This window comes from Ruminococcus sp. 1001713B170207_170306_F1 (genome assembly GCF_015668065.1).
Classification (GTDB): domain Bacteria; phylum Bacillota; class Clostridia; order Lachnospirales; family Lachnospiraceae; genus Blautia_A; species Blautia_A faecis.
Map to the genome: position 1 here is coordinate 57,672 of NZ_JADPEX010000005.1, position 57,671 is coordinate 115,342.

The window sequence follows — 57,671 nt, forward strand, 5'->3', positions numbered from 1 at the left end:
TGCGTAATAATGAGAAAGGTTGTATAATAAAAGAAAAATTTGATAAATTTATGTCATAACTCTGCGATTTTTTAGGTAGAAGAAAGAAAATGTGTTATGCATGAAGGTATGAGGTATGCGGAATCTCATTATATTAAAAGGGAATAGAATATCTTTATATCCATTCTTACATGTTTTCTCACGTTGCCGGCGTGAGTTTTTTTCGTGCCTGGAAGAGAAACAATGTTATGATTTGTCTGCCGCATTCAAGGCGGAAAGGAGTAGTTACTATGCATTTGATCAAAGATGAAAACGGCAATCTGATCCAGCATGGTCATGAGCATACCCACCAGCATACCCATGCAGACGGAGTGAGCCATACACATGCGCATACCCATGACGGAACAGAAGGTCATGACCATACACATAATGAGGGACAGAACTGCAGTACAGACTGCGGCGGCTGCCAGGGAGGGGACTGCAGGAATGAGACAGTAGCTCTTCTTACCTATATGCTTCAGCACAATGAGCACCATGCAGCAGAACTTGACCAGATGGCGGATAATCTTGCCAAGATGGGAATGGATGCCGCTGCGAAGACCATTAAGGAAAGCGTATCCGATTTCCAGAAAGGCAACATGCGCCTTGGCCTTGCCCTGACTCTTGTGAAAGAGGAAATGAAATAAGGAGGCATTATTATGTGTTTAGCAACTGTATATAAAGAAAATGACGATTCTGTAATCTTCAAGAACGTCAGCCGTATTAATGTAGATGGAAACAAACTTGTTCTCCGCGATATTATGGGTGATGAAAGAGTGGTAGAGGGAACCATCCTTATGGTAGACCTTGCGAACAGTATCGTTAAAGTAAAATGTGACTGACATGGATTTTCTGATTACTGTTCAGTGGAAATGTTTCATAAGGTGCATTTGCAAACAAAGTGTACAGTAACGTTTTCTGCTGATACAGAAGAACAAAAGCGGATTGCTTCAGTAATCCGTGATGCTTATCAGATCTTGAGGCATTATGCCTTTAGAATAAAAATTACTTAATACGTGGAGGTATGTAATTATGAAATTGTCAGAAGCAATGAGAGAAAGAATGCTTCTGTCTTTCGAGCTATTTCCGCCGAAGACAGAAAAGGGGATGGATAACCTTCCTGGGACGATCGATCATCTGATGAAATACAAACCTGCGTACATTTCCTGTACATACGGTGCAGGCGGCGGAAACGTTGGTGCTAACAGAGAAGTATGCCAGATGATCAAGAAAGCCGGAACAACACCGGTTACCCATTTCACAGTAATCAAGAACACAAAAGAGGGAATCAAAGAGCAGCTGGATCAGTACCTTGCAGAGGGTGTAGATCATATGCTTGCACTTCGTGGAGATATTCCGCTTGGTGAAACAACAACCTGCGGTGATTTCAACTACGCTACAGATCTTGTTAAATTTGTCCGTGACGAATTTGGTGACAAATTCGAAATCGCAGTTGCAGGATCTCCGGAGGGACACATTGCATGCCGCAGCCTTGATGCTGATATTGCAGTTCTGAGACAGAAACAGGACAATGGTGCCGATTATATCATGACTCAGCTTTGCTGGGATATGGAGCAGTTTAAATACTGGCTGGATTCAATCCGTGAGGCTGGTGTTACAATGCCTGTAGACGTAGGAGTTATGCCAATTCTTGACATGTCCGCTACAATTAATATGGCACTTTCCCGTAACGGTTGTGTAATGGACCGTGAGCTTTGCAGACTCATCTCCAGAAACTGGCTGTTCCCGAATCCATTTGCAGCAAAAGATGCTGATGGCAAGCCGTTTGATATGTTCTATGATGATAAGATCAAGAGATTCAAAGAAGAGGGAATCGAGTACACGATCAGACAGATCGACGAGTACCGCGCTCTCGGCGTAGATGGCATCCATCTGTATGCTTTGAATAAATGGAAAGATGTATCCGAGATCATTGACAGATCCGGACTTTGTACTTTAATCTAATCGATTTTGACTTAAATTTTTCAGGAGGCAATTGATAGTATTATGGCACATGTAATTGCTGTCGCAGGTAAAGGCGGCGTTGGTAAAACCACATTATGCGGAATGCTGATCCAGTATCTCTGCGAGAAAGGCAAAGGACCGATCCTTGCAGTAGATGCTGACGCAAACTCAAATCTGAACGAAGTTCTTGGAGTAGAAGTGGAGACTACACTTGGTGATGTAAGGGAAGAAATTGCTCGCGCAGAGCTTGCAAGCGAGAATCCGATCCCGGCGGGAATGTCCAAGGCGGATTACGCTGAAAGACGTTTTGAGGATGCTCTGGTAGAAGATGATGATTTTGATCTTCTGGTTATGGGCAGAACCCAGGGAAAAGGCTGCTACTGTTTTGTAAATGGACTTCTTCAGACCCAGCTTGCCAAATACCAGAATAATTATCCTTATATCGTAGTTGATAACGAAGCTGGTATGGAGCACATCAGCAGGGGAGTACTTCCGTCCATGCAGACAGCGATTCTGGTCAGTGACTGTTCCAGAAGAGGTGTACAGGCTGTAGGTCGTATTGCAGAGCTTATTAAAGAATGTGATATGCACCCGGATACAGTAGGCCTTATCATTAACCGTGCTCCTGGCGGAAAGCTGAATGACGGAATCAAAGAAGAGATTGAGAAGCAGGGTCTTCATCTTCTTGGCGTAGTGCCGCAGGATGAGACTGTTTACGAGTATGACTGCGAGGGTAAACCGACTGCAGGGCTTCCGGAAGATAATCCGGTAAAGATGGCTCTTCGTGAGATCGTAGATAAGCTTGTTTTATAAGGGAAGTCCCCCTTACCCCACATGTTTATGTGATAAGAGGATAGAAATGGCATTATAATTCGCAGCAGGCAAGAACGCTGCTGCGGAATTTTTGTCAGGTATTTATCCCATGGGAGGGGATGGGTTCCGGAAAACGGAATATAAATAAATTTATCAAAAGTAACACATACTTAGAGGAGGTCAATAATGAGTGAATTCAAATTAACTACAGTGGAAGAATTCGAAGCTGCCACAGCCCGTCTTCTTGAGACTGGTGCAAAGGTAGGCGCTGATTCCTGGCAGATGCGTGTTAAGAATCAGACTCCACACTGTAAATTCGGTGAGCAGGGCGTATGTTGCCGAATCTGTTCAATGGGTCCGTGCCGTATTACACCTAAGGCACCGAGAGGTATCTGCGGATGCGATGTACATGGTATCGTAGGAAGAAACTTCCTTCGTTTCACAGCAGGCGGCGCAGCTACACACTCTGATCACGGACGTGAGATCTGTATCACACTTGGACATGCAAAAGAGGGCGGCGACTATCAGGTGAAAGATCCTGAGAAGCTGATCCGTATTGCAAAAGAGTGGGGCGTTGAGACAGAGGGTAAAGACATCTATGATCTGGCTCATGAAATGTCTGATCTTGCTCAGGAAGAATACGGAAAGATCAGAGGATATTCCAGATGGCTTAAGAGAGCACCTCAGCATACACAGGATCTGTGGCATGCAGCTGGAATTGAGCCAAGAGCAATTGACCGTGAGGTTTCCTGTGCACTTCATATGACTCATATGGGTAACACAAGTAAACCGGAGGCTCTGATCCGTCAGGCGCTTCGTAACGGTCTTTCCGATGGATGGGGCGGTTCCATGTGCGGAACTGAGTTCTCTGATGTCCTTTTCGGAACTCCAAAGCCAATCGATACCGAGGCTAACCTTGGTGTTATGAATGCAGAGAATGTAAACATCGTTGTTCATGGACATGACCCGAGTCTTTCTGAGATGATCTGTGAGTATGCAGACAGCAAAGAGATGATCGACTATGCGAAATCCATGGGTGCTAAGGGAATCACTGTTTCCGGTGTATGTTGTACATCTAATGAGGTTGCAATGCGTCGCGGTATTCCGATGGCAGGTAACTTCTTACAGCAGGAGAACGTTGTACTGACAGGTGCCTGTGAGGCAATCGTAGTTGACGTTCAGTGTATTTTCCCGGCACTTGGACCTCTTTCCAAATGCTTCCATACAAAATTCATCACAACTTCTCCAATCTGCCAGATGCCAGATTCCGATTTCATTGAATTTGATGCAGGTACAGCAGGAGAGAAAGCAAAACAGATCGTAAAACTTGCATGTGAGAACTTCAAGAACAGAAAACCAGAGCTTGTACATATCCCGGATCTGAAACATAAAGCTACTGTTGGTTACTCTGTAGAAGCAATCGTTAAGACACTTGACGGCGTAACAAACTCTCAGGTAGACGAGACTGGTACCACCAAACCTCTTCTTGAGTGTATTACATCTGGTGTTATCCGTGGTGCTGTTGCTATGGTTGGATGTAACAACCCGAAGGTCAGACCTGACACAGCTCACATCGAACTTATGAAGAAACTGATCGCAAACGATATCGTGATCATCGCTTCCGGATGTTCCGCTCAGGCAGCTGCTCGTGCAGGACTTATGGACAAAGCTGCAAAAGACCTTTGCGGTGCTGGTCTGAAACGTGTTTGCGAGCTTGCAGATATCCCGCCAGTATTACATATGGGATCCTGTGTTGATATCAGCCGTATGCTGATCCTTGCTTCTGAGCTTGCCAAGGATTCCGGACTGAACATTTCCCAGCTTCCAGTAGTAGGATGTGCTCCTGAGTGGATGTCTGAGAAGGCAGTTTCCATTGGAAACTATGTAGTAGCAACTGGTCTTGATACATATCTTGGTGTAGACCCATATGTTTCCGGTTCTACAGAGGTTGCAAGCCTCCTTACAGAAGGGGTACGTGACTGGGTAGAGGCAGCATATACAGTTGAGAAAGATATTGATAAATTAGGCGATCTTATGATTGCGAGAATCGAAGAAAAACGTGACGCTCTCGGAATCTGATCGAAGGAAAGGCGCGATTAACTTATGAAAATAGCAGTAACCGGTAAAGGCGGAGTAGGAAAGACAACTTTTGCGGCAACACTTGCCAGACTATATGCAGATGAAGGGAAAAAGGTCCTTGCAGCTGATGTTGACCCGGACGCAAACCTGGGACTGGCTCTTGGATTTGATGAGGAGACTTTAGATTCCATCGTTCCCATTTCCAAGATGCGTAAGCTGGTAGAGGAGCGTACCGGAGCCAACAGCCAGAATCAGTTTTATACACTGAATCCGAAGGTAGACGACATTCCGGACACCTACGGAAAGGTTTGTAATGGTGTAAAACTGCTTGTCCTTGGAACCGTGGAAACAGGCGGAGGCGGATGTGTCTGTCCTGAACATGTCATGTTAAAAAGAATCATCAGCAACCTTGTAGTGCACAGGGATGATGTGGTAATTATGGATATGGAAGCCGGTCTGGAGCATCTGGGCCGGGGAACCACGGAGAGCATGGACGAATTTATTGTGGTGATCGAACCAGGTGCAAGAAGTGTACAGACCTACAAAAACGTAAAACGTCTTGCAAAGGATCTTGGCATTACTCAGGTTAAGGTAGTGGCCAACAAAGTACGGAACGAAGAGGATGAAGAATTTATCCGCAACAAGATTCCGGCAGAAGATCTTCTTGGAATGATCCATTACAATGTAGAAGTTATGGACGCAGACCGCCAGGGTAAATCACCCTATGATTTCAGTGAGACAGTAACATCTGAGATCAGAAAGATTAAAGAAAAGATAGACAACGAATCAAGTCTGTAAATAATAGGAGGTACTACAGTGACTTTATTTGATAGAGTATTCAGCGGAAACGACGCTGTTTATGGATTAACAGAGGGCGCTATTGATGCAGCCATCGCACAGCATGGCGAAGACAAAGCAGTAAGCTTCCCTGATACCGCTTACAGCCTTCCTTGCTACTATTCAGTAACAGGAACCAAGGTTACAACCTTAAAAGAGTTAAAAGAGGCTCTTGGCGTTGTAAAAACTCTTATGACAAGAGAGAAAAGACTGAACGACGCATTCATGTCCGGTATTGCTACCGCACTTTGCGCAGAGTTCATCGAAGTTCTGAAATATATCGACGGAGCAACACCATATGAGGAGCCATGCTATGGCCACCTTGCAGATGCTGTGATCCGTGAGCTTGGTGTACCGCTTGTAACAGGCGATATCCCTGGTGTAGCCGTTATCCTTGGAACAGCTCCATCTGTAGAAGAGGGTGTTGCACTTGTAAAGAGCTATCAGGCACAGGGTATTCTTGTAACACTGGTTGGCGGAATCATTGACCAGGTGAAGGAAGCTGGCATGAACACTGGAGCAAACGTACGTGTTATTCCTCTTGGAAAAGACGTTACAGCAGTTATCCACGTTGTATCTGTTGCACTTCGTGCAGCTCTGATCTTCGGTAACGTAACACCTGGAGATGCAGGTACACTTATGAAATATACAATGGACCGTGTTCCGGCATTCGTTAACGCATTCGGACCTCTGGATGACGTTGTAGTTGCTTGCGGAGCTGGCGCTATCGCACTTGGCTTCCCGGTAATCACAAACGAGACAGAGAACATCTTCCGTGTACCGAAGAGCCTTATCGTTCAGGAGGACGTAAGCAAATTCAACGCTACTTCCCTTGAGGCTCGTGACATCAAGATCAAGATCACAAACATCGATATCCCGGTTGCATTCGCATCTGCATTCGAGGGCGAGATCATCCGTCGTAAAGACATGCGTGTTGAGTTCGATGGTTCCCGTGTTGACTGTGCTGAGCTTGTACATACCTGTGACGCTTCTGAGATCGAGGATCACAAGATCACAGTTGTAGGACCGGAAGTTGACGAGATGGAAGACGGAAGCAAGAACAGCATTGCATACGTTGTTAAGGTTGCCGGTAAGAACATGCAGCCTGACTTTGAGCCTGTTATCGAGCGTAAATTCCACAACTACATCAACTGTATTGAGGGTGTATATCACACCGGTCAGAGAGATATGCAGCGTATCCGTATCAGCCATGCAGCATTTGATGCAGGATTCCGTATCAAACATATCGGTGAAGTTCTTTATACTCAGGTTAAGAACGAATTTGACGCAGTTGTTGACAAGTGTGAGGTTGTGATCTACACAGATCCTGCTGAGTGTACCAGAATCCGTCATGAAGTTGCAATTCCGACATTCGAGAAACGTGATGATCGTCTTGCAAACCTCACTGACGAGTCTGTTGATGTATATTACAGCTGTATCCTCTGCCAGGCATTCTCCCCGTCTCACGTTTGTGTTGTTACACCAGAGAGACTTGGACTTTGCGGTGCCGTTTCATGGCTGGATGCAAAAGCTACCAACGAGCTTGATCCGAACGGACCTTGCCAGGTGATCACCAAAGAGCGTCCGATCAATGAAGAGCTTGGTTCTTATGAAGACGTTGATGAAGCGGTTCAGAAGTTCTCCCAGGGTGCTCTGGAGCACGTTACCCTGTACTCCATCATGCAGGATCCTATGACTTCCTGCGGATGCTTCGAGTGTATCTGCGGTATCGAGCCATTCTCCAACGGTGTAGTTATTGCTAACCGTGAGTATGCAGGTATGACACCTCTCGGAATGACCTTCTCTGAGATGGCTTCCATGACAGGTGGTGGTGTTCAGACTCCTGGATTCATGGGACATGGTAAACACTTCATCGCTTCCAAGAAATTCATGAAGGCTGAGGGCGGTATCGAGCGTATCGTATGGATGCCGAAAGAATTAAAAGAGTTCATCGCAGAGAAATTAAATGCTACTGCAAAAGAACTTTACGGAATCGATAACTTTACAGATATGATCGGTGATGAGACTGTTGCTACAGATCCTGAGACTCTGGTAGGATTCCTTACAGAGAAGGGACATCCGGCACTTGGACTTGACCCGATGATGTAATTTATCCAGCAGCTCCTGCTGCAAAATGGAGATAATTTCCCTGGAGTCTGTCTCCTTTAGACAGGCTCCGGGATTCACTATTTCCGGCAGGAATACTGATTTATAGTTTCGCTGCGGAGGGCGAACAAGCAGATCATTTTGATTGCGGAATGAAATGATCTGTATCTGATAATTTATTTAGCAGCAAACCAATGGATAGAGGCGGAGCCTTACATGGTTTGTGATAGAAGATTAACAGAAAAGGAGATGCAGAAAATTGTTAATTAACAGAATTTTCAGCGGTAATGATGCAGTATACGGTCTAACAGAAAAAGCCGTAAACGATGCTGTACAGCAGCATGGTGCAGATAAGGCAGTGGGATTTCCACACACAGCATATTGTCTTCCATGCTATTATGCAGTAACCGGTGTGAAGATCAAAACACTTGGAGAACTGCAGGCAGCCCTTGGCGTCGTAAAATCTCTTATGACAAGAGAGCATGCTCTGGATGATGCTCTTATGTCAGGTGTAGCAACAGCCCTCTGTGCGGAATTTATTGAAGCACTGAAGTATCTTGATGGGGCAGAACCCTATCAGGAGCCTTGTTATGGCCATCTTGCAGATTCCATTATCCGTGAGCTTGGTGTACCGCTTGTAACAGGAGATATCCCTGGTGTAGCCGTTATCCTTGGCAGCGCACCGACTGCACAGGAAGGTGTTGACCTGATCAAGAGCTATCAGGCACAGGGTATCCTGGTAACATTAGTTGGCGGTATCATTGACCAGGCACAGGAGCTTGGTCTTAAGATGGGCTATAATTTACGAATTGTTCCTTTGGGAAAAGACGTAACATCTGTTATCCACGTTGTATCTGTTGCACTTCGTGCAGCACTGATCTTCGGCAATGTAACACCTGGCGATGCAGCAAGCCTTCTTACATACACCAAAGACAGGGTTCCGGCATTTGTAAATGCTTTCAAACCTGTTGATGATGTAGTTCTTGCAGCCGGTGCTGGTGCGATCAAGCTTGGTTTCCCGGTAATCTCCAATGAGGATGAGAACATTGTGGAAGTACCAGGAGCCCTGATCGCGTGTCCGAACGTTGCTGACTTTAATAAGGTTTCCCTTGAAGCAAGAGGAATCAAGATCAAGATCACAAAGGTGGATATTCCGGTAGCATTTGCGTCTGCCTTTGAAGGTGAGATCATTCGTCGTAAAGATATGCGTGTGGAATTTGACGGTTCCCGTGTGGACTGCGTAGAGCTTGTGCAGACTAAGGAAATGAACGAGGTCGAGGATCACAAGATTACTGTCGTAGGTCCGGAAGTCGATAGCTTCGAACCTGGAAGCAAGCACAGCCTTGCCTACGTGGTAGAAGTAGCTGGTAAGAAGATGCAGCCGGATTTTGAACCGGTTATCGAGCGTAAATTCCACAATTATATAAACTGCATTGAAGGTGTATATCACACAGGACAGAGGGATATGTTCCGTATCCGTATCAGCAATGATGCTTTTGCAGCAGGTTTCAGAGCAAAACACTTTGGTGAAGTTCTTTACACTCAGGTAAAGAATGAGTTCGAGGCTGTTGTAGATAAGTGTCAGGTAACTGTCTATACAGATCCGGATGAGTGTACCAGAATGCGTCATGAAGTAGCAATCCCTACTTTTGACAAACGTGATGCACGTCTGGAGACATTGACTGATGAATCTGTAGATGTTTATTACAGCTGTATCCTGTGTCAGGCATTTTCTCCGTCACATGTCTGCGTAGTAACACCGGAGAGACTTGGACTTTGTGGAGCCGTTTCATGGCTGGATGCAAAAGCAACCAATGAACTGGATCCAAACGGCCCATGTCAGATCATCACCAAGGAGCGCCCGATCGATGTAAATCTGGGCTCTTACGAGGATGTTGATGAAGCAGTAAAGAAATATTCCCAGGGTGCTCTGGAGCATGTTACTCTGTACTCCATCATGCAGGATCCTATGACCTCCTGTGGATGCTTCGAGTGTATTTGCGGTATTGAGCCATTTTCTAATGGTGTGGTTATCGCAAACCGTGAGTATGCAGGCATGACACCTCTTGGAATGACGTTCTCCGAGATGGCTTCCATGACCGGCGGCGGTGTTCAGACACCAGGCTTTATGGGACATGGAAAACACTTTATTTCATCCAAGAAATTCATGAAGGCAGAGGGCGGAATTGAGCGTATCGTATGGATGCCAAAGGAATTAAAAGAGACCGTGGCGGAGCGACTCAATAAGACTGCAAAAGAACTCTATGGCATTGACAACTTCACTGATATGATCGGTGATGAGACCGTTGCCACAGATCCGGAAGTTCTTGTTGCATTTTTAACAGAACATAACCATCCTGCATTGTCAATGGATCCGATGATGTAGTATAATGGTTCTGTATAATTTTTACAAATTTTTAAGGAGGCTTTAAGAAATGCCATTTAATCAGAAACCACAGAAGTTCAACGCAAAGATCAACACTGTTACGGTTGGAACTGGCGATAAAGCGGTTACTATTGGAGGAAATTCTACATTTCCTTTCTATACATTTGACGCACCAACCGAGAACAGCCCGAAAATCGGTGTAGAGATCACGGATATGGGACTTGATGACTTTGCACCTGGAATCAAAGCATATTATGAAGGATGCACCACCATGGCTGAGATCGCTCAGAAAGCAGCAGCTATGGAAGGTGGAGATTTCGTTGTACTCAACCTGGAAGGCGGAGATCCAAACGGAGTAAACAAATCTACAGAAGAACTTATTGCAATCGTAAAAGAGGTTGCAGATGCAATCGACTGTCCATTAGTAGTTGAAGGCTGCAAAAATGTGGAGAAGGATGCGGAACTTCTTCCGAAGGTTGCAGAGGCACTTCAGGGCAGAAACGTGATCGTGATGTCTGAGAAGGAAGAAAACTACAAGGCAATCGGTGCTGCAGCAGGACTTGCTTACAACCAGATCGTAGGCGCTGAGTCCGCTGATGATATCAACCTTGCAAAACAGTTGAACGTAGTAACAACACAGTTAGGTGTTGATGCGAAGAAGATCGTTATGAACGTAGGAACAGCTACCGTTGGTTATGGTTACGAGTATGTTGTTTCCACTATGGACCGTATCAAAGGTGCAGCATTATCCCAGAATGATAACATGCTGCAGATGCCTATTATTACACCAGTTTCTTCTGAGACATGGGGCGTAAAGGAATCAGTTGCAACTGAGGAAGATATGCCAGAATGGGGCTCAGAGGATGAGCGTGGTATCGACATGGAAGTTATGACAGCAGCAGCAGACCTGGCAGCAGGATCTGACGCAGTTATCTTAAGACATCCAGAGTCTGTAAAGACCATCGCTAAGATGATCAAAGCACTTGTGTAATATTTTTAGGAGGGAAAAATTGATATGGCACTGAATGGTATTCAGATTTTTAAATTAACACCAAAGAAAAACTGTAAGGAATGTGGATGCCCGACATGTATGGCTTTCTCCATGAAAGTTGCACAGGGCGCTTTAAAGATTGAGCAGTGTCCACATATGTCTGAGGAAGCATTAGCATCTCTTTCCGAGGCAACTGCTCCGCCAATGAAGACGATCAAGATTGGTACTGGCGATGAGGAGCTTACCCTTGGTGGTGAGACCGTTCTTTTCAGACATGAGAAGACCTTTGTAAACAAGACAAGATATGCAGTAGAGCTTTGCACATGCATGGATGACGCTACTGTAGATGCAAAACTGGCTGAGATCCCGAAGGTTGATTATGACCGTATCGGTGAGAGAATGTACGCAGAGATCGTTTACGTAAACTGCGATGCAGAAGCAACAGCTGACAAATATGTAGCACTTGTACAGAAAGCAGCAGCTCTTGGACGTACCCTGATCCTTGGATGTTCTGATCCGGAGATCGCAAAAGCAGCCCTTGAGGTTTGCAAAGACAGCAAGCCGGTATTAAACGGAGCAAATGCTTCTAACTATGAGGCTATGAACGCAGTTGCAACAGCAGCTGGTGTTGTTCTTGGTGTATCTGGCAAAGATCTTAACGAGTTATATGATACTACAGCAGCAATCGAGAAACTTGGAAACAAGAATCTGGTACTTGATGTAACAGGCGCTGACATCAAAGAGACCTTCGGCAATGCCGTACAGGTACGTCGTGCAGCTCTGAAGGATCAGGACAGAACATTCGGTTATCCATCCATCGTAAACCTTGCAAAGATCGCTGGTGGTGACTATCACCTTCAGGCAGGTCTGGCAGCTATGTTTACAATGAAATACGGTTCCATCGTTGTTATGGAGCGTATGACATATGCAGAGGCACTTCCGTTATATGGTCTGCGTCAGAACGTATTTACTGACCCGCAGAAGCCAATGCGTGTAGAGCCAGGTATCTACCCGATGAACGGTGGAGATGAGAATTCTCTTGTTGTTACAACTGTTGACTTCGCTCTTACATATTTCCTTGTATCTGGAGAGCTGGAGCGTTCCGGTGTTCCGCTTAATCTTGTTATCAACGATGCCGGCGGTTTATCCGTACTGACATCCTGGGCAGCAGGAAAATTCTCCGGAAACAGTATTTCTACATTCTTCAAAGAGAAAGTAGAGCCAAATGTTAAGAGCAGACGTCTGGTAATCCCAGGTAAGGTTGCAGTCCTGAAGGGTGATCTGGAAGCAAAACTTCCAGGATGGGAAATCATCGTTGGACCAAGAGAAGCTGTACAGCTTGTGAAGTTCTTAAAGGATCTTGAAGGCTGATTTAAGCCTTTAAGACCCTAAAAGGGTATGCCGCTTATGGGCGGCACCACTATAAATGTAAAGGAGAACATTTGACATGGCAAAATTTGTTACAATTGGAGAGAGACTTTCAACAACAGCACCTTCTGTAAACAAAGCATTTACAGAGAGAGATCCTGAGCCGATCTTAAAGAGAGCAAAACAGCAGCTTGATGCTGGTGCTGTTTATCTTGATGTAAACATCGGACCAGCTGAGAACGATGGAGAAGACCTGATGAAATGGGCTGTTAAGCTTCTTCAGGAGAACTTCGACAACGTTCCGCTGTCTCTGGATACATCCAACAAAAAAGCAATTGAGGCTGGTATTTCCGTATACAACCGTTCCAAAGGAAAACCAATCGTAAACTCTGCTGATGCAGCTGGAAGAATTGAGAACATCGACCTTGCAGCAGCTAACGATGCAATCGTTATCGCTCTTTGCAACGGTGAAGGTATTGCAAAAGACAACGACGAGCGTATGATGTACTGCCAGATGCTTCTTGAAAGAGGTATGGAGCATGGTATGGACGCAAGTGATCTGTGGTTTGACCCGCTGTTCCTGGTTGTTAAAGGAATGCAGGACAAACAGATGGAAGTACTTGAGGCTATTAAAATGTTCTCCGATATGGGACTGAACTCTACAGGTGGTCTGTCCAACAACAGTAACGGTATGCCGAAGAACATCCGTCCAATCATGGATTCCGCATTAGTTGCTATGGCTATGATGCAGGGCCTTACATCCGCAATTGTTAACCCTAACGACCTTCGTCTTATGGAAACAATCAAATCCTGCGATGTATTCAAGGGCAACACCCTGTATGCTGATTCCTATCTTGAACTGTAATTATTTGTAATTCGTTTCTAAATAGGGACGTAAGATACAAAAGGGGCTGGGGCTTTGGCCTCAGTCCCTTTTTCTAACGGATAAGAATAATAATGATGTCTGTTTTGGCAGATATATGACCATATGAGAAAGGTGAGTGCCGGATGTTTAAGGTTACATTTTCTTTTGAAGATGGCAGTGTGGTAGAACATTTTGCCAATGCGGGGGACAATTTACTTGAATTAGCCAGAGAGGCCAATGTGGCCATCGACGCGCCGTGCTCCGGAAATGCTTCCTGCGGAAAGTGCCGGGTACAGTTAAAAAAAGGAGAACTGGACAGCAAGAAAACCTTACATATCAGTGAGGAAGAATATCAGGAGGGATGGCGTCTTGCCTGCACCAGCAAGATCTGTGCAGATGTGACCGTACTGGTACCTGATATTGCGTCTGCTTACAAGAGCAGAATGAAGGTTGCAGATCTCAGCTCCAAAGAGGAAATTGCCATTTTCGAGAATTCCAAAAGAGACGTAGAAATGACCGGTATTGAGCTCAGAAACAGTCTGGATGTAATTGAACTTGATATGAATGAGCCAAGTCTTGATGACACCATGCCGGATAATGAGCGCCTTACAAGAGCTTTAAAGAAATACATGAATCTGAAACAGGTAAGGATCCCTTACGCTGTATTAAGAAAATTGCCGGATGTCCTCCGGGAAAATCATTTCAAAGTAAAATGTGTAGTTCGTACTGCTCCTAATGATCTTTTTGTATACGATATTTTCGGAAAAGATGAAGAGGTGGTAGTGGGCGGACTTGCAGTGGATATTGGTACCACAACTGTTTCCGCAGTTCTGCTTAACATGGAGACTGGAGAGATTCTTGCCAAGGCTTCCTCTGGAAACGGACAGATCCGTTTTGGTGCAGATGTTATCAATCGTATCATCGAGCAGCAGAAGCCAGGTGGTAAGAAGAAACTACAGGATGCAGTAATTAAAGAGACAATCAATCCAATGATCGCACAGATGTGTAAAAGTGCAGGCATTCCAGCCAGTCATATTTACAGAATGTCTGTGGGAGCAAATACAACAATGAATCATCTGTTTGCCGGAATCAATGCGGATCCGGTCCGTATGGAACCGTATATTCCTGCATTCTTTAAGACCAATTCCCTTTTTGCTTCTGATGTGGGAATTGCTATTAATAAAGATGCGCACATTATCATTGCGCCAAATATCGGAAGCTATGTAGGCGGTGATATCACTGCCGGAACTTTAGTAAGCATGATCTGGAACAGACCAGAGTTTTCTTTATTTATCGACCTTGGAACTAACGGTGAGCTGGTATTTGGCAACTCTGATTTTATGATGAGCTGTGCATGTTCCGCTGGTCCAGCTTTCGAGGGTGGTGATATCAGCTGTGGTATGCGTGCAACTGATGGAGCTATTGAAGCTTGCACCATTGATAAGGAAACTATGGAACCAACTTATAAAGTAGTTGGAGAACCGGGAACCAAGCCAGTTGGACTTTGTGGTTCCGGAATCATTGATGTGATCAGCGAGCTTTTTATGTGCGGAATCATCAACCCTAAGGGCAAATTTGTCCGTGAGGGAGAGAGAATCCGTCACGATAAATACGGAATGGGAAGCTATGTGATCGCATTTGAAAAGGATGCAGGCTCTGTGAAGGATATTGAGATCACAGAGGTTGATATTGACAACTTTATCCGTGCCAAAGGTGCTATTTTCTCAGCCATCAGAACTATGATAAACAGTCTTGATTTTGACGTGAGCATGATCGATGACGTATACGTTGCCGGTGGTATCGGAAGTGGAATCAATATGAGAAATGCTGTAAATATCGGAATGTTCCCGGATATTCCTCTGGAGAAATTCCATTATATCGGCAACTCTTCCCTGACTGGTTCCTATCTGATGCTTCTTTCTACAGAGGCCGAGAAGAAGACCTATGAGCTTGCTGCAAATATGACATACATGGAGCTTTCCACAGTGCCAACTTATATGGACGAATTTGTAGGAGCATGCTTTATTCCCCATACAGATACCGGAATGTTCCCTGATGTAATGAATGATTTACAGAACAGGAAGTAATTAATAAAATGCCATTTACAATTGATGACTTAAATTATGATAAAGACAGCAAAGAGAGAATGCCATGGGAGCACTATCTTGAGCTGTATGCAAAAGCTGATCCCAAGGAGATCACATCCAGACTTTCTATTCCATATGATGAAGAGGCTAAGGAATTTACTCTGACTTTCCTGGGCTCCGAATATAAGATCACATATCCGGATTTCCAGGTAAAACATGTGGCAGATGAGAAGAAATGTTATCCTCTGGAGGATATGATCTACGCAAAGATTCTTACCATTCGTTTTCTGTTAAATGGTTCCGCCTCTGTGGGGACTGGCAGGTTTAAAACTTACCGGGAAATGCCATGGGGAGAAGTATACCTACGACAGTTTGACGGACGCTGTATCAAAAGGCTTGCATTTACCTATGGAAACAGGCTGGACGATTTCCGGCTTGTAATGGATCATATGAAATGCAATCCGGTGAAATTCGGAGATGTGGCTTATGAGCTTTCCATTTATCCGGGATATCAGATCCAGATGATCCTGTGGGAGGGGGACGATGAGTTCCCGCCGTCTTCCCAGATCCTGTTTTCCGACAATTTCCCGGTATCCTTTGCTGCGGAAGATATGGCGGTTATGGGAGATGTGATCATTGGCTCTTTGAAGGCTTTTCTGAAAGCAGCGAAAGAGCAGTAAAGTTATTGTAAAACAGATTCTGCGTGAAAGTTAACCGAGATTTAAAGTTTTCTAAATGCATGAGCTGTATATTTTTTGATTAAAGCGGACTGGAGTGCGGGTGTTTGAGCCTGCACCAGGATCCGTTTTGATAAATCCAAATTAAGCGGAGGCGTCATGCTGTAACAGCGGTGACGTAAAAAGGAGGTAAGTTACAATGGGATACAAGAGTGACATTGAAATCGCACAGGAATGCGAAATGCTGCCGATTACCCAGATTGCAGAGAAAGCTGGTATTGATGACAAATACCTGGAGCAGTATGGAAAGTATAAGGCAAAAATCGACTACAATCTCTTAAAAGAGAGCGACAAGAAAGACGGAAAACTGATCCTTGTAACAGCAATCAACCCGACCCCGGCTGGTGAGGGAAAAACAACTACAACTGTAGGACTTGCTGATGGAATGCAGAGACTTGGAAAGAGCGCAATGGTTGCACTTCGTGAGCCATCTCTTGGACCGGTATTCGGTGTTAAGGGCGGCGCTGCAGGCGGCGGATACGCACAGGTTGTTCCAATGGAGGATATCAACCTTCATTTCACAGGTGACTTCCATGCAATCGGAGCTGCAAACAACCTTCTTGCAGCAATGATCGACAACCACATTTTCCAGGGCAATGCACTGAACATTGACCCACGTAAGATCACATGGAAGAGATGCGTGGACATGAACGACCGTCAGCTTCGTAACGTGATCGATGGTCTTGGAGGAAGAACAAACGGTATGCCTCGTGAAGACGGTTATGACATCACAGTTGCTTCCGAGATCATGGCAGTTCTCTGTCTTGCAAGCGACATCACAGACCTGAAGAACAGACTGGCAAGAATGATCGTTGGTTATACATATGGAAAACCATCAGAGCAGAAACCTGTAACAGCTGGTGATCTTCATGCTGAGGGTGCTATGACAGCACTTTTGAAGGATGCCCTGAAGCCTAACCTGGTTCAGACTCTGGAGCATGTACCTGCAATCGTTCACGGTGGACCATTTGCAAACATCGCTCATGGATGTAACTCTGTAACAGCTACTAAGATGGCTATGAAGCTGGCTGATTATGCCATCACAGAGGCTGGATTCGGTGCTGACCTTGGTGCAGAGAAATTCCTTGACATCAAATGCCGTATGGCAGGTCTTCATCCAAATGCAGTTGTGATCGTTGCTACTGTACGTGCCCTTAAATACAACGGCGGTGTTGCAAAAGCAGACCTTAACAATGAGAACCTTGAGGCTCTTGAGAAAGGTATCCCGAACCTTTTAAGACATGTAAACACGATCAAAAATGTTTACAAACTTCCATGTGTTGTTGCAATCAACGCATTCCCGACCGATACCAAGGCAGAGCTTGACCTTGTTGAAGCAAAATGTAAAGAGCTTGGTGTTAACGTTGCACTTTCCGAAGTATGGGCAAAAGGCGGTGAAGGCGGCCTGAAGCTTGCTGAGGAAGTAATCCGTCTCTGCGAAGAGCCAAATGACTTCTCTTATTCCTATGAGCTTGACGGTTCTATAGAGGATAAGCTGAACCAGATCGTTCAGAAAGTATACGGCGGAAAGAAAGTTGTTCTCACAGCAAACGCTCAGAAACAGGCAAAACAGTTAGAAGCTCTTGGCTTTGGCAACTGCCCGATCTGTGTTGCAAAGACTCAGTACAGCTTAACAGATGACCAGACAAAACTCGGTGCACCGACAGATTTCGAGATCACAGTTCGTAACCTGAAGGTTTCCGCAGGTGCTGGATTTGTTGTTGCACTGACTGGTGAGATCATGACCATGCCAGGTCTTCCGAAAGTTCCGGCAGCTGAGAGAATCGACGTTGACGAGACTGGTAAGATCACAGGTCTGTTCTAATCAAAGAAAAAAGAAACATCAGGCGGATATACCTGTCCGCCTGGCGTTATAAAAAGGTCATGGCTTACATGATGACTAAGAACAATAAGGAGACAACGAAATGGGATTTTCAACAAGTACATGTACAGAATTTGTAGAAGTTCTTGCTTCTAAAGCCCCGGTTCCAGGCGGCGGCGGAGCATCTGCACTGGTAGGTGCTGTGGGAACTGCACTTGGAAACATGGTAGGAAGCCTTACTGTTGGTAAGAAGAAATATGCTGATGTTGAGGAAGAAATGTGGGAGCTGAAAGGTAAATGCGACCAGCTTCAGAAAGATTTCCTTCGTCTGATCGAGCGTGACGCCGAAGTATTCGAGCCGCTTTCCAAAGCATATGGAATGCCGAAAGAAACAGAAGAAGAGAAAGCTGAAAAAGCAAGAGTTATGGCAATCGTATTAAAAGATGCCTGCTCTGTTCCTATGGAAATCATGGAGAAATGCTGTGAGGCACTTGACCTGATCAAGGAATTTGCTGCAAAAGGCTCCAAGCTTGCCATCAGTGACGCTGGTGTAGCTGCAACCTTCTGCAAAGCTGCATTAAAAGGTGCAAGCCTGAACGTTTATATCAACACAAAGTCCATGGCAGACAGAGAGTATGCAGAAGAATTAAATGCAAAGGCTGATGCAATGCTTGAAAAATACTGCAAGCTTGCAGACGAGACATTTGACAGCGTACTTGGCAGACTGAAATAAAGATAAAAAAAGAAAAGAACTGGCAGGAGCAAAATCCTGCAAGTCTTTTTTGCAGTCTCAAAATGCTGTATTACCATGAAACTGGTATGAGCATGACTGGATTTATCATAATATAAGGAGATTACTAAAAAATGGCAAAACAGTTATTAGGTAAAGAAGTAACTGCTGCATTAAACGAGCGTATCAAAGGAAATGTGGCAGCTCTTCAGGAAAAAGGCGTTAACCCCACACTTTGCATTATCCGTGTAGGAGAGAATCCAAGTGATATTTCCTATGAGAAGGGTGCAACAAAGCGTTGTGAGACATTAGGCGTTGCATGTGAGAAAATTCTTCTTCCGGAGGATGTTGCTCAGGAAGAACTTCTTACAGTTATTGATAAGGTAAACAAAGACGATCATATCCATGGTGTACTTCTGTTCCGTCCGCTTCCGAAACATCTGGATCAGGCTGTCATCGAGAATGCACTTGCTCCTGAGAAAGACGTTGACTGTATGACAGACCTTTCCATGTCTGGTGTTTTTACAGGCAAGAAGATCGGTTTCCCACCATGTACACCACAGGCATGTATGGAAATCCTTGATCATTACGGAATCGACTGCACAGGTAAGAAGGCAGTAGTAATCGGAAGAAGCCTTGTTGTAGGTAAACCGGCAGCTATGATGCTTGTTAAGAAAAACGCAACTGTAACCATCTGCCACACAAGAACAGTGGATATGCCGTCTGTGGCACGCGAAGCGGATATTATCATCGTAGCAGCAGGCCGTGCTGGCGTTGTTGGCGCTGATTATGTAAAAGCAGGACAGGTAGTTATTGATGTAGGAATCAACGTAAATGCAGAAGGCAAGCTCTGCGGAGACGTTGACTACGCAGCAGTAGAGCCGATCGTAGATGCTATTACACCAGTTCCAGGCGGAGTTGGAAGCGTTACAACATCTGTCCTGGTTGGACATGTTGTAGAGGCTGCTATGCGCAAAGTGAACGCTTAATAGTTAATTGACTTTGAACTAATAGAACGATGTACTTGAAGTACATCATGTGTACAAGCGGAAGAAAAACTCTTCAGAGTAAAAACTGGAGAGTTTTTTTGTTGCAGAAAATTTTGTTGAAATCCTTATTGCGGCAAAAGTTTGTTTTGCTATTACAAAAAATTTGCTTTTCTCAGTAAGATATTGTACTATAGAGGGTACAGATATATGGAGGTAACTCACTATGGGAAAAGTGATGGCAGTGAACATCAGTGTTAAAAGAGGAACTCAGAAGGTCAATGTGCACACTGTAAAACTGATTGAAAATTATGGACTGGAGAATGACGCCCACGCAGGAAACTGGCATCGTCAGGTCAGCCTTCTGTCTTATGAAAAAATAGAAGAATTTAAGGCAAAAGGCGCACCGGTAAAGGATGGTGCTTTCGGGGAAAATCTGATCGTACAGGGATTTGACTTTAAGACCCTTCCAGTAGGAACCCGTCTGAAATGCAACGATGTGATTCTGGAAATTACGCAGATTGGAAAGCAGTGTCACAACGGTTGCGAGATTTTCAAGATCATGGGAGATTGCATTATGCCCCGCGAAGGTGTTTTTGCCAAAGTAATCAAAGGCGGTGTGATCTCTGAAGGAGATGAAATGGTTTATGCTTGACAGATACGGAAGAAATATTGATTATCTGCGGATATCTTTGACAGACAGGTGCAATCTCCGCTGTATCTACTGTATGCCGGAAGAGGGAATCCGTCAGATTCCAAGGACAGAACTTCTTGATACAGATGAAATCGTGAGAATCTGTAAGGCGGCCAGTGAACTTGGGATTTCCAGAATCAAACTGACAGGAGGAGAGCCTCTTGTCCGCAGAATCTGCACCCCATTAGTAAAAGAGCTGAAAGCCATTCCCGGGATCTGCCAGGTTACACTGACCACCAACGGAATCCTTTTGGGAGAACAGCTTCCGGGCCTGATGGAGGCCGGTCTGGATGCCGTAAACATCAGTCTGGATACTTTAGAAGAAACCACATTTCGCAAAATCACCCGCAGGGACGATTTTCACCAGGTTTTAAAGGGACTTAGGGCAGCACTTTCTTACCCTTCCCTGAAAGTGAAACTGAACTGTGTCCCCACTTTTCAGTCGGACGAGGAACTTTTACAGGTGGCAGCTCTTGCAAGGGAGAATCCTCTTCATGTGCGTTTTATTGAAATGATGCCAATCGGTCTGGGCAAGGAGTTTGCAGCCAGGGGAGAGGAACAGATAAAGTCTGTTCTGGAAAAGGAATATGGGTCAATGACACCGACGGAAGAAAAGCTTGGAAATGGTCCCTGTCATTATTATACCCTGGAGAAGTTTACAGGCAGGATCGGATTTATCAGTGCCCTGTCCCACAAATTCTGTGACAACTGCAACCGTGTAAGGCTTACTTCTACCGGATTTCTGAAAGGCTGCCTGCAATTTGAGGACGGAGCAGATCTGAAGGTTTTGCTTCGAAGTGGTTGTTCTGATGGGATGCTTAAAGAAACGATAGAAAAAGTCATTTATGAAAAGCCTGTAGGCCACAATTTTCAGGAACATAAGAAGGGAAACGAAGAATCCCACATCATGGCTCAAATCGGTGGATGATTTTGAAAAATAAAAGAAAACACGATTTAGAAAAGTCGGATTTGCTGTTGTATCATTTGTACAACTTAAGCAATCCGGCTTTTTGTATATTTCAATATAATTCCAAATGCAAAATTGTGCAAAAATATTGTTAATAAATAAACTTATTCATATTTGCTTGCCAAAATGAACAAAAAAATATATAATTTCATTACAAAAATAGTCATGTCTGTTAAAAAATACGCAAAGCCGGAAGCTTTGGAGGACGGGGACAAAAGACCTGGAGGCATCTGGCAAGTAAGGAGGTTAACAAAATGGTAGATCAGTCATATTACAAGAAAGCAGATGAGATTATTGAGCATTATGAGCGGTGTGCTGCCTCATTAATCCCCATCATGCAGGATATCCAGGCGGAATATCGGTACCTGCCTGCAGAACTTCTGACCTACGTAGCCGGACAGATCGGCGTTACTGAAGCGAAGGCCTTCAGTGTTGCAACCTTTTATGAGAACTTTTCTTTTGAACCTAAAGGAAAATACATTATCAAGGTATGCGATGGCACAGCCTGTCATGTAAGAAAGTCAATCCCGGTTAAAGAAGCATTCATGAAAGAACTGGGATTAAGCAATAAGAAGCATACCACAGATGACATGATGTTCACTGTGGAGACCGTATCCTGTCTTGGTGCCTGCGGGCTTGCTCCCACCTGTATGGTGAATGAAGAAGTGCATGCCAAGATGACACCGGAGAAGGTAGTAGAGCTTATTAACAGATTGAGAGGTGAGAACGGATGAGGATTAACAGTAAAGAAGAGCTGCAAAGCAAAAAAGCTGAGATCGAACAGAATATCCAGAGCTTCACATGCCGTGTTCTTGTCTGTTCCGGTACCGGATGTATGGCTTCCGGTGCTCAGAAGATCTATGATGAGATGGTAAGACTCTGTGAAGGTATCGATGGTGTAGAGATTGAAATGCAGAAAGATATCCCTCACGTAGGCGTTATCAAGACTGGCTGTCAGGGTCTTTGCGAGCTGGGACCGCTTGTAAGGATTGAACCATACGGATATCAGTATGTACATGTTCAGGAAGAGGACTGTCTGGAGATCGTGGAGCGAACTGTACGCCTTGGACATCCTGTAGATCGTCTGTTTTACCGCCATGGAGATGAAGTCTGTCCGAAGCCTGAGGATATCCCGTTCCTTAACCGTCAGACTAGGATCGTTCTTGAAAACTGTGGTAAGATTGACGCGGAATCCATTGACGAATATATTGCAGCAGGCGGTTTTTCTGCTCTTGCCAAGGCAGTTACAGAGATGACTCCCCAGGATGTAATTGATGAAGTTACCAGATCTGGTCTTCGCGGACGCGGAGGTGCCGGCTTCCCGGCAGGCAAGAAGTGGTCTCAGGTAGCCAGACAGGCTGAGAAAACTCGATATGTAGTATGTAACGGTGATGAGGGTGACCCGGGAGCATTTATGGATGGTTCCGTTATGGAAGGCGATCCGTATAAGATGATCGAGGGCATGATCATTGCCGCTTACGCAGTTGGCGCTGAGAACGGATACATATATGTTCGTGCAGAGTATCCTCTTTCCGTAGCCAGACTTCGTCTTGCTATTTCCCAGGCTGAGAAATATGGTCTCCTTGGAGATCATATCCTTGGCAGCGGTGTGAATTTCCATCTGCATATTAATCGTGGTGCAGGAGCTTTCGTATGTGGTGAAGGTTCTGCCCTTACCTCTTCCATTGAGGGAAACAGAGGTATGCCTCGTGTAAAACCACCTCGTACTGTTGAGAAAGGTCTGTGGGGCAAGCCGACTGTATTAAATAACGTTGAGACTTACGCAAATGTTCCGAAGATTATCATACAGGGTGCTGACTGGTTCCACACCATCGGAACAGAGGGAAGCCCGGGAACCAAGACCTTCTCACTGACCGGAGCAATTGAGAATACAGGTCTTATTGAAGTTCCAATGGGAACAACACTTCGTGAGATTATTTATGATATTGGCGGCGGTCTGAAGAGCGGTGCTGCATTTAAAGGCGTTCAGATTGGCGGACCATCTGGCGGATGTCTTGTAGAAGACCAGCTGGATGCTCCTCTTGATTTTGATTCTGTAAAGAAGCTTGATGCTATTATGGGATCAGGCGGTCTTGTTGTCATGGATGAGAATACCTGTATGGTAGAAGTTGCCCGTTTCTTCATGAGCTTTACCCAGCGGGAGAGCTGTGGAAAATGCGTTCCATGCCGTGAGGGTACCAAGCGTATGCTGGAGATTCTGGAGAAGATTGTAGCAGGCAATGGGGAGATGTCTGATCTTGACGAGCTGGAAGAGCTTGCCAAAATGGTTCAGAGCATGGCTCTTTGCGGACTTGGAAAGAGTGCACCTCTTCCTGTCCTCAGTACCATGAAGCGTTTTCGCGAGGAATACGAAGAGCATATCCGGGACAAGAAGTGCCGGGCAAAGGTCTGCACAGCACTCCGTCAGTTCCACATTAATCCGGAATTCTGTATCGGCTGCGGAAAATGTGCCAAGAACTGTCCTGCCGGGGCAATTTCCGGCAAGATTAAATCACCTTATCATATTAATAATGATGTATGCATCAAGTGCGGCAGCTGTAAGGACAACTGTAACTTTGATGCAATATATGTGGAAATGTAGGGAGGACAGATTATGGGTACAATGACGATTGACGGCAGAAAAGTCGAATTTACAGATGAAAAAAATGTCCTGACCGTAATCCGCAAGGCAGGCATTAATATTCCTACACTTTGTTATCACTCAGAGGTTTCCACTTTTGGAGCCTGTCGTCTGTGCACAGTAGAGGATGACAGAGGAAGAACCTTCGCTTCCTGTTCTGAGGAGCCAAGGGATGGAATGGTAATTTATACAAACTCAGGTAAGATCAAAAAATACAGGAAACTGATTGTGGAACTGCTTCTCGCAGCACATTGCCGTGACTGTACAACCTGTGTAAAGAGTGGAGAATGCGTGCTTCAGGAGCTGGCTCACCGTCTTGGAGTACATAACATCCGTTTTCAGAATACAAGAGAGCAGTATGAGATTGATGACAGTTCACCATCTCTGATCCGTGACCCGAACAAATGTATCCTCTGTGGTGACTGTGTCCGTGCTTGCGAGGAGCTTCAGGGAATCGGAGCATTGAACTTTGCATACCGTGGAACAGAGGCTATTGTAATTCCTGCATTTAATAAGAAAATCGCAGAAACCCAGTGCGTAAACTGCGGACAGTGCCGTGTATATTGTCCGACAGGTGCCATTTCCATTAAGACGCATATGGATGAAGTCTGGGAAGCTCTTGCAGATCCGGATGTACGTGTAGTAGCACAGATTGCGCCGGCAGTTCGTGTTGCGGTAGGTGATCATTACAGTCTTCCGAAGGGACGGAGCGTTATGGGCAAAATTGTCAATGCACTCCACAGAATGGGATTTGACGAGATTTATGATACTGCTTTCAGCGCCGATCTTACTATTATGGAGGAGTCAGCAGAATTTCTAAAAAGAGTTGAGAAGGGGGAGAAGCTTCCACTTCTTACCTCCTGTTGCCCTGCATGGGTGAAATTTATTACAGACCAGTATAAGGATTATATCCCGAATTTGTCTACCTGCAGATCCCCACAGGGAATGATGTCTGCAGTTATTAAAGAATACTTCCGTGATCCGGAGAATGCCAAGGGTAAAAAGACCGTTATGGTATCTATTATGCCATGTACAGCCAAGAAGGCTGAGGCAATCCGTCCGAACAGTTTTACTGATGAGAAACAGGATACGGATATTGTAATTACAACCACAGAGCTGCTGCGCATGATCGATAACTTTGGTCTTGATTTTGCACAGTTAGAGCCTGAAGCATGTGATATGCCATTTGGATTTGGCTCTGGCGGAGGTGTTATTTTTGGAGTTACCGGCGGTGTTACAGAGGCGGTTCTCCGCCGCTTAAGCCCGGATCATTCCAAGGAGACCATGCAGGAGATTTCTGAGTGTGGTGTCCGTGGAGATGAGGGAATCAAAGAATTCACAGTTCCATACAAGGGAATGGATATCAATGTATGTGTGGCCAGTGGTCTTGCCAATGCAAGAACCGTTATGGAACGTGTAAAGAACGGCGAAGCAAACTATCATCTCATTGAAGTAATGGCATGCCGCCGTGGCTGTATTATGGGCGGTGGCCAGCCGGTACGGGCCGGTGACAGAACCAAAGCTGCAAGAGCGAAAGGTTTGTATAATGCCGACAATACAATGCTGATCAAGAAATCCGACGAGAACCCTATGGTTCTGGAACTGTATCAGGGACTGCTCAAAGGAAAAGAGCACAAACTGCTCCACAATGATTTCTATTGATGCTGAAATATAGTAGCTGGACAGGCAATAATATGGTGCGCAAGAGCGCGCTTGAAAAGGCTCTTGAAAGCGGCTGCGTCAGCCGTCGTAACCACCGCTACGCCTTCTTCCTCCGCCTTGCATATGAAGAAATCATCCTGCGTCAATATAGCAGAAACTTAATTTTCGATGTACAAGTATAATAAAAAGCCCGACTGCATATTATTTAGAGGAAGAGTATAAGCATTACGCTGTAAACAAATCTTGCAGACCTTTAAATAATTAGGCAGGAGGGCTTTTTTGTATGGAAAATTTTCAGGTTTACCGTGATATACAGGCCAGAACCGGAGGCGATATATACATAGGCGTTGTAGGCCCTGTCCGTACAGGAAAATCAACATTTATCCGCAGATTTATGGAACTGGTGGCTTTGCCCGGAATGGATGAAAAAATGCAGAAAGAGGTCAGGGACCAGCTTCCATTAAGTGGTTCCGGAAAAATGATCACAACTGTGGAACCCAAATTTATCCCAAAAGAAGCTGTATCAGTTGATCTTGGCGAAGACAGGAAGGCGAAAGTGCGGCTTATCGATTGTGTTGGTTTTCTTGTAAAGGATGCTGGAGGAAACGTTGAGGATGGTAAAGAGAGGATGGTAAAAACGCCCTGGTTTTCCAGGGCAATCCCCTTTCATGAAGCTGCAAAAGCGGGAACAGAAAAGGTTATCCAGGAACATTCTACGATCGGTCTTGTGATCACCACCGATGGAAGCTTTGGAGAAATAGCAAGGGAAAATTTTGTTCCGGCCGAGGAACAGACTGTGGCTGAATTGAAAACACAGGGAAAGCCATTTCTCATTATAGTAAACTCTCAGTTTCCCTATAAAGAAGAAACCACTCAGATGGTTAACGGGCTTCAGAAGAAGTACCAGGTACCAGTTGTTGCGGTTAACTGTGAGCAGTTGAAAAAAGAAGATGTCGCATTGCTCCTGGAAAAAATCCTATATGAATTTCCCATTACCCAGCTGCAGTTTTTTATTCCTAAATGGGTGGAAATGCTGCCTGCAGACAGCGAATTGAAAAGCCAGATCCTTTCCCAGATTAAAGTGTGCATGAAGAAGCTTTTACACATTCGTGATGTTACCAGGGAATCGGTAAAACTGGAAGGTCCTTATGTACAGGATACTCTTCTGGATCACGTAGGTCTTTCTGATGGAACCATTCAGATACGGCTTCAGATAGATGATAAATATTACTATAAGATGCTTAGCGATATGAGTGGAATTCCCATGGAAAGTGAGTATGAGCTGATCCATACGATGAAGGAGCTTGCTGCAATGAAGGAAAAGTATGTAAAGGTTAAAGATGCCCTGGATGCAGTAAATAGCAGCGGTTACGGTGTAGTTGTACCAGAGCTTTCCCAGATTCAGCTGGAAGAGCCGGCTGTGATCCGCCAGGGAAATAAATATGGTGTGAAAATTAAATCAAAGAGTCCGTCTATTCATATGATCAAAGCAAATATTGAAACTGAAATTGCTCCGATCGTAGGTACGGAGCAGCAGGCAAAAGACTTGATTACTTATATTGGAGAAAGTGATGCAAGAGGAGAGAGCATCTGGGAGACGAATATTTTCGGGAAATCCATTGAACAGCTGGTACAGGATGGCATCCGCAGCAAGCTGACCATGATCAGCGAGGAAAGCCAGGTGAAGCTTCAGGATACCATGCAGAAAATCGTAAATGACAGTAAAGGCGGTCTTGTGTGTATTATCATATAGGGATTTTTATGAAAAAAGGCAGTATTGTTATAAGCACTGCCTTTTTTTCATATATAAAAATACTTTATGGGTACTTACCAATATACGGAAAACTGTGGTGCTTCCCTTTCCTTATCAAAGATTATTTATATCCATGTTCTTTTTTCCAGCGCGCCAGATATTCCACCTGTTCCTCGTCTGAAAGAAACTGTGAATAAGGATCATTTCCCGCCGCAACACAACAGAAAAGTACAAGCAGCTGCAACGCAAAAAATAAAACAATAAGTAAAATTACAGGCAACATAAAAACCTCCTTGTAAAGTTTATATAAAAGTCTTTACGAAAAAGTTAAGAATATACATTGCAGTTTAAAAATTCCTAAAAATCCAGTATTTATGCGGGTTTGCGGGCTTTTATGCCTATCGTAAAGTATCGCAAAATATCGTATTTTGGTGTAAAAATGGTGTAGTAAATGGTGTAGTAAAAAGGAAAATCGAATTGAACTTATAAGAGCATTAGTGGAAAAATCTACCGGTGCTCTTTTTATGTATATGTGCTCCTTTGGCGGTAAATGATATGGTTATAGTACGGATTATATGAAAGGTTGGCGAACACCATAGACAAATACTGCCCTAACTGTAAAGAAAAATTGAAGCGATACGATACTGTGAAACGAATCGTAAGAGGTAAGAATCATTCAAAGAAGCTTGTTGCTATAGAGCGCTATAAATGTCCTAAGTGCAAGACTATTCATCGAGATCTCTCAGAATATGTATATCCTTTCAAGCATTATGAAGCAGATATCATAGATGGAGTAGTGGAAGGACTTATCGGTCCAGATACTTTAGGCTATGAAGATTTCCCTTGCGAGGAAACAATGAAACGTTGGAAGAAGCAGTGCATTAAACCGAGATTGTAATGGTAAATTTTTCCACTGACTTTGTTTTAACAATTTCGACCTTTTAACCTAGAATTAGTGTTGAAAGGAGGCGATGTTCTAATGGGAAATATTATAAGAGCAGAGGTATCGGAGAAGAATCCATACTGGATCGAGAAACATCGACATTACGAATTGAAACATTTTTGTCTGCAATACCCAATCTGGAAGAAGGCGTATTCTTCTCTGAATGGGATGTTAAGTAGACGTGAGGCATTGAACGCATTTGGGAAGGCGCGTCATGTATCAAACCCTACTGAGCGAATTGCTATACTCAAGCATTATTATTCTATCCGTATGGAGATGATTGAGAAAGTAGCAAAAGAAACTGATCCGGAGCTGGCAGAGTACATATTAAAAGGCGTTACAGAAGGATGGAGCTATGATATTTTGAAAGCTAGAATGAATATCCCTTGCTGCAAAGACGTGTACTATACAGCCTACCGGAGGTTCTTCTGGCTGCTGAACAAAGCGCGGGAATAATTCGTGAAAATCGCATTTGCTATTGTGAGAAAAGATAAAGGAGGCATATACATATGCGACAAACAATTTCGGTACCAAAAGATACAAAATTTGTAGAGTTCCAGTTGGATCTCAATGGTGACGACAAGAACGATGTTATAATCGAGTTACAATTTATTGAACGCACTCATTTGGGACGTTGGGGATTTGTAGTGATTTTACCTAATGGAAAAATTACGGGTAAATTGAATGCAAAACCTAACGAGCCATGGACTATCGTAGAAATTGAGCTCGAAAGTAAAAAGATTGACATTGACGTTATTAGAGAACCCGAGGATGACTCCATGATGATTATTACACATTGGTAAAAGAAAAAAGGGGCTGCATATTACAGCTCCTTTATCTTTTTTTGCCTGGACTTATTTAACGAGCGCCGCTAAGTTATTTAATTGCATATCTATGTGTTGTTTGCGTTCTTTGACTGCAGCTTCGTAGGTGTAATCGCCGTACATCGTTTTTACCTGCTCTGGTGTCCACTCGTCTCCGAGATCTTCCATAGTTTCAATAAACATCTGAATTTCTGTTTCTGTCATTTTATTATATCCTTTCTTTTCTAGTTTAATCGTCAAATCTGCTACAAGCTGTCATACAGTCAGGATATGCTGGACAACCGCAAGCAACACATCCACCAGGAATTTCGTCGTCTGATGGTTCGCGAGAATCGCTTTCGTATTCATATTCCGAGCAGTCTACAGTGTAACCGCATTCCGGGCAGACAAATTTTAAAAGCCCACCTTCTTCTATCTGATCCATTTCCACTTCGCATTCTGGACAGATACCACCACCGTAATCATGAATTGCATTGATTTCTTCAGTTGTCATAACAAAACCCTCCTTTTTGTAGTACGGCTATTCTAGCATATATGAAAATTTTTTGCCAGTAAAATTATTCGCGATTTTATCTTTCTCTTTTATAGGGAATAGATAAAATTTTAAGGAGGATTTTTTAAATGGATTCTGTAAATTTTAACGCAATGGTGGCAACAGCAAACGAAAAATACACAAAGCTTGTTGATTCCATGTATAAAGCTAAAACAGAGGATGATTTGAATAGAAATCTGAATATGATTCATAGCATATACAAGGATGAAATGGATTTGATCGCAAAGTTGCATGACATTACCGTGGAAAATAAATCAGAAGAACGGAAAGTTGAATTAAAGTTATTCGATTTCATGGTGAAGCGCTGAGGAAACTTGGCGTTTTACTTTTTTCTAGGATAAAAACCGTACTGAGGCAACAATATTACGGTTTATATTTATATCATGTAAAAAAAAGAGGGGGGTGAATTAACTTGTTATAAGCGAAATAGATACCTTATTATTAAAATATTCACAATGGAGGAAAAGAAAATGAACTATCTTATTTTACTTATTGGAGTTGCTTTGGGAGTGGTATTAACGCTTTTATTTTTTTATCACAAATCGGGATACGGATATTTCACAGTAGTACCATATGATGATGAAGATACTGGATTTTACAACATAAATGTTCGTATACCAACTCAAGGCGACCTTTCTAAAAAGAAAAGAATTATCATATATAAAGAAGAACAGTCTTCGCAAAAATAACATGGCGTCTTATGAGAATATTACATAAAGGAGGATTTCAAAATGGAAATCGAACAGTTATTGCAGGATGAGATCAAGGATGAGCTCCAAGGGCTTAGTACACTTGAGCTTGGCTCAGACAAGTACAAAGTGACAACAGATGGAATTGTGAAACTGATGGACAAAGCAATCGAGATGGATAAGATCAACAGAGATCAAGACGAACGACAGGCGAATCGAAATGAAGATTTGGAACTGAAGTACAGACAGATTGAGGCTGAGATTAGAGATCGGAAGGTTAAAAATGTCATAACAGTAGTTATATCTGGCGTCGGAACTGTTGTAACCATCTGGGGGACACTCAAGACATTGAAGTTTGAAGAGGTCGGTACGGTCACCACAATGGCAGGTAGAAATTTCATTAATAATCTCTTCAAGAGAAAGTAATATTGGAACAAGGCGCTGAGGAAACTTGGCGTCTTTATTTTACTAATAAGGTATACAAACAATTTGCAGTGTGGTAAAATTGAAAATAGATTATTATTTCGAAAACGGAGGGTTCACTTATGATGAAGAAAACTATTATTGCTTCTATGGTTTTAGTAACAAGTCTGTTAGCAACACCGGTAATGGCGGAGAATAATTTCGGAGTCGATCTCGAGTCCATGAGTTTAGAGGATCTTATTTCTCTGAAAGATGCGGTGAATGAGCAAATCGCTGCAAAAGGTGGAGATAATGTTTTCGGAGCCGGCGTTTATGAAGTCGGTAAAGATATAAAAGCTGCTAGTTTCAAATTAATATGTTATGAAGGAACAGAGCTCACAGATGTGTTTATTTATGAAAACGAAGACGCGATGACTTCCAACGAACCTATATTTAGAGATTACTTGAATTATGACGATAAGAAAACCTCTCAAGAATCTTGTGTTATTAATTTAAAAGATGGTCAGATTCTTAAAACGACAGGAACATTACTCATCGAAGATGCTTCCACCGCTTTCTGGGCTCCGGAGGAATAATATGAAGCTGATTTCATTAAAATGTCCTGAATGCAGCTCCAATCTTCAAATTGAAGAGGGGCGTGATAAATGTTTCTGCCAATATTGTGGTGCTGAGATTTCTCTAAACGATTACTATAGTAGTCATATTTATCGAAAAGTTGACGAAGCACGAATCAAAGAAGCTGAATACAAGAAAGAAGTTAGAGTTAAACAAGCCGAGATAGATAAAGAAGTTAGGCTAAAAGAACTCGAAGTAGAAGCGCGACGAACTAAATCCAGTATTGTCAGAGTGGTTGTTAAATTAATTGCTTTTGCAATTCTTGTAATTGTCGCAGCAATATTTGATGTTGTTGGTAGTACAAATTTTGATTTAAGAGGGCTTGCTAATACAGCAGCTCTTATATTAGTTATGGCACCTATAGTCTTAATCTTTTTGTTTTTAAGCGAAAAGAAATAACCCCACATAAGGGCTTACGTAAATTCTACGTAGGCTCTTATTTTTTCGCTATTTTTACAGCTCCTATAATGAAAGGAGGAATTTTGTATGCGAAAAATGAGTAAAAACGCATGGGTATTTCAAATGACTGTTCATGGCGTAGAACCAGATAATGATGTCATAATTCAAGAACTGATAAATGAGTCAGGCGGTCTTATGATCGGAAAAAGGAAATTTTCGAAAGGCGTGTCTTATTTGTTGGTTGTTGATTTATTGGCATTGGATATCTTAATGACTGGAATGGCAGAAGCATATCCATGCGAAGTATCTTACAGAAAGGCAAAAGTAATAAAATTCTAAAAGTCAGAGTCCTAACCGGGGCTCTTTCTTTTTACTTAGAAGGAGCGACAAATGAAATACCATTACACAAAGCCAACAGAATATTCATCAATGTATGGACAGCTCTACGAATGTAATCATCCAGCATACAACCACTGTACTTTATATTTGATCGGGGATAAAGGGCTGGCGGTTATCCAACAAAGATACGACAAAAAATCAAAATGCACCTGGTGGTCTGAGATCGACCGGTGTTTGACGGATGCTCTATATTTACATTCCAAATTTAAATCAGTCTTTGATAAATACGCCAGTACACCTACGAATGGATTATATCCAACAATGACGGTCCGACAATTAATGTGGAATCTAAGGATGAAACCCATGGTCCGGGAACGCTGGGAAACATATTTCGATAAGACTGGATTTTAGCGAAAATTACATGGGGTGTTATGAAAAAAAAATATTTTAGGAGGGTATCTATGACCGATATTGATAAACAAATAGAATCTTTAGGATATGAGATTCGTGTATCTGATTTATCTTGTTGTTATATTGTATATGAAAATAAAAAACAGGACCAGGAGGTGATCATCGAATGGGAAGATGATGATACGCCTGTTGAATGTTGTAAAATATTTTCGCAAACAATAACAAGAGTAAAAGATTGGTTAGGACATACGAATCAAATGCCTATGGCGCTAACTATTCAAGAGGCGGAGATATTTGTTGCTAAAATTAAAGAATTAAGAGAGGGCTCTTAACAAGGGCTCTTTCTTTTCGCCAATTTTACAATTTCTATTATGACAAAATATTTCAAGGGAGGAATCAGAGATGATTACATTAGCAATTTTATTATTACTTGGATTGGCGTTAATCGTATTCACAATTATTAGCGTTGTCGTAGTTGGCAGCGTTGGGTTTGTGATATTTGGTGACATCATCGTGGCAGTGTTAATAATTGCTTGGATTATCAGATGCATAGCCAAGAAATAACTACGAGCGGAGCTGGCAACGGCTCTTGCTCTTTCGCGGAGATAACACTTTCTATTATGACTAAATAATTCTAAGGAGGAACAAAGTCATGAAAAATTATTATTCTAAAATTAGAGAATTGGAGAAGGAACTTGAAAGAAATAAAAAGATATATAGCAAGTTATGTCGTCAAAGAGAAAATCTTAACGATCGGAAGGGCGTTGTTATGTTGACCGAGTGTATGGACTTAGAGATACAATTAATATCGGTATCTATAACTATTAGCAGTATTTCTGAGCAATTAAGATATCTGCACGAAGAATATAAGAAATATAAAGAGGAAAATTCAAGGGAGTTCTATGACCCAATGGACAATGTAGATATAGTAATGCTTATTCATAAGGACGGAAGTATTCACGGAACTATTTTATAAGAAGATTAGAGTCTTGGAGAAATCTAAGGCTCTTTCTCTTTCGCGATATTTACACTTTCTTTAGTGAGAAAAAATCAAAGGAGGTATCAAAGATTGGCGGGATTAATCGCAATTTTGGCCGGACTTCTCATATACACAGTATTGAAGTATATTGAGAAATAAGTCGGAACAAAACGATCGAGGTCAGCGATGGCCTCTTTCTTTTATTTTCGCGATATTTTCAACTACTTTAATGGGAAATAGGTAGCTCAGTTGGGAGAGCATTCCACAAGCGAAGGGTCGTGGGTTCGAGCCCCACACTGTTTCTTTTAGCTTTTAACCACTTCATATGAAAAGGAGAAAAACTATGAGATTAGAAACTTTACAATGAGTTGGTTCGGACTGTAGGACAGGGCAGTTTCGCGTAAGTATTCGAACCAGATGCTAAATCTTCTGCTGGCGCAGGAAAGGCGGTATAAAATTCCTGCAGGTCTCCCCTCAGGCGTTAAGTCTGGAAATAAGACCGGGGAGACAGACAGCTATCAGCATGATGCGGCGATTGTATATGGAAAAAAGACAGATTATGTGATTGTTGTGTTTGCACAAGCTGGCGAATATACAGGAATTAATGGGATAAAGGAAATATCCGGTATGGTATATGAGCGCCTGAATTAAATTAGTATGTATAAAATCCTGCTATTTCGCAAGAAACGAGGTAAAGTCCATATGTTTATCCAACCAGTTCCCTGCGATTCCGACGCCTTTTCCCATGGTAAAGGCGGCTACAACGGTACCAATTCCAAGTCCTTTGATATGCCCGAGACCGAATCCGGTGAGGGCAGCAGTGATAATCAGGCAGATTACATCGAAGCTGATCTTGATTTTTGGATATGCCACAGAAGTGATCTGGGACAGTTCCCTTGGGAAAAGGTCAGTAGGGACAATAGGCATTTTGCAGCGGTTGGAAATAGCGATTCCAATACAGATCAAAATGTAGCTTGCAATAAAATAAAAAATTCTCCAGCCAATTGCTGTAGGAAGAACATTTATCCATAATTCATGTACATCAAGCAGCTCCCCGAAAACGAATCCTACTACGAAGCTGAATAGATACTGGACTACGAATTTTTTCCGCAGGATCATCAGCGCCAGTACCAGAAGTCCCTGAAATATGTAGGTCCATGTTCCAAGGCTTATCTTCGGAAAGACGCAGGAAAAAGCGTAGGGAACACTGGAAATAGCGGAAATTCCTGTCCCGGAATAGAGCATAAGGACAACGCCGAAGCTGTTGATGGCAACCGCAAGAAGAAGTGCAAGCTCTCCCCGGTAGATTGGGAGAGATTTTTGTGTAGTTTGTGTATTCAAGTGAAAAGCCTCCTGTCATGTTGATTCTTGCATATTATACTACGGATGTGAAAAAATGCAATAAAAAACAGATTTGTTGTTATAATAACTGAATATCACGAAAATTTATAGTATAGTTACGAAAAACAGTTATAGCAGGAGGCTTTTTATCATGGATAAGATGAAAAATATAAGTAAAGCAGAAGTGCTGGTATTAAAGGACCAGGTAGCTTACCAGGAGGGACAGGTTGTGAGCCGCACACTTGCACAGAATGCGGCAGTGAGTGTTACCCTTTTCTCATTTGATAAAGGGGAGGAGATCAGTACACATGAGTCTGGCGGAGATGCATTTGTTACCTGTCTGGATGGTGTGGGGGAAATCACTATTGATGGTGTGAAGTACGAATTACATGAAGGTGAGTCTATTGTAATGCCTGCGAAGCATCCTCACGCAGTTATGGGAAAAGAGAAATTTAAAATGCTTCTTGTGGTAATTTTCTAGAGTATTTTTCAAATACGCTTTAGAACAGACAACTACTGAAAAATATTATCATGTAATCTTCTTGCAATCCCATGATGGTTAGTGTATACTAATCAATATAGTTAGGAATAGCTAACCTAACAGTGTAAATCATTTGGACTCCTTTATTATGGCAGAAAGACCGCTGGCATAATAAAAGGAGTTCCTTTGAAAATGAAAGGAGTATACATACCATGGATTACTTAGAAATTGAGAAAGTTATTGGAAGAGAAATTATGGATTCCAGAGGAAATCCCACAGTAGAAGCGGAGGTTTATCTGGTAGATGGAACTATCGGCAGGGGAGCTGCTCCCAGCGGTGCTTCTACAGGCGAATTTGAGGCTCTGGAGCTTAGAGATAATGATAAGGGCAGATACCTTGGAAAAGGTGTCACAAAAGCCGTAGAGAACATTAACACATCCATCAACGAGGTAATTTCAGGAATGGATGCATCTGACATATACGCCATCGACAAAGCCATGATAAAGGCAGATGGAACCAAAGACAAATCAAACTTTGGCGCAAACGCAATTCTGGCTGTTTCTATTGCATGCTGCCGTGCAGCTGCAACTTCTCTTGACATTCCGCTGTATCGTTTCCTCGGCGGCATTTCCGGAAACCGTATGCCGGTTCCAATGATGAACATTGTAAACGGTGGATGCCATGCACTTTCTTCAGGACTTGATGTACAGGAATTTATGATCATGCCTGTAGGTGCACCAAGCTTTAAAGAGTGCTTAAGATGGTGTGCAGAGGTTTTCCATGCCCTTGCGGCAATTCTGAAATCAAGAGGTCTTGCAACCTCTGTTGGTGATGAGGGTGGTTTTGCACCGGCTCTGAAATCTGACGAGGAAGCCATTGAGACAATACTTGAGGCTGTTAAGAATGCAGGATATGAGCCTGGAAAAGATTTCATGATCGCTATGGATGCTGCATCTTCCGAGTGGAAGACTGGCAAGCTTGGCGAGTACAAGCTTCCGAAGGCCGGCACTGTTTACACATCTGACCAGCTGATCGACCACTGGAAAAAACTGGTTGACAAGTATCCGATTATTTCCATCGAGGATGCTCTTGATGAGGAAGACTGGGAAGGCTGGAAGAAGCTTACCAAAGAGCTGGGAGATAAAGTACAGCTGGTAGGCGATGACCTGTTTGTAACAAATACAGAGAGACTTTCCAAAGGTATTTCCCTTGGATGCGGTAACTCCATTCTGATCAAGCTGAATCAGATCGGTTCTGTATCTGAAACCCTTGAGGCGATCAAGATGGCTCATAAGGCTGGCTATACAGCAATTTCTTCCCATCGTTCAGGTGAGACAGAGGATACTACGATTGCTGACCTTGCAGTAGCATTAAATACCTGCCAGATCAAGACCGGTGCTCCGTCCAGAACAGAGCGTGTTGCAAAATACAATCAGCTGCTCCGCATCGAGGAAGAGCTTGGAGATGCAGCAGTATATCCGGGAATGAGCGCATTCAATGTAAAACGCTAATGTTCCGCGAAGCGGTTACTGACTGCAAAGTGAACAGTAACAGATTCACGAGATGATTTCACAGATGTAATCTACCTTATACCCCCTTAAGTAGTGTTATAGAAAGATTCCCCTGCCAGGAAAGCGTGGTTCCATGGCAGGGGGATTTTTAGGATTATTTATTGCGATTTACAGGTGATATTCCGTGAATAATGTTACTGCAAACCGTACAATTATTTCATTCTGTTATTACAGGAATACATATTTCAGAACAAAGATAACAGCCAGTGCATACATAAGCGGGCTGATCTTTTTGTCCTTAGCTTTTCCGGTACAGACGTTGATGATAACATAAGAGATAACACCAAGTGCAATACCTTCGGAAATGCTGTACAGGAACGGCATTGCAATGATTGCGATAAATGCCGGAATCGCTTCTGTAAGGTCGTCAAAGTCGATCTTGGTAACAGAGGTCAGCATAAGGAATCCAACCACGATCAGAGCCGGAGCTGTGGCGAAGGAAGGAATCGCCAGGAAGATCGGGGAAAGGAACAGGGAAAGTGCGAACAAAATAGCGGAAACAAGTGAAGTAAGACCTGTACGTCCGCCCTCTGCAACACCAGAAGCGCTCTCAACAAACGTGGTAACAGTAGAAGTACCACACATAGCACCTACAGTAGTACCAACAGCATCGGAAAGAAGAGCACCTTTGATTTTTGGAAGCTTACCGTCTTTGTCCAGCATGTCTGCCTTGGAAGCAACACCGATCAGAGTTCCCAGAGTATCAAACATATCTACAAATAAGAATGCAAACATGATAACGATAAAGTCAAGTGAGAAAACTCCTGCGAAATCCATTTTCATAAAGGTAGGAGCCATACTCGGTACGGAAATTCCATTGGAAAAATCCGGGAGAAGACTGTAGAAACCTGCATCCGGATTTGGAACATAAAGTCCCACAAACTGACAGAGGATTCCAAGCGCCCATGTAATAAGGATGCCCCACAGGATACCGCCTTTTACATTCTTTACAAGAAGTATGCCGGTAACCAGTACGCCAATCAGGGCAAGAAGAACAGTGATTCCAAGATAATTGAAAGAACCATCTGACATGGAGCCCTTAAAGGAGAACATGCTTACCAGTGTGGAATCATTGTTTACAACGATCTTTGCATTCTGCAGACCAATAAATGCGATGAAAAGGCCAATTCCAACAGAAACTGCGTGTTTCAGTGTCATAGGAATGGAGTTAAAGATTGCTTCACGTACATTGGTAAGGGAAAGCAGGATAAAGATGATACCTTCCACAAATACAGCAACCAGAGCCTGCTGCCAGGAATAACCCATTCCAAGAACTACGGTATATGCAAAGTATGCATTCAGTCCCATACCGGGTGCCAGGACAAACGGGTAATTGGATAACAGTGCCATCAGGCAGGTTGCAATGAAGGATGAAAGTGCAGTAGCAGTAAAGACTGCACCGCGGTCCATTCCGGCAGCAGAAAGGATGTTGGGATTGACAGCGAGGATGTAAGCCATGGTCATGAATGTGGTAATACCGGCCATGATTTCGGTCTTCACGTCAGTGTGGTTTTCCTTCAGGTGAAAAAGTTTTTCAAGGTTCATAAATGTACCCCCTTCTTTTTACGGCAGCTTGTGTGCCGTTTTTTATATTTTACAGGAATGTTTTGGATGTTGCTTTGCCACGCCCGCAACGCGGATTCCTGCAAATTTCAGGTAGTGAACATTTGACAGAGGATAGAGCTTCGAAAAAATCTCTGCAAAATGAATATTATCATTTCAGGGCTTATCACATCTTTGTGTGTTTGTTTATATATCTGGCTTTGTATTTAGAATATACAATTGTCTGATCTTTATACAGTCCATAATATCCGGAAGCCGCATAGCTGATAGAAACGGCGATCAGATAGAAGGACACTCCCTTAAAGCCAAACATTTCAAAGGCAATCAGAATAGAAGTAATCGGGCAGTTCGTCACACCACAGAAAACAGCAGCCATTCCGCAGGCTGCGCAAAGGGAGGGAGAAAGCCCTATCAGCTGTCCTGCCATGCATCCGAAAGTGGCGCCTACGCAGAATGACGGAACGATTTCGCCTCCGCGAAAACCAGCCTTCATAGTCAGTGCGGTAAGGAGCATCTTCCAGAAGAAAGCCATATAATCGGTGTCTCCGGTCTCCACTGCTTTCTCAATAAGCTCAGCACCGGCTCCCATATAATCTGTAGTTCCAAGAATCAGTGTAATAAAAATAACCAGAACGGCACCGGCCACTACCCGTGCATATTTATTAGAAAAAAACCGGCCGTAGAATCTGGCTGTCTCATTTAAAATAATACAGAAGACAATACTGATCACTGCACATCCAAGGGCTACCACGCCCATTTTCAGCCCTGTTTCCAGGGAAAGTGCAGGAATATTTACTACGTGAAAAGCTTCCGGCGTAACGCCCATACCAGCCGCAAAACGGGATGCGATCAAAGATGCGATCATACAGGGCATAAGAGCCGTATAATACATAACCCCTACACTGACCACTTCCAAGGAAAAAACAGCTGCAGCCATTGGTGTGCCAAATAGTGCAGAGAAAGCAGCACTCATACCACACATAACGATCACATGACGGTCTTCCTCATCAAGATGGATCCATCTGCCAAGAAGATTGGCAATGCTGCCACCCAGCTGAATAGCTGCACCCTCACGTCCTGCTGAACCACCGGCAAGATGTGTCAATGCAGTCGAAATAAAAATCAGCGGACCGGATCTCCAGGGCACATCATCCTGGGAACGGACTGTAGAAAGGACTTGATTCGTGCCGCCATCGTCTTTTCCGAATTTCTCATAAAGAAATACGATGCAAAGTCCGAACAGGGGCAGGAGAAAAAAGGTCCACAGATGTGCCTTGCGGTAACCGGTCACTGCCTTCAGCACAAAAGAAAACAAAGTACTGAAAGCTCCCGCTATACATCCTACCACCACTGCCAGAAGCAGCCACTTAAGCAGGTTCCCCATGTCACGTCTGATAGCTCCGGAGTAATAGCGAAATTTTTCCTCCGGAGTCTGCCTGTTGTCTTTTTCCATAGTATTTTCGTCCTCTCATGTATAGTTGTGACTTACTCCGTTTTGTCACGTGAAATAATTGTTTGATATTACTGAAAAATTCCTTTTATAAATACGAATTTATGCGTATTTTTATTATACTATATACGCTCAGAAAAAGCGACAAAAATTTTTGAGAATTTCAAAAATTGTCTATAATTTTAAAGCAGATTGGAAAATGGAAACATAATTTATTATAAGTTATTTTTTATCGGGGAAAATAATGGAAAAATCCTTTTATACTGGAAAAGGAATCGGTGTGTGTATTCTGGATACCGGGATTTATGAGCATATAGATTTTACTGGCAGGATCTGGGCTTTTTATGATTTCCTGGCTTTTAAAAGGCGGCCTTATGACGATAATGGACATGGCACCCATGTAGCCGGGCTGGTAGCAGGAGATGGCACTGCTTCCATGGGAAAATACAGAGGCGCAGCACCTGGCTGCGGAATCATTTCCCTGAAGGTGCTTGACCGTTATGGAACGGGCAGTCAGGATGACGTGCTGCGGGCTCTTCGGTGGATTCGGGAAAACAGGCAGCAGTACAGGATCCGGGTGGTAAATATTTCTGTGGGAACTACCTGTAATTCAAAAAGAAACCATGCCAGGCTTCTGGAAAGTGTGGAGCAGCTGTGGGATGAAGGAGTGGTAGTGGTCACAGCTGCCGGAAACCAGGGACCAAGGCCGGGCAGTATCACAGCTCCGGGAAGCAGCAAAAAAGTGATCACAGTGGGCTCCAGCGATTTGTTGGAAGGGCGCAGTGCTATTTCAGGGAGAGGACCAACGGCGGAATGCGTGTGCAAGCCGGATATTGTGGCGCCTGGAAATAAGATCATGTCCTGCGTGCCTGGAAAACCTTATTCTTATGGTGTGAAAAGCGGCACCTCTATGTCTACGCCTCTGGTGACAGGTGCTATTGCTTGTGCTTTGGAAAAAAATCCTGCACTTACCAATACGGATATCAAAACTATGCTGATGAATAGCGCAGAGGATATGGGACTGCCTCAAAACCTGCAAGGGTGGGGAAAATTTAACCGCAGAAAGTTTCTGAAAATGTAAAAGCAGCCAATTGTGTGAAAAGGATTTCTGCTTAAGTGATTTGAAGAAATGTACGAAAAAGAATACACAAACTTTGATAAAGAATTATCACTTTACAGTATAAAAGCACTTGACGAAGTCGCTTTAAGTGAGTAAAATGGACAGCAAGAGTTCCAAGAGATGAGGAGGAAATATCTATGGAAAACAGACGTGTTTCTATGAATCGCCACACAAACCTGCTTCAGTTAGAGGAGCATATGTATCCGCTTGTGGATGTTGCAACTCCCAATGTATTCCGAAATCTTTTTCCATATTCTGAAGTACCGAAGATTGCATTCAACGACCGAGTCGTTCCACATCATATGCCAGATGACATCTGGATCACCGACACGACATTCCGTGATGGCCAGCAGTCCAGAGCACCATACAGCACTGAGCAGATCGTAAGGATTTATGATTACCTTCATAAGCTAGGCGGACCGGAAGGAAGGATCCGTGCTTCTGAATTTTTCCTTTACAGTAAGAAAGACCGTGATGCTGTTGAGAAATGTATGGAGAGAGGCTATGAGTTCCCTGAGGTTACCAGCTGGATCCGTGCAAATAAGAAGGACTTCCAGCTTGTCCGCGATATGGGTATGAGAGAGACCGGTATCCTGGTAAGCTGTTCCGATTATCATATTTTTTATAAGATGAAAATGACACGTAAACAGGCGATGGAGCATTATTTAAGCATTGTAAAAGAATGTCTGGAAATCGGTGTTTCTGTCCGTTGCCATCTTGAAGACATTACACGAGCTGATATTTATGGCTATGTTATCCCATTCTGCCTTGAGCTGATGAAGCTTCGCCAGCAGTACGGCATTCCGGTTAAGGTTCGCTGCTGTGATACCATGGGCTACGGTGTTAACTATCCTGGTGCCGTGATCCCTCGTTCTGTACCTGGTATTATTTATGGTATTATGGTTCATGCAGGCGTTCCTTCTGAACTGATCGAGTGGCATGGACATAACGACTTCTATAAGGCAGTCAGCAACTCCACAACAGCATGGCTGTATGGTGCGTGTGGTGTTAATACTTCTTTGTTTGGTATCGGAGAGCGTACCGGAAATACACCTCTTGAGGCAATGGTATTTGAATATGCACAGCTTCGCGGAAACCTTGGTGGTATGGATACAACGGTTATCACAGAGCTTGCTGAGTACTATGAGAAAGAGATTGGCTACCACATACCGGAAAGAACTCCCTTCGTTGGAAAGAACTTCAATGTAACAAGAGCTGGTATCCACGCCGACGGACTTCTGAAAAATGAGGAAATCTATAATGTATTTGATACCGAGAAATTCCTGAACCGCCCGGTTGAGGTTGCCGTTTCCAATACTTCCGGAGCTGCCGGAATCGCACACTGGATCGACAGCCATTATCGCCTGAAGGGCGACCAGAAGGTTGATAAGAACAGCGAGCTTGTAAAGCTGATCAAGTCCTGGGTTGACCAGCAATATGAGGATGGCCGTGTTACTGTGCTTTGTGATACAGAACTTGAAGCAATTGTAGCAGAGACTTGCCAGAGACTTGGAATTACGTTAAAATAGGGTTGCTGCGGACATAGTTCACAGTTACCACAAAACATATACTAGGAGGTAATAATGGGTAAAATTCAAATGCAGACCCCTCTTGTTGAGATGGATGGGGACGAGATGACCAGAATTCTGTGGCAGTTGATCAAGGATGAGCTTCTTCTTCCTTTTATTGATCTGAAGACAGAATACTATGATCTTGGACTGGAATACAGAAATGAGACTGATGACCAGGTAACTATAGATGCAGCGGAAGCCACCAAGAAATACGGAGTTGCTGTTAAATGTGCCACCATTACCCCGAATAAAGCCAGAATGTCTGAGTACAATCTGAAGAAAATGTACAAAAGCCCTAACGGAACTATTCGTGCAATCCTGGATGGAACTGTTTTTCGTGCTCCCATTGTGGTAAAGGGAATCGAGCCATGTGTGAAGAACTGGAAGAAACCTATCACCATTGCCCGTCATGCTTACGGCGATGTATATAAGAATGCCGAGATGTACATTGATAAACCAGGAGATGCTATGCTGGTATTCAAAGGAGAAGACGGCGAGGAGAGAACGGAGCTGATCCATCACTTTGATACTCCAGGCGTGATCCAGGGTGTTCATAACCTGGACAAATCCATTACCAGCTTTGCAAGATGCTGCTTTAATTATGCCTTAGATACGAAACAGGATCTGTGGTTTGGCGGTAAAGATACCATTTCCAAAACATACGATGGCAAATTTAAAGAAATTTTCCATAATATTTATGAAGCTGAGTTTAAGGCAAAATTTGAGGCCGCAGGCATTACTTTCTTCTATAGTCTGATCGATGATGTAGTAGCCCGTGTAATGAAAGCAGAAGGTGGATTTATCTGGGGCTGTAAGAACTATGACGGGGATGTTATGAGTGACATGATTTCCTCTGCATTTGGTTCTCTGGCAATGATGACTTCTGTACTGGTTTCTCCGGATGGATATTATGAGTATGAGGCAGCTCACGGAACTGTACAGAGACATTACTATCGTCATCTGAAAGGAGAGGAGACCTCTACCAACTCTGTAGCAACAATCTTCGCCTGGACCGGTGCTCTGAGAAAAAGAGGTGAGTTGGATCAGAATCAGGAGCTTATAGAGTTCGCAGATAAACTGGAGAAAGCAACCCTTTCCACTATCGAAGGCGGACAGATGACCAAAGACCTGGCACTGATTACTTCTTTAAAAGATGTAAAAGTCCTTAACAGCCGCGAGTTTATTCTTGCAATCAGAGAGAAGCTTGAGGCCATGTAATAAAACAGACAGCTTTAATAAGTTGTTTAAAGTAAAAATGTTAATATTGTTATAAAAAACAGGAACGGTTTCGGATATTTATATTCGAAATTCGTTCCTGTTTTTGAAATAAATATGAAATGTAAGGCTCAAAAGAGCAGGTTACTGGTAATTTATGCCAGCTCCTCCCATTTCTCATAAAGCCCTTCCAGTTCTTCTGCTATAGCAGCTTTTTCCCGGCTGAGCTTCGTGCATTCTGCCACATTCGTACAGATATCTGGCAGAACCATGGTTTCATCAATTTCTTTATCCCTTGTTTCCAGTTCTTCAATCCGTGCTTCCACTTTCTTCAGCTCATTTTCCCGTTTTCTCTTCAGAGCCTGTTCCTCTTTCTGCTGCTGCCAGGTGAGTTTGGTTTCAGAGACGTTTTCCTTAACTTCCTGAGCTGCGGTCTCCTGAGCAGGAGCATAAATCCGGGTCATCTCCTCCTTCTTTTCCAGGTAGTAATCATAATCACCGATATAATTGACAATGGCCTGGTTGGTCAGATCCATAATGCGGGTAGCAGTCTGGTTAATAAAATAACGGTCATGGGAAACGTAGAGGACAGTTCCTGTGTAGCTGTTCAGTGCTTCCTCCAGAATCTCCTTGGATGCAATATCCAGATGGTTGGTAGGCTCATCCAGTATCAGGAAGTTGGCTTCTGAGAGCATCAGCTTCGCCAGGGAAACACGGCCACGTTCACCACCAGAGAGAGAGGAGATCAGCTTAAACACATCATCTCCTGTAAAAAGAAAAGCAGCCAGCATATTGCGGATTTCAGTCTCAGTGAGAGTCGGATATGTGTCTGATATCTCCTGGAAAATAGTTTTCTCCATATGCAGAACATGGTGTTCCTGATCATAGTATCCGATCTGAACCTTGGAACCCAAGGCAAAGCGTCCTGCATCAGCATCCACAATTCCATTGAGAATCTTCAAAATTGTGGTCTTACCAGTACCATTGTTGCCAATCAGGGCAACACGCTCCCCACGTTTGATTTCAAAATTAATATCTGTAAACAAAGTCTGTCCTGGGAAAGCCTTGGAAAGTCCTTCTACAGTAAGTACATCATTTCCACTGATAAAACGTGGTTCCAGGGAAATACGCATCTGGTTATCAATTTCAATTGGTTTCTCAATGCGCTGGATCTTGTCCAGCATTTTTACACGGCTCTCAGCACGCTTAATGGATTTCTCACGGTTAAAGGAGCGGAGCTTGGTGATAACAGCCTCCTGATGTTTGATCTCTCTTTGCTGGTTCAGGTAAGCCTTGTACTGGGCGTCACGTAGCTGCGCTTTTTTCAGGGCATAAGCGGAATAGTTGCCTTCGTACATTCTCATCTGGGCAGCCTCGATCTCCACGATCTTGGTAACTACCTTGTCCAGAAAATAACGGTCATGGGAAACGATAAATACAGCACCCGGGTAGTTGAGAAGATAGGTCTCAAGCCATGCAATGCTCTCCATATCCAGATGGTTGGTAGGCTCGTCCAGAAGGAGAATATCCGGTTTGGAAATCAGAAGCTTGCCAAGTGCAACCCGGGTTTTCTGACCTCCGGAAAGGTTCTCAATCTGTTTGCCGTAGTCTTCTTCTTCAAATCCAAGACCTTTTAAAACGCCTACGATTTCACTTTTATAAGCGTAGCCGTTTTCCAACTCAAACTGGTGTGTCAGGCGGGTATAGCTGTTCATCAGGCTCTCAAGTTTGTCGCCTGCTACGTATTTCATTTCCTGTTCCAGAGAACGGATCTTGTCCTCCATATCCAAAATGTACTGCTTGGTGGTCATCAGTTCTTCGTAAATGGTGTGATGACCGTGGATATCCTGGTACTGGGCCAGATAACCGATCTTCTTATCCTTGGCAATGACCACCTGACCGGAATCCGCGGAAATCTCCTCCATGATAATACGAAGAAGAGTTGTTTTCCCCGCACCGTTATTGCCGATGAGAGCGGCCTTTTCCCGTTCTTCTATGTGAAAAGAAGCATCCTGCAGGATCACCTTTTCCCCAAAAGATTTGCAGATGCTCTGACATGATAAAATCATAAGTTCCTCCTTAAAAAGGCGGTTCTGTATACACAGAAACAGCATTATTAGAATGTTCAATAGTATATTATACTTGAAAAATTTATTTTTTGAAAGAATAATTGTCAAATCACAAAAAAATTTGCAAAAATTTGTAATTCTGCACAACTTTAATTGACAAGAAAATAACATTTCGGTATAATTGACATAGTGTTACGCGGGCTGCCGTTTACAGGTAATGTTCCGCGATGCGTTTTTAGCGGAAAAATACAGGCAGCGGAAACAAGGAGGGGAACATTTTGGATGCAAAAGAGATCTCAAAGGCGGTAATTAAGAGATTGCCAAGATATTATCGCTATCTGGGGGAGCTGATGGAAGAGAAGGTGGAACGTATATCTTCCAACGACCTGAGTAAAAAAATGCATGTGACTGCTTCACAGATCCGACAGGACTTAAATAATTTTGGCGGTTTTGGACAGCAGGGATATGGATATAATGTAGAATATCTTTATACAGAAATTGGTAAAATACTGGGTTTGGACACCATTCATCCCATGATCATCCTGGGCGCAGGTAATCTGGGACAGGCACTTGCCAATTATGGAGACTTCGAAAAACGTGGCTTCCGTCTGGTTGGAATTTTTGATATAAACCCGGTTCTGGAGGGGATTTCTGTTCGCGGGATTGAGATTCGGATGATCAACAGTCTCCCGGAATTTATCAGGGAGAATCAGGTGGAGATTGCTATTTTAACCCTGCCGAAGAATAAGGCCAAGGAGATGGCGAAGGTTCTTATTGACAATGGAATCAAGGCAATCTGGAATTTTGCCCATACAGATCTTGACGCCCCGGAGGATGTGATCGTGGAGAATGTTCATCTGTCCGAGAGCCTGATGGCTCTGTCTTACAACTTAAGCCAGTATCGTAACGAACATAAAGAAAACAAAGAATAAAAGTCAAAGAGGACTGCTGCTTGTCTCGCTGAAGGATTTACAGGAGACCGGGCGGCAGTTTTGCATTAGGAGTGGTCTTATGAAAAAAGTTGTAACCTGCAGTCAGATGAAGCTGCTTGACCATGGCACCATTCATAATATGCATGTTCCCTCTCTGGTTCTCATGGAGAGGGCAGCACTTGCCACAGCAGAAGAGATCCGAAAATATCTGGAAAAGAAAAACGGTTCTGGAAATTTGAAAAAAGAACGGATTCTGATCGTCTGCGGATCTGGCAATAACGGAGGTGACGGCATTGCCATTGCAAGACTTCTGCATCTGGCAGGGATCCGTTCTGAGATTTATCTTGCAGGAAATCCGGATAAAATGACAGAAGAAACCCGACACCAGTGGGACATTGCCATGAGCTACCAGGTACCGGTAATGAATAACCCTGTATGGGATGAATATACTGTTATAGTAGACGGAATTTTCGGCGTTGGACTCTCCAGGGAGATTACCGGGAATTACAAAGAGATAATTGACCATATGAATGAAGCTCCTGCATATAAAGCAGCGGTGGATATTCCGTCTGGCATTCATGGAGATACGGGAGCTGTTCTTGGAACTGCTTTTGAGGCAGATCTTACCGTAACATTTGCGTATAAAAAACGTGGGCTTTGTCTATATCCGGGAAGAGCTTATGCTGGCAGAACTGTGGTGGCGGATATTGGAATTTATGACCGGGACCGTGATGGCAGTGAGCTTGCAAGCAAGGCTGCCTGGCATATAGAAAAATCTGATATGAAAACTCTTCCGGCAAGAAAACCATGGGGAAATAAAGGAACATTTGGCAAGGTTCTTCTTGTGGCGGGTTCGAAGGGAATGTGCGGAGCAGCCTGTCTGAGTGCCAGTGCAGCACTTCATGGAGGTGCCGGGATGGTGAAGATCCAGACTGTGGAAGAGAACCGGATTCCTTTACAGAGCCTTTTGCCTGAGGCAATGCTGACCAGCGAATTTGATGAGGAAGCCAATAAGAAAAATTTAAACTGGTGTGATGTGCTGGTGATCGGTCCAGGACTTGGAACAGAAGGCTCAGGAAAGGAAAGAATGCTTTGGTTCCTGGAAAACGGAGCAAAAGCAGGAAAACCTGTTATACTGGATGCAGATGGTCTGAATATTCTGGCAATGCATCCACAATGGATGAAATTCATAGGGGAACAGACCATTCTCACACCCCACATGGGCGAGATGAGCCGTCTTTGCGGCTTGAATGTATCAGAACTAAAGGAAGACCCTGTAGCCCGTGCTTATCAGTATGCAGAGAAAAGTGGCGGTGTTCTGGTACTGAAAGACGCATGTACAGTAGTGACTGACCGGAATGAAAAGCTGTATCTGAATCTTTCTGGTAATTCGGGAATGGCCACAGCAGGAAGCGGAGATGTGCTTTCCGGTATTATCGCATCTGTTCTCTGCATGTATTTAAGCTGTGAGGAAGAACGGGAGCTTTCCTATAAAGCTGCCATGGCGGTGTATATTCACGGTCTTTGCGGTGATATTGCCAGAGAGAAAAAAGGATCTCACGGCATGACGGCGAAGGATATGATCGAAGCCCTGCCGGAAGTTTTGAAACTGGCAGAAGTTTAGAGTAAAGGATGAGAATTGTGACGTACATTTTGCAGAACGCCTTTTGAGGCATGCTCTGATAAATTTAGAAAATCGAGGAAAATGTTATGGAAAAATACAGCAGAATCAAAGCATTGATTTCTCTTGATGCAATCAGATATAATTTTGAACAGATGAAGAAGAACATAAAAGAGGGAACAAAGATCATCGCAGTGATCAAAGCGGATGCATATGGTCACGGTGCAGTACCTATTGCGAGAATGCTTGAGAAATTTGATTATATATGGGGATTTGCTGCAGCTACAGCCCAGGAGGCATTACAGCTTCGAAGAGCTGGGATCACAAGACCGATTCTGATCCTGGGACTGGTATTTGAAGAATATTATAAGGAACTTGCCGAAAATGATGTGCGCATGGCCGTCTGTGATTATGAGACAGCCAAAAAGTTTAACAAAGCTGCTGAAGCAGCGGGCAAAAAAGGTCTGATCCATCTGGCTGCGGATACCGGCATGACCAGGATCGGATTTAAGGACAGCGAAGAGAGTCTGGAGGAAATCCGCAGAATTGCAGCTCTTCCCAATGTGGAAATTGAAGGTTTATTCACTCACTTTGCAAGAGCAGATGAATACGACCGTACCCCGGCAATGGTTCAGCTGAAACGATATCTTGATTTTGCGGATCTTCTGGAAAAAAATGGAATCCATATTCCACTGCATCACTGTTCCAATAGTGCCGGAATAATCCGTGTACCGGAAGCCAACCTGAACATTGTCCGTGCCGGAATTACCATTTATGGAATTTATCCCTCTGAGGAAGTGGAAAAAGACATTGTAATGCTGAAACCTGTAATGTCCCTAAAGAGTCATGTTTCCTACGTGAAAGATGTGGAGCCGGGGGTTCAGGTAAGCTACGGTGGAACCTACACGACAGATCATGTTACAAAGATGGCGACGATTCCTGTTGGATATGCAGATGGATACCCAAGAATGCTTTCTAATAAAGGCTGGGTTCTGATTCATGGAAAAAAAGCGCCGATCTGTGGCAGAGTCTGTATGGATCAGTTTATGGTAGATGTGACAGAAATCCCGGATGTAAAGACAGGGGATGAAGTGACACTGCTTGGAAAAGATGGGGATGAGGTTATCAGTGCAGATACACTGGGAGATCTGTCCGGCCGTTTTTCTTATGAATTTGTATGTAATATCAGCAAACGTGTGCCAAGAATCTATATCCGCGATGGGAAAGAGTGCGGCGAGCTGACATATTTTGACTGAGCATACCCAGACAAATTGTGACGCGTATCCTTTGGAAAGCCTTTTGCAGGTATGCGTCAGGTAAGAACAATATAGACGGAAAGGGTTCCGTTACCGGCTTTTATAAGAACCCGTAACGAATTACGGGAAAAATACCACACATGTATACACATGAAAAAAGTTGGAAATACTTATTTTCAGAAAAGTAAAAGTAAAACGGAGTGTGAATTGTGTGGTAATTAAAAGAGGGGATATTTTTTATGCGGATCTTCGGCCCGTGGTGGGAAGCGAGCAGGGAGGTATCCGACCGGTACTTATTATTCAGAATGATGTAGGCAACAGACATAGTCCTACCGTGATCTGCGCAGCGATTACATCCAAAATGAACAAGGCGAAGCTGCCCACCCATATTGAGATTGATGCATCGGCCTATGGAATTGAAAAAGATTCTGTAATTTTGTTAGAACAGCTTCGCACCATTGACAAGAGAAGATTAAAAGATAAAGTATGTCACCTGGACGGTCCTATGCTTGACAAGGTGAACCATGCTCTTGAAATCAGCCTGGAGCTTACATTCTCTTGACGAAAAGAAACTTTAGTGATATAGTTGTAAAGTCTCAGCGGCATTGACTGCCGCAATTGCACATTCGTGCTGCTGTGGAATAAGGAAGCAGCAGTATGTTTTCGTTACTGCGAAGGTAATAAGCAGTAACGCTGTCTAGGAGGAACAAAGGTTTAATATATGGAATCTGGCAGTAGTATGCCCCTGGCGGGCTTTGTCATTTTATTATTGCTTTTGTGGCTGAATGGTATTTTTTATGGATTTTCAGCTGCAGTGCACAATCTGAGCGAAAACGAAGTGGAGAAACGGGCGCAGGAAGGAGATAAGAAAGCAGTCTTTCTTCTTTCCCTGATCAACAATCCTGTTTCATTTGTCAATGCGATTCCGCTGATTGTTATGGCTTCCGGAGTCTGTTTCGGAGCATTTATCGTTCCATGGGCTACCGAGACCTTTCATCCCTACATAAAGCATTTGGCTGCATTGATCCTGGTGCTTGCACTGGTGATCATTCTGCTTGCGTCTCTTGGTATTCTTACATTCAGGAGAATCGGAACCTATCACCCGGAAAAATATGCATATCGGTATATGAAGATTGTGGGATTTTTTACCAGGATCCTGTATCCTTTTACTATGTGCGTAACCTTTATTGCCAAGCTGGCAGCAAGGCCGTTTGGTGTTGCTTTTAATCAGTCAGAGGATCCGGTGACGGAGGAAGAGATCATTTCCATTGTAGATGAAGCCCATGAGCAGGGTGTCATTGAGGAAAACGAAGCAGAGATGATCCAGAATATCATGGAGTTTACGGACACTGAAGCCAAGGACATTATGACGCATCGCAAGAATGTGATCGCATTTGATGAGGAGGACAATCTTCAGACCATTGTGGATACCATGCTTGAGGAAGGAAATTCCCGTTATCCTGTATTTAGAGAGACGATAGATAATATAGTAGGAATTATTCATTATAAAGATGCTTTGAAATTTCTCACCAGGAATTCCTGGGCGAAGTTCAAACCCCTTAAGGATCTGCCGGGATTGATCAGAGAAGCTTCTTTTATTCCGGAGACAAGGGGAATCAGTGATCTTTTCAAATCCATGCAGATGAAGAAAATTCATATGGCAGTGGTAGTGGACGAGTATGGACAGACTTCAGGAATTGTCTCAATGGAAGATATTCTGGAGGAAATCGTAGGAGATATTCTGGATGAATACGATGAAGACGACAGTACGTTCCGGACGCAGAAGGATAACAGTGTGATCATTGACGCACTGGCGTATCTGGAAGATGTAGCGGAAGAGCTTGGAATTGATTTCGGTAAAGTGGAATTTGAGACCTTAAATGGTTATCTGACGAATCTTCTTGGACATATTCCCACAGAAGATGATCTGGATAAAGAAATTGTTGTAAACGGCTACCGTTTCAGAATTCTTTCCCTTGGCAACAAAACCATCGGAAAGGTGCGGGCCGAAAAGATAAAAAAAGAACCAAAAGGAGAGGATAAGAAATGTCAGGACATTCAAAATTCGCAAACATAAAGCACAAGAAAGAAAAAAACGATGCTAAAAAAGGAAAAATCTTTACCATCATCGGTCGTGAGATCGTAATGGCTGTTAAAGCAGGTGGTCCGGATCCGAACAACAATGGTAAGCTTCGTGACGTTATTGCAAAGGCAAAGGCAAACAACATGCCAAACGATACCATTGAGCGTGGTATTAAGAAAGCAGCCGGTGCTGATTCCGCAGACAGTTATGAGAAAGCTGTATACGAAGGATATGGTCCGAATGGTGTTGCCATCATCGTTGAGACTCTGACTGATAACAAGAACCGTACAGCCAGCAACGTAAGAAACGCTTTTACAAAGGGTAACGGAAGCATTGGAACCCAGGGCTGTGTATCCTATATGTTCGATCAGAAGGGTCAGATCATCATCGACAAGGAAGAGTGCGAGATGGACGCTGACGAACTGATGATGACCGCTCTTGATGCAGGTGCTGAGGATTTCAACGAAGAAGAGGACAGCTATGAAGTTCTCACTGCTCCGGATGATTTAGGTGCAGTACGCGAGGCTCTTGAGGCCGCAGGTGTTCCGCTTCTTGAGGCACAGGTTGCCATGATCCCGCAGACAACTGTTGAACTGACAGATGAGAAATCCCTTAAGGATATCCAGAGAATCCTTGATCTTCTGGATGATGACGACGATGTAACAGATGTATGGCATAACTGGGACGAATAATTTAATCAGATTTGCAGATACTACCTCCATACGATTGTGTGGAGGTATTTTTTATGCAGCAAAGAGAGGATAATGAAGCAGAAAGTGAAAAAAAAGAATCTGTAGAAAAAGAAGAACAGCAAAATAAGCAGATCCGTGATATGGGACAGGTTATTTTAAATGAGAATTCCAATAAATACAAAGTGGAACTTCTGACGATCATCGGTGAGGTAGAGGGGCACGAATCGGCGCCGTCTCACAGCAAAACTACCAAATATGAGCATGTTTTGCCAAAGCTTGCCATGATCGAGGATGACAAGTCTGTGGACGGGCTTCTGGTTTTGCTTAATACTGTGGGCGGTGACGTGGAAGCTGGTCTTGCCATTGCAGAGATGATCGCCTCTTTAAGCGTGCCCACAGTGTCCCTGGTACTTGGAGGCGGTCACTCCATTGGTGTTCCCATGGCTGTATCTGCAGATTATTCTTTTGTAGTTCCCAGTGCCACCATGGTGATCCACCCTGTTCGCACAAATGGCATGTTTATTGGCGTCGCCCAGTCCTACCGCAACATGGAGAAAATCCAGGACCGGATCACCACCTTCATTTCCAGTCACACTCACATGTCCCAGGAAAGACTGGAAGAACTAATGCTGGACACTACGCAGCTGGTAAAAGATGTGGGAACTATGTTAGAAGGTCCGGAGGCAGTGAAAGAAGGTCTAATCGATGAAGTTGGAGGAATGAAAGAAGCTCTTGGGAAATTATATGATTTAATTGGGAAAGAGAAAAGCAAATCCCCTGAAAAATGAAAAATTATACATTTTTTGGAAAAAATATAAGAAAAACAGGAGAATTTTATTTTACTAACCTGTCTTTTTGTGCTATAGTGTTATAGGATATGACCGACACAAGTGTCCATACAGCGGACATATACATGAAGTGACGGTTAAATATAGGTTACTGCCCGCGGAGTGAGCAGCAACAAATATAGTACTTCAGGAGGGAACTATGTATAAGATACTCAACGCAGAGAAACTTTCTGCAAATGTTTTTCTTATGGATGTGGAAGCTCCTCGTGTGGCTAAGCATTGTCTGCCTGGCCAGTTCGTCATCGTGAAAATGGACGAAGTAGGAGAGAGAATTCCGCTTACAATCTGCGACTATGATGCAGAGAAAGGTACTGTAACAATCGTTTTCCAGCCGGCTGGTGCTTCAACAACCAGAATGGCCCAGCTGAAAGCAGGCGATTACTTCGAAGATTTTGTTGGACCTCTGGGACAGCCATCTGAGCTTTGCCATGAAGATCTCGAAGAGCTTAAGAAGAAAAAAATCGTTTTCGTAGCAGGTGGTGTTGGTACAGCTCCTGTATATCCTCAGGTGAAATGGCTTCACGAGCATGGCATTACCGCTGATGCGATCGTTGGTGCCAAGACAAAGGATCTCCTTATTCTTGAGGACAAGATGAAAGAAGTATGTAATCTGTATGTTACTACAGATGATGGTTCTTATGTACGTAAAGGTATGGGTACAGATGTACTTCGTGACCTTGTGCAGAATCAGGGCAAAGAGTATGATCTCTGCGTTGCAATCGGACCGATGATCATGATGAAATTTGTCTGCCTGTTAACAAAAGAACTGAACATTCCTACAGTTGTCAGCATGAACCCGATCATGGTAGACGGAACCGGTATGTGCGGAGCCTGTCGTTTAATGGTTGGCGGCGAAGTGAAATTTGCCTGCGTAGACGGACCGGAATTTGATGGACATAAAGTTGATTTCGACCTTGCCATGAAGAGACAGCAGATGTATAAGACCGAAGAGGGACGTGCTCTTCTGAAGCTTCAGGAAGGCGATACCCATCACGGCGGATGCGGACATTGTGGAGGTGACAAATAATGGCAGATGTATTAAAGAAAGTACCAGTCAGAGAGCAGGCTCCTAAGGTTCGTGCTACTAACTTTGAAGAGGTTTGCCTTGGTTACAATAAAGAAGAGGCAATGGAAGAAGCAAACAGATGCCTTGGCTGTAAGAAAGCAAAATGTATGGAAGGATGCCCGGTATCTATCAATATCCCAGGCTTCGTTCATGAAGTAAAAGAAGGAAACTTTGAAAAAGCTTACCAGATCATCGGTGAGTCCAGTGCTCTTCCGGCTGTTTGCGGACGTGTATGTCCTCAGGAGACACAGTGCGAGGGTAAATGTATCCGCGGTCTGAAAGGGGAAGCTGTTTCCATTGGTAAACTGGAGCGTTTCGTTGCTGACTGGGCGAAGGAGAATGGTATCAAACCAGTTCCGGCTGCACAGAAGAACGGACATAAAGTTGCAGTGATCGGTTCCGGTCCTTCCGGACTTACCTGCGCCGGAGATCTTGCAAAGATGGGTTACGATGTAACAATCTTCGAGGCTCTTCACAAAGCTGGTGGAGTTCTTGTTTATGGTATTCCGGAATTCCGTCTTCCAAAAGACAAAGTAGTTGCAGCAGAGGTTGAGAACGTAAAATCTCTGGGTGTTAAGATTGAGACCAACGTTATCATTGGTAAATCCGTAACAATCGACGAGCTTCTTAAAGATGAGGGCTTTGAGGCTGTATTTATCGGATCCGGTGCCGGACTTCCTATGTTCATGGGAATCCCGGGTGAGCAAGCTAACGGTGTATTCTCCGCTAACGAGTACCTGACACGTAACAACCTTATGAAAGCATTCCGTGAGGATTATGATACTCCAATCGCACATGGCAAGAAGGTTGCTGTTGTTGGTGGTGGTAACGTTGCTATGGACGCTGCAAGAACTGCACTTCGTCTTGGCGCAGAGGTACATATTATTTATCGTCGTTCAGAAGCAGAGCTTCCTGCACGTAAAGAGGAAGTTCATCACGCAAAAGAAGAGGGCGTACAGTTTGATCTTCTCTGCAATCCTGTTGAGATCCTTACAGATGACAAAGACTGGGTAACCGGTATTAAATGTATCCGTATGGAGCTTGGCGAGCCGGACGCTTCCGGAAGAAGACGCCCTGTTGAGATTCCTGGTTCTGAGTTTACCATCGACGTTGATACTGTTATCATGTCCCTTGGTACAAGCCCGAACCCGCTGATTTCTTCTACAACCATCGGTCTTGATGTAAACAAGAGAAAATGTATCATTGCTGACGAAGAGTTTGGTAAGACTTCAAAAGAAGGCGTATATGCTGGTGGAGATGCTGTTACAGGTGCTGCCACTGTTATCCTTGCTATGGGAGCAGGTAAAGCAGGTGCACGCGGCATCGATGAGTATATTAAGAGCAAATATGCAAAATAAAAGCTGCTGGCCTCAAAATGGACAGTAACAAATATATGCACCTTTTTTCTGAGAAGTAAGAAGGTATGAGTTCCCTGTCTGGGATTTCGGTTTGAAATCTCAGGCAGGGTTTTTTCTATATATTATAGCGTGTTTGAAAAATCATTCCTGCAATCTGCAGACAAAACAGTCGTTCGATTAAAGTTGTATCTTTGCCTGCTTTGTGGTATAATAGGTACGCTTGACGGGTTTTTGCGGACCGTCTTATCCCAAAGAAAAGGAAATATTGAATATGTCAGTTTTACAGGCGATTTTATTAGGAATTGTTCAGGGAATCACGGAGTTTCTTCCTGTGAGCAGTTTCGGACATCTGGCAGCCATAGAAAATGCAATGGGAATTACACGAAACACTGCAGTCCTTTTTGAAGTGCTTCTTCACATAGGCACGATGGTGGCAGTTTTTTTTGCATTCCATGAGGATCTTCGCCGGATCGGAGAGGAGCTTCTGGGCATGATCATGGATATAATCGGGAATGTAAATATCTATTTTCACAACAGGAAAACCGGTGAGAATCTCCACTATGCCAGAGTGGTGCACGGAACATACCGTAAATTTACAGCGATTATGGCTGTATCATTTATTCCCACAGCATTGCTTGGATACATTTGCAGAAGACTGGTGACAAGAGCGGCGATTTCCCCGCTTCTTCCAGGAGCATGTATCCTTGTGACAGGAGTGTTTCTTCTTGTGACAGACCTCAGTAATATCGGTGGAATCAAGACACCGAAAGATGTGACTTATGACAATGCCATGTGGATTGGAATTTGTCAGGGGATTTCCGTATTTCCAGGTATATCCAGATGTGGAATGACGATTTGTGCAGGCTTATTATGCGGTTTCAGCAGGAAATTTGCAGTGAAATATTCTTATCTTATCAGCATTCCGGCAGTTCTGGGCTCTCTTTTTCTGGAGCTTGGACAGTTTACCACGCCAAAGATGAGTGTGTCTCTTGGATTTACCTATGTCTTTGGTATGATCGTGGCGGGAGTAGTTGGATATTTTATGATACGCAATCTGCTCCGCATTTTGCAGCATGCGAAACTGCGCTATTTCGCATTTTACTGTTTTGTGGCAGGAGCCATAGCGCTTATTAGCAATTTTGCATAACTGTCCGGCAGGAAAGCTTACAGAAACACGGATCGGTTACAAATTTGCCTGATGAAGGGGGAACTTTTTAATGGCAGCGTCTAATACGCCGAAGAAATCAACAACCAAACGTGGTACATCCGCGAAGAAAAAATCTTCCGCACGTACCCAGTCTAAAAAGAATACAGCAGGAAAGCAGTCAATATCCAGCGGCTTTCAGACGGAAATCATACTTCTGGTGCTGATGGCGGCAGCAATCATTCTTATGGTAAGTTGTGTCGGACTTGGTGGAAATGTCGGAGGAAGCATCAGCAAGGTACTCATGGGAGTAATGGGACTGATGGCTTATATTTTTCCCGTTGTACTTTTTGTTATGGCAGCATTTCTGATCTCCAATAAGGGAAATGTGCTTGCTTATAAAAAAACAGCCGCCGCCGCAGTTCTGTTTCTGATCTGCTGTGGACTGGCACAGCTTTTTACAGAAGGCTATACAGAGAGTACAACTCTTGCAGAATATTACAGGATCAGTTCTGAGTATCGTACTGGTGGCGGAGCCATTGGAGGCGCAATCTGTATTTCTACAATCTCCGCATTTGGAACCATCGGTGCTTATGTGATCATTGTAC

The 57,671-nt window shown here is 43.7% G+C and carries 58 protein-coding genes, 1 tRNA gene and 1 pseudogene (1 of these 60 only partly in view); 54 read left to right on the top strand and 6 right to left on the bottom strand.

The features are described 5' to 3' along the window. Positions 1–269 precede the first annotated feature (269 nt). From I4V84_RS04945 to I4V84_RS05070, 27 genes are all read left to right on the top strand, one after another. Positions 270–665: a cobalt transporter gene (locus I4V84_RS04945; RefSeq protein WP_148462603.1), complete on the top strand. Its 396-nt coding sequence runs from the start codon at positions 270–272 to the stop codon at positions 663–665. A 12-nt stretch (positions 666–677) separates the two neighbouring features. Continuing rightward, positions 678–860 carry a CooT family nickel-binding protein gene (locus tag I4V84_RS04950; RefSeq protein WP_118578444.1) on the top strand — a complete coding sequence of 61 codons (183 nt, stop codon included), beginning with the start codon at positions 678–680 and terminating at the stop codon, positions 858–860. A gap of 190 nt (positions 861–1,050) precedes the next feature. Next, positions 1,051–1,983 (top strand): methylenetetrahydrofolate reductase, encoded by a 933-nt coding sequence (locus tag I4V84_RS04955; protein ID WP_118578443.1) that lies wholly within the window; start codon positions 1,051–1,053, stop codon positions 1,981–1,983. Positions 1,984–2,025: 42 nt separating this feature from the next. After that, the gene (locus I4V84_RS04960) at positions 2,026–2,796 is read left to right on the top strand and encodes an AAA family ATPase (protein WP_118578442.1); all 771 of its coding nucleotides are present in this window, start codon (positions 2,026–2,028) and stop codon (positions 2,794–2,796) included. A gap of 186 nt (positions 2,797–2,982) precedes the next feature. Then, positions 2,983–4,875 (top strand): anaerobic carbon-monoxide dehydrogenase catalytic subunit, encoded by a 1,893-nt coding sequence (gene cooS, locus I4V84_RS04965; RefSeq protein WP_148462601.1) that lies wholly within the window; start codon positions 2,983–2,985, stop codon positions 4,873–4,875. A 24-nt stretch (positions 4,876–4,899) separates the two neighbouring features. Next, complete coding sequence (locus I4V84_RS04970; protein ID WP_118578441.1) at positions 4,900–5,673, top strand: carbon monoxide dehydrogenase accessory protein CooC; 774 nt, start codon at positions 4,900–4,902, stop codon at positions 5,671–5,673. An 18-nt stretch (positions 5,674–5,691) separates the two neighbouring features. Continuing rightward, the gene (acsB, locus tag I4V84_RS04975; RefSeq protein ID WP_118578440.1) at positions 5,692–7,821 is read left to right on the top strand and encodes an acetyl-CoA decarbonylase/synthase complex subunit alpha/beta; all 2,130 of its coding nucleotides are present in this window, start codon (positions 5,692–5,694) and stop codon (positions 7,819–7,821) included. Between the two features lie 256 nt (positions 7,822–8,077). Further along, positions 8,078–10,204: an acetyl-CoA decarbonylase/synthase complex subunit alpha/beta gene (acsB, locus tag I4V84_RS04980; RefSeq protein ID WP_118578439.1), complete on the top strand. Its 2,127-nt coding sequence runs from the start codon at positions 8,078–8,080 to the stop codon at positions 10,202–10,204. A gap of 49 nt (positions 10,205–10,253) precedes the next feature. Then, on the top strand, positions 10,254–11,195 hold the full coding sequence (gene acsD, locus I4V84_RS04985; RefSeq protein ID WP_118578438.1) for an acetyl-CoA decarbonylase/synthase complex subunit delta: 942 nt from the start codon (positions 10,254–10,256) through the stop codon (positions 11,193–11,195). A 24-nt stretch (positions 11,196–11,219) separates the two neighbouring features. Then, positions 11,220–12,566 (top strand): acetyl-CoA decarbonylase/synthase complex subunit gamma, encoded by a 1,347-nt coding sequence (gene acsC, locus I4V84_RS04990; RefSeq protein WP_118578437.1) that lies wholly within the window; start codon positions 11,220–11,222, stop codon positions 12,564–12,566. Between the two features lie 76 nt (positions 12,567–12,642). Beyond that, entirely contained in the window at positions 12,643–13,428 is a 786-nt protein-coding gene (acsE, locus tag I4V84_RS04995; protein ID WP_118578436.1) for a carbon monoxide dehydrogenase/acetyl-CoA synthase methytransferase subunit, read from the top strand. 143 nt (positions 13,429–13,571) lie between these two features. Next, on the top strand, positions 13,572–15,515 hold the full coding sequence (gene acsV / locus I4V84_RS05000; protein WP_195991356.1) for a corrinoid activation/regeneration protein AcsV: 1,944 nt from the start codon (positions 13,572–13,574) through the stop codon (positions 15,513–15,515). Between the two features lie 8 nt (positions 15,516–15,523). Further along, the gene (locus I4V84_RS05005) at positions 15,524–16,195 is read left to right on the top strand and encodes a DUF3786 domain-containing protein (RefSeq protein ID WP_195991357.1); all 672 of its coding nucleotides are present in this window, start codon (positions 15,524–15,526) and stop codon (positions 16,193–16,195) included. Positions 16,196–16,391: 196 nt separating this feature from the next. After that, positions 16,392–18,077, top strand: coding sequence for a formate--tetrahydrofolate ligase (locus I4V84_RS05010; RefSeq protein ID WP_195991358.1), 1,686 nt, complete (start codon positions 16,392–16,394; stop codon positions 18,075–18,077). A 100-nt stretch (positions 18,078–18,177) separates the two neighbouring features. Beyond that, a complete protein-coding gene (locus tag I4V84_RS05015; RefSeq protein ID WP_118578433.1) occupies positions 18,178–18,807 on the top strand; it encodes a cyclodeaminase/cyclohydrolase family protein in 630 nt (209 codons plus the stop codon). Positions 18,808–18,938: 131 nt separating this feature from the next. Further along, positions 18,939–19,793 carry a tetrahydrofolate dehydrogenase/cyclohydrolase catalytic domain-containing protein gene (locus I4V84_RS05020; protein ID WP_173715528.1) on the top strand — a complete coding sequence of 285 codons (855 nt, stop codon included), beginning with the start codon at positions 18,939–18,941 and terminating at the stop codon, positions 19,791–19,793. Positions 19,794–20,016: 223 nt separating this feature from the next. Next, positions 20,017–20,445 carry an MOSC domain-containing protein gene (locus I4V84_RS05025; RefSeq protein ID WP_173718662.1) on the top strand — a complete coding sequence of 143 codons (429 nt, stop codon included), beginning with the start codon at positions 20,017–20,019 and terminating at the stop codon, positions 20,443–20,445. Then, positions 20,438–21,412 carry a GTP 3',8-cyclase MoaA gene (gene moaA, locus I4V84_RS05030; protein ID WP_195991359.1) on the top strand — a complete coding sequence of 325 codons (975 nt, stop codon included), beginning with the start codon at positions 20,438–20,440 and terminating at the stop codon, positions 21,410–21,412. The genes I4V84_RS05025 and moaA overlap by 8 nt, the downstream gene beginning before the upstream one ends. 293 nt (positions 21,413–21,705) lie before the next feature. Further along, positions 21,706–22,185: an NAD(P)H-dependent oxidoreductase subunit E gene (locus I4V84_RS05035; RefSeq protein ID WP_148462597.1), complete on the top strand. Its 480-nt coding sequence runs from the start codon at positions 21,706–21,708 to the stop codon at positions 22,183–22,185. Continuing rightward, positions 22,182–24,053 (top strand): NADH-quinone oxidoreductase subunit NuoF, encoded by a 1,872-nt coding sequence (locus tag I4V84_RS05040; protein WP_195991360.1) that lies wholly within the window; start codon positions 22,182–22,184, stop codon positions 24,051–24,053. The genes I4V84_RS05035 and I4V84_RS05040 overlap by 4 nt, the downstream gene beginning before the upstream one ends. A gap of 12 nt (positions 24,054–24,065) precedes the next feature. Continuing rightward, on the top strand, positions 24,066–25,754 hold the full coding sequence (locus I4V84_RS05045; RefSeq protein ID WP_195991361.1) for a [FeFe] hydrogenase, group A: 1,689 nt from the start codon (positions 24,066–24,068) through the stop codon (positions 25,752–25,754). Next, positions 25,751–25,936: a hypothetical protein gene (locus I4V84_RS19580; protein WP_207748624.1), complete on the top strand. Its 186-nt coding sequence runs from the start codon at positions 25,751–25,753 to the stop codon at positions 25,934–25,936. The genes I4V84_RS05045 and I4V84_RS19580 overlap by 4 nt, the downstream gene beginning before the upstream one ends. A gap of 101 nt (positions 25,937–26,037) precedes the next feature. Further along, positions 26,038–27,507 (top strand): stage IV sporulation protein A, encoded by a 1,470-nt coding sequence (spoIVA, locus tag I4V84_RS05050; RefSeq protein ID WP_195991362.1) that lies wholly within the window; start codon positions 26,038–26,040, stop codon positions 27,505–27,507. Positions 27,508–27,573: 66 nt separating this feature from the next. Further along, positions 27,574–27,771 carry a hypothetical protein gene (locus tag I4V84_RS19585; protein WP_173718665.1) on the top strand — a complete coding sequence of 66 codons (198 nt, stop codon included), beginning with the start codon at positions 27,574–27,576 and terminating at the stop codon, positions 27,769–27,771. Between the two features lie 319 nt (positions 27,772–28,090). Next, the gene (locus tag I4V84_RS05060; protein WP_173715532.1) at positions 28,091–28,405 is read left to right on the top strand and encodes a DUF6431 domain-containing protein; all 315 of its coding nucleotides are present in this window, start codon (positions 28,091–28,093) and stop codon (positions 28,403–28,405) included. A gap of 81 nt (positions 28,406–28,486) precedes the next feature. After that, complete coding sequence (locus tag I4V84_RS05065; RefSeq protein WP_173715533.1) at positions 28,487–28,906, top strand: hypothetical protein; 420 nt, start codon at positions 28,487–28,489, stop codon at positions 28,904–28,906. Between the two features lie 53 nt (positions 28,907–28,959). Then, positions 28,960–29,253 (top strand): hypothetical protein, encoded by a 294-nt coding sequence (locus I4V84_RS05070; protein WP_173715534.1) that lies wholly within the window; start codon positions 28,960–28,962, stop codon positions 29,251–29,253. A gap of 51 nt (positions 29,254–29,304) precedes the next feature. Here I4V84_RS05070 and I4V84_RS05075 read toward each other — a convergent pair whose 3' ends face one another. Continuing rightward, on the bottom strand, positions 29,305–29,478 hold the full coding sequence (locus tag I4V84_RS05075) for a hypothetical protein (RefSeq protein WP_173715535.1): 174 nt from the start codon (positions 29,476–29,478) through the stop codon (positions 29,305–29,307). A 25-nt stretch (positions 29,479–29,503) separates the two neighbouring features. Continuing rightward, entirely contained in the window at positions 29,504–29,767 is a 264-nt protein-coding gene (locus I4V84_RS05080) for a hypothetical protein (RefSeq protein ID WP_173715536.1), read from the bottom strand. Between the two features lie 128 nt (positions 29,768–29,895). Between I4V84_RS05080 and I4V84_RS05085 the strand changes: the two genes are divergently transcribed. The 11 genes and pseudogenes from I4V84_RS05085 to I4V84_RS05135 all read left to right on the top strand — a co-directional run. Continuing rightward, positions 29,896–30,135: a hypothetical protein gene (locus tag I4V84_RS05085; RefSeq protein ID WP_173715537.1), complete on the top strand. Its 240-nt coding sequence runs from the start codon at positions 29,896–29,898 to the stop codon at positions 30,133–30,135. 162 nt (positions 30,136–30,297) lie between these two features. Continuing rightward, complete coding sequence (locus I4V84_RS05090; RefSeq protein ID WP_173715538.1) at positions 30,298–30,516, top strand: hypothetical protein; 219 nt, start codon at positions 30,298–30,300, stop codon at positions 30,514–30,516. Between the two features lie 42 nt (positions 30,517–30,558). Beyond that, positions 30,559–30,942, top strand: a complete 384-nt coding sequence (locus I4V84_RS05095) for a hypothetical protein (RefSeq protein WP_173715539.1) — start codon at positions 30,559–30,561, stop codon at positions 30,940–30,942. 119 nt (positions 30,943–31,061) lie between these two features. Continuing rightward, positions 31,062–31,514 carry a hypothetical protein gene (locus tag I4V84_RS05100; RefSeq protein WP_173715540.1) on the top strand — a complete coding sequence of 151 codons (453 nt, stop codon included), beginning with the start codon at positions 31,062–31,064 and terminating at the stop codon, positions 31,512–31,514. Between the two features lies 1 nt (position 31,515). After that, positions 31,516–31,953, top strand: coding sequence for a hypothetical protein (locus I4V84_RS05105; RefSeq protein WP_173715541.1), 438 nt, complete (start codon positions 31,516–31,518; stop codon positions 31,951–31,953). A gap of 87 nt (positions 31,954–32,040) precedes the next feature. Continuing rightward, entirely contained in the window at positions 32,041–32,292 is a 252-nt protein-coding gene (locus tag I4V84_RS05110) for a hypothetical protein (RefSeq protein WP_173715542.1), read from the top strand. Positions 32,293–32,753: 461 nt separating this feature from the next. Then, on the top strand, positions 32,754–33,035 hold the full coding sequence (locus tag I4V84_RS05115) for a hypothetical protein (RefSeq protein ID WP_173715543.1): 282 nt from the start codon (positions 32,754–32,756) through the stop codon (positions 33,033–33,035). 70 nt (positions 33,036–33,105) lie between these two features. Next, positions 33,106–33,267 (top strand): hypothetical protein, encoded by a 162-nt coding sequence (locus I4V84_RS05120; protein ID WP_173715544.1) that lies wholly within the window; start codon positions 33,106–33,108, stop codon positions 33,265–33,267. 88 nt (positions 33,268–33,355) lie between these two features. Further along, positions 33,356–33,679, top strand: a complete 324-nt coding sequence (locus I4V84_RS05125; protein WP_173715545.1) for a hypothetical protein — start codon at positions 33,356–33,358, stop codon at positions 33,677–33,679. A gap of 236 nt (positions 33,680–33,915) precedes the next feature. Next, positions 33,916–33,986: transfer RNA gene (locus I4V84_RS05130), tRNA-Leu, on the top strand. A gap of 95 nt (positions 33,987–34,081) precedes the next feature. Next, positions 34,082–34,333, top strand: a pseudogene (locus tag I4V84_RS05135) (serine hydrolase); the annotation flags it as partial. A gap of 21 nt (positions 34,334–34,354) precedes the next feature. On the opposite strand, the gene I4V84_RS05140 reads toward I4V84_RS05135, so the two are convergent. Then, positions 34,355–35,023: a DUF6198 family protein gene (locus I4V84_RS05140; RefSeq protein ID WP_118578414.1), complete on the bottom strand. Its 669-nt coding sequence runs from the start codon at positions 35,021–35,023 to the stop codon at positions 34,355–34,357. 151 nt (positions 35,024–35,174) lie between these two features. Here I4V84_RS05140 and I4V84_RS05145 point away from each other — a divergent pair, with 151 nt between their 5' ends. Then, complete coding sequence (locus I4V84_RS05145; RefSeq protein WP_173769113.1) at positions 35,175–35,504, top strand: cupin domain-containing protein; 330 nt, start codon at positions 35,175–35,177, stop codon at positions 35,502–35,504. A gap of 212 nt (positions 35,505–35,716) precedes the next feature. After that, positions 35,717–37,015 carry a phosphopyruvate hydratase gene (eno, locus tag I4V84_RS05150; protein ID WP_195982827.1) on the top strand — a complete coding sequence of 433 codons (1,299 nt, stop codon included), beginning with the start codon at positions 35,717–35,719 and terminating at the stop codon, positions 37,013–37,015. Positions 37,016–37,243: 228 nt separating this feature from the next. Here eno and I4V84_RS05155 read toward each other — a convergent pair whose 3' ends face one another. Both I4V84_RS05155 and I4V84_RS05160 read right to left on the bottom strand, forming a co-directional pair. After that, the gene (locus I4V84_RS05155) at positions 37,244–38,620 is read right to left on the bottom strand and encodes an NCS2 family permease (RefSeq protein ID WP_173773234.1); all 1,377 of its coding nucleotides are present in this window, start codon (positions 38,618–38,620) and stop codon (positions 37,244–37,246) included. Between the two features lie 184 nt (positions 38,621–38,804). Next, positions 38,805–40,091, bottom strand: coding sequence for a chloride channel protein (locus tag I4V84_RS05160; protein WP_195991363.1), 1,287 nt, complete (start codon positions 40,089–40,091; stop codon positions 38,805–38,807). A gap of 241 nt (positions 40,092–40,332) precedes the next feature. Between I4V84_RS05160 and I4V84_RS05165 the strand changes: the two genes are divergently transcribed. The 3 genes from I4V84_RS05165 to I4V84_RS05175 all read left to right on the top strand — a co-directional run bounded on the left by I4V84_RS05165 (position 40,333) and on the right by I4V84_RS05175 (position 43,997). Then, on the top strand, positions 40,333–41,169 hold the full coding sequence (locus tag I4V84_RS05165) for a S8 family peptidase (RefSeq protein ID WP_173770876.1): 837 nt from the start codon (positions 40,333–40,335) through the stop codon (positions 41,167–41,169). Positions 41,170–41,345: 176 nt separating this feature from the next. Continuing rightward, positions 41,346–42,737 carry a 2-isopropylmalate synthase gene (locus tag I4V84_RS05170; protein ID WP_195991364.1) on the top strand — a complete coding sequence of 464 codons (1,392 nt, stop codon included), beginning with the start codon at positions 41,346–41,348 and terminating at the stop codon, positions 42,735–42,737. Between the two features lie 54 nt (positions 42,738–42,791). Beyond that, positions 42,792–43,997 carry an NADP-dependent isocitrate dehydrogenase gene (locus tag I4V84_RS05175; RefSeq protein WP_195991365.1) on the top strand — a complete coding sequence of 402 codons (1,206 nt, stop codon included), beginning with the start codon at positions 42,792–42,794 and terminating at the stop codon, positions 43,995–43,997. A 152-nt stretch (positions 43,998–44,149) separates the two neighbouring features. Here the strand turns inward: I4V84_RS05175 and I4V84_RS05180 are convergent, their stop codons facing one another. Then, positions 44,150–46,063, bottom strand: coding sequence for an ABC-F family ATP-binding cassette domain-containing protein (locus tag I4V84_RS05180; protein ID WP_195991366.1), 1,914 nt, complete (start codon positions 46,061–46,063; stop codon positions 44,150–44,152). Positions 46,064–46,341: 278 nt separating this feature from the next. Between I4V84_RS05180 and I4V84_RS05185 the strand changes: the two genes are divergently transcribed. The 11 genes from I4V84_RS05185 to I4V84_RS05235 all read left to right on the top strand — a co-directional run. After that, positions 46,342–46,995, top strand: coding sequence for a redox-sensing transcriptional repressor Rex (locus I4V84_RS05185; RefSeq protein WP_173715574.1), 654 nt, complete (start codon positions 46,342–46,344; stop codon positions 46,993–46,995). A 79-nt stretch (positions 46,996–47,074) separates the two neighbouring features. Beyond that, on the top strand, positions 47,075–48,619 hold the full coding sequence (locus tag I4V84_RS05190; RefSeq protein WP_195991367.1) for an NAD(P)H-hydrate dehydratase: 1,545 nt from the start codon (positions 47,075–47,077) through the stop codon (positions 48,617–48,619). 86 nt (positions 48,620–48,705) lie between these two features. Then, positions 48,706–49,872 (top strand): alanine racemase, encoded by a 1,167-nt coding sequence (gene alr / locus I4V84_RS05195; protein WP_195991368.1) that lies wholly within the window; start codon positions 48,706–48,708, stop codon positions 49,870–49,872. 211 nt (positions 49,873–50,083) lie between these two features. Next, positions 50,084–50,434, top strand: a complete 351-nt coding sequence (locus tag I4V84_RS05200) for a type II toxin-antitoxin system PemK/MazF family toxin (protein ID WP_021926628.1) — start codon at positions 50,084–50,086, stop codon at positions 50,432–50,434. Positions 50,435–50,593: 159 nt separating this feature from the next. Then, positions 50,594–51,949 (top strand): hemolysin family protein, encoded by a 1,356-nt coding sequence (locus tag I4V84_RS05205; protein ID WP_173715577.1) that lies wholly within the window; start codon positions 50,594–50,596, stop codon positions 51,947–51,949. Further along, positions 51,919–52,647: a YebC/PmpR family DNA-binding transcriptional regulator gene (locus I4V84_RS05210; RefSeq protein ID WP_118578401.1), complete on the top strand. Its 729-nt coding sequence runs from the start codon at positions 51,919–51,921 to the stop codon at positions 52,645–52,647. The genes I4V84_RS05205 and I4V84_RS05210 overlap by 31 nt, the downstream gene beginning before the upstream one ends. Before the next feature lie 53 nt (positions 52,648–52,700). Further along, complete coding sequence (locus I4V84_RS05215) at positions 52,701–53,435, top strand: ATP-dependent Clp protease proteolytic subunit (protein WP_118578400.1); 735 nt, start codon at positions 52,701–52,703, stop codon at positions 53,433–53,435. Between the two features lie 199 nt (positions 53,436–53,634). After that, positions 53,635–54,522, top strand: coding sequence for a sulfide/dihydroorotate dehydrogenase-like FAD/NAD-binding protein (locus I4V84_RS05220; protein ID WP_118578399.1), 888 nt, complete (start codon positions 53,635–53,637; stop codon positions 54,520–54,522). Next, positions 54,522–55,919 (top strand): NADPH-dependent glutamate synthase, encoded by a 1,398-nt coding sequence (gene gltA, locus I4V84_RS05225; protein WP_148462574.1) that lies wholly within the window; start codon positions 54,522–54,524, stop codon positions 55,917–55,919. Before I4V84_RS05220 ends, gltA begins: the two co-directional genes overlap by 1 nt. A 271-nt stretch (positions 55,920–56,190) precedes the next feature. Then, entirely contained in the window at positions 56,191–57,066 is an 876-nt protein-coding gene (locus I4V84_RS05230) for an undecaprenyl-diphosphate phosphatase (protein WP_118578397.1), read from the top strand. A 70-nt stretch (positions 57,067–57,136) separates the two neighbouring features. Further along, a protein-coding gene (locus I4V84_RS05235) for a DNA translocase FtsK (protein WP_195991369.1) crosses the window boundary here: on the top strand, positions 57,137–57,671 show its 5' end (the start). Its footprint extends 2,627 nt past the window's final position; only the first 535 of its 3,162 coding nucleotides appear in the window; the start codon lies at positions 57,137–57,139; its stop codon lies beyond the right edge, outside the window.

Excerpts from the sequence above, each read along its gene's own strand:
- I4V84_RS05100 (WP_173715540.1), top strand. The coding sequence starts at position 31,062 with ATGATGAAGAAAACTATTATTGCTTCTATGGTTTTAGTAACAAGTCTG.
- I4V84_RS19585 (WP_173718665.1), top strand. The coding sequence starts at position 27,574 with ATGGGTACTTACCAATATACGGAAAACTGTGGTGCTTCCCTTTCCTTA.
- I4V84_RS05170 (WP_195991364.1), top strand. The coding sequence starts at position 41,346 with ATGGAAAACAGACGTGTTTCTATGAATCGCCACACAAACCTGCTTCAG.
- I4V84_RS05125 (WP_173715545.1), top strand. The coding sequence starts at position 33,356 with ATGAAAAATTATTATTCTAAAATTAGAGAATTGGAGAAGGAACTTGAA.
- I4V84_RS05145 (WP_173769113.1), top strand. The coding sequence starts at position 35,175 with ATGGATAAGATGAAAAATATAAGTAAAGCAGAAGTGCTGGTATTAAAG.
- I4V84_RS05190 (WP_195991367.1), top strand. The coding sequence starts at position 47,075 with ATGAAAAAAGTTGTAACCTGCAGTCAGATGAAGCTGCTTGACCATGGC.
- I4V84_RS05075 (WP_173715535.1), bottom strand. The coding sequence starts at position 29,478 with ATGACAGAAACAGAAATTCAGATGTTTATTGAAACTATGGAAGATCTC.
- I4V84_RS05160 (WP_195991363.1), bottom strand. The coding sequence starts at position 40,091 with ATGGAAAAAGACAACAGGCAGACTCCGGAGGAAAAATTTCGCTATTAC.
- cooS (WP_148462601.1), top strand. The coding sequence starts at position 2,983 with ATGAGTGAATTCAAATTAACTACAGTGGAAGAATTCGAAGCTGCCACA.
- I4V84_RS04955 (WP_118578443.1), top strand. The coding sequence starts at position 1,051 with ATGAAATTGTCAGAAGCAATGAGAGAAAGAATGCTTCTGTCTTTCGAG.
- I4V84_RS05095 (WP_173715539.1), top strand. The coding sequence starts at position 30,559 with ATGGAAATCGAACAGTTATTGCAGGATGAGATCAAGGATGAGCTCCAA.
- I4V84_RS05215 (WP_118578400.1), top strand. The coding sequence starts at position 52,701 with ATGCAGCAAAGAGAGGATAATGAAGCAGAAAGTGAAAAAAAAGAATCT.
- I4V84_RS05080 (WP_173715536.1), bottom strand. The coding sequence starts at position 29,767 with ATGACAACTGAAGAAATCAATGCAATTCATGATTACGGTGGTGGTATC.
- I4V84_RS04960 (WP_118578442.1), top strand. The coding sequence starts at position 2,026 with ATGGCACATGTAATTGCTGTCGCAGGTAAAGGCGGCGTTGGTAAAACC.
- I4V84_RS05220 (WP_118578399.1), top strand. The coding sequence starts at position 53,635 with ATGTATAAGATACTCAACGCAGAGAAACTTTCTGCAAATGTTTTTCTT.
- acsC (WP_118578437.1), top strand. The coding sequence starts at position 11,220 with ATGGCACTGAATGGTATTCAGATTTTTAAATTAACACCAAAGAAAAAC.
- I4V84_RS05210 (WP_118578401.1), top strand. The coding sequence starts at position 51,919 with ATGTCAGGACATTCAAAATTCGCAAACATAAAGCACAAGAAAGAAAAA.
- acsE (WP_118578436.1), top strand. The coding sequence starts at position 12,643 with ATGGCAAAATTTGTTACAATTGGAGAGAGACTTTCAACAACAGCACCT.
- I4V84_RS05110 (WP_173715542.1), top strand. The coding sequence starts at position 32,041 with ATGCGAAAAATGAGTAAAAACGCATGGGTATTTCAAATGACTGTTCAT.
- I4V84_RS05180 (WP_195991366.1), bottom strand. The coding sequence starts at position 46,063 with ATGATTTTATCATGTCAGAGCATCTGCAAATCTTTTGGGGAAAAGGTG.
- I4V84_RS05025 (WP_173718662.1), top strand. The coding sequence starts at position 20,017 with ATGGGAAAAGTGATGGCAGTGAACATCAGTGTTAAAAGAGGAACTCAG.
- I4V84_RS05040 (WP_195991360.1), top strand. The coding sequence starts at position 22,182 with ATGAGGATTAACAGTAAAGAAGAGCTGCAAAGCAAAAAAGCTGAGATC.
- I4V84_RS05010 (WP_195991358.1), top strand. The coding sequence starts at position 16,392 with ATGGGATACAAGAGTGACATTGAAATCGCACAGGAATGCGAAATGCTG.
- I4V84_RS04945 (WP_148462603.1), top strand. The coding sequence starts at position 270 with ATGCATTTGATCAAAGATGAAAACGGCAATCTGATCCAGCATGGTCAT.
- I4V84_RS05205 (WP_173715577.1), top strand. The coding sequence starts at position 50,594 with ATGGAATCTGGCAGTAGTATGCCCCTGGCGGGCTTTGTCATTTTATTA.
- I4V84_RS05005 (WP_195991357.1), top strand. The coding sequence starts at position 15,524 with ATGCCATTTACAATTGATGACTTAAATTATGATAAAGACAGCAAAGAG.
- I4V84_RS05065 (WP_173715533.1), top strand. The coding sequence starts at position 28,487 with ATGGGAAATATTATAAGAGCAGAGGTATCGGAGAAGAATCCATACTGG.
- I4V84_RS05035 (WP_148462597.1), top strand. The coding sequence starts at position 21,706 with ATGGTAGATCAGTCATATTACAAGAAAGCAGATGAGATTATTGAGCAT.
- I4V84_RS05020 (WP_173715528.1), top strand. The coding sequence starts at position 18,939 with ATGGCAAAACAGTTATTAGGTAAAGAAGTAACTGCTGCATTAAACGAG.
- alr (WP_195991368.1), top strand. The coding sequence starts at position 48,706 with ATGGAAAAATACAGCAGAATCAAAGCATTGATTTCTCTTGATGCAATC.
- I4V84_RS04970 (WP_118578441.1), top strand. The coding sequence starts at position 4,900 with ATGAAAATAGCAGTAACCGGTAAAGGCGGAGTAGGAAAGACAACTTTT.
- I4V84_RS05115 (WP_173715543.1), top strand. The coding sequence starts at position 32,754 with ATGACCGATATTGATAAACAAATAGAATCTTTAGGATATGAGATTCGT.
- spoIVA (WP_195991362.1), top strand. The coding sequence starts at position 26,038 with ATGGAAAATTTTCAGGTTTACCGTGATATACAGGCCAGAACCGGAGGC.
- gltA (WP_148462574.1), top strand. The coding sequence starts at position 54,522 with ATGGCAGATGTATTAAAGAAAGTACCAGTCAGAGAGCAGGCTCCTAAG.
- I4V84_RS05175 (WP_195991365.1), top strand. The coding sequence starts at position 42,792 with ATGGGTAAAATTCAAATGCAGACCCCTCTTGTTGAGATGGATGGGGAC.
- I4V84_RS05105 (WP_173715541.1), top strand. The coding sequence starts at position 31,516 with ATGAAGCTGATTTCATTAAAATGTCCTGAATGCAGCTCCAATCTTCAA.
- I4V84_RS05165 (WP_173770876.1), top strand. The coding sequence starts at position 40,333 with ATGGAAAAATCCTTTTATACTGGAAAAGGAATCGGTGTGTGTATTCTG.
- I4V84_RS05155 (WP_173773234.1), bottom strand. The coding sequence starts at position 38,620 with ATGAACCTTGAAAAACTTTTTCACCTGAAGGAAAACCACACTGACGTG.
- I4V84_RS05230 (WP_118578397.1), top strand. The coding sequence starts at position 56,191 with ATGTCAGTTTTACAGGCGATTTTATTAGGAATTGTTCAGGGAATCACG.
- acsV (WP_195991356.1), top strand. The coding sequence starts at position 13,572 with ATGTTTAAGGTTACATTTTCTTTTGAAGATGGCAGTGTGGTAGAACAT.
- I4V84_RS05120 (WP_173715544.1), top strand. The coding sequence starts at position 33,106 with ATGATTACATTAGCAATTTTATTATTACTTGGATTGGCGTTAATCGTA.
- eno (WP_195982827.1), top strand. The coding sequence starts at position 35,717 with ATGGATTACTTAGAAATTGAGAAAGTTATTGGAAGAGAAATTATGGAT.
- moaA (WP_195991359.1), top strand. The coding sequence starts at position 20,438 with ATGCTTGACAGATACGGAAGAAATATTGATTATCTGCGGATATCTTTG.
- I4V84_RS05070 (WP_173715534.1), top strand. The coding sequence starts at position 28,960 with ATGCGACAAACAATTTCGGTACCAAAAGATACAAAATTTGTAGAGTTC.
- I4V84_RS05085 (WP_173715537.1), top strand. The coding sequence starts at position 29,896 with ATGGATTCTGTAAATTTTAACGCAATGGTGGCAACAGCAAACGAAAAA.
- acsD (WP_118578438.1), top strand. The coding sequence starts at position 10,254 with ATGCCATTTAATCAGAAACCACAGAAGTTCAACGCAAAGATCAACACT.
- I4V84_RS05045 (WP_195991361.1), top strand. The coding sequence starts at position 24,066 with ATGGGTACAATGACGATTGACGGCAGAAAAGTCGAATTTACAGATGAA.
- I4V84_RS05015 (WP_118578433.1), top strand. The coding sequence starts at position 18,178 with ATGGGATTTTCAACAAGTACATGTACAGAATTTGTAGAAGTTCTTGCT.
- I4V84_RS04950 (WP_118578444.1), top strand. The coding sequence starts at position 678 with ATGTGTTTAGCAACTGTATATAAAGAAAATGACGATTCTGTAATCTTC.
- I4V84_RS05090 (WP_173715538.1), top strand. The coding sequence starts at position 30,298 with ATGAACTATCTTATTTTACTTATTGGAGTTGCTTTGGGAGTGGTATTA.